This window comes from Citrobacter portucalensis, assembly GCF_023374935.1.
Classification (GTDB): Bacteria; Pseudomonadota; Gammaproteobacteria; order Enterobacterales; family Enterobacteriaceae; genus Citrobacter; species Citrobacter portucalensis.
The window spans coordinates 4368802-4426472 of sequence record NZ_CP092466.1 but is presented as its reverse complement, the minus strand read 5'-3'; the positions used below and the strand labels follow the sequence as shown (position 1 = coordinate 4426472).

Below are 57671 nucleotides of genomic sequence, written 5' to 3'. Positions count from 1 at the left end.
ATACACCATCCTCGGTAAAGGGCAATCACAACTTTATCTGGCCTGCGATAGTTCCGGCTCACAGCCAGCGACCATTATCTTCACTGATGTGAACGGCCATCAGGTCAGGATGGACAGCGGCCAGACACTTGCCATGAGAATTGATAATGCTGAAGAAGTGAATATCAGCGAAAGCGAGTCTCATGTGGGATCTGACAATGTGATGTGGGCATGGAACAAATTACGCACCGGCAAACGTGTCGTGGTTTCAGGTAGCGGGGTAAAACCTGTCACTTTCACTTTAGCGGGGGCTGCTGCAGTTCTTCCTGCGTTCGGTGACAACGGCTGCGTGCCCGGATTTGCACTGTAATTCTGCCTCACTCTTACAGGTTAAAGGAAATTTAATGAAGAAAATCATCACAGTCGCAGCACTTTGTCTGCTGTCATTTTCTTCGCTGGCCGCTTCTTCACCGGTCAGCGTCAGTGTTAGTCCCGGAAGCTACAGCCACTACTCATCGATTCGGATTACATCAACAGTCGATTCGGTTGTGATTAAACAACTCATTGTCAACAAGGGAAACTGCCAGGATGCAGAATTCGCCAGCCCGTGGAAACCGGTACGTCTGGGATTTGGCGGTGCTGTATCCCATGAATTTACCGGCAAGGGGCTGATGGTTCCCTGTAATGTACTGGAAGTGGTGGTCCAGACAAGCGAAGGCGCATGGCAGTTTGATTTTGACAGCTGACACCGCGCGCTTTTCCACCTTTCTTTTCTATCTGAACGCCCTGCTCAAACGAGCAGGGCGTTTTCTTTTGCCTCTTTTAAAGGAATTACTCATGAGATTAGCCAGCCGCTTTGGCCGTATAAACCAGATACGCCGTGACCGTCCTCTGACCCATGAAGAGCTGATGAGTCATGTTCCCAGTGTATTCGGGAGTGACAAACATGAATCGCGTTCAGACCGTTACACCTACATTCCGACCATCACCATCCTCGAAAGCCTGCAGCGCGAGGGTTTTCAGCCGTTCTTTGCCTGCCAGACAAAGGTTCGGGACCAGAGCAAGCGGGAGCACACCAAACACATGCTTCGCCTGCGTCGCGCCGGGCAGCTAAACGGTCATCAGGTACCGGAAATCATTTTACTCAACAGCCATGACGGCTCATCAAGCTACCAGATGCTGCCTGGGCTGTTTCGTGGCGTCTGTACTAACGGTCTGGTCTGCGGTCAGTCATTCGGAGAGGTGCGGGTACCGCATAAAGGCAATGTCGTCGAGAGGGTGATTGAAGGGGCTTACGAAGTGCTCGGGGTCTTTGACCGGGTGGATGAGAAACGTGATGCCATGGCGTCACTGTTACTTCCGCCACCAGCACAGCACGCTCTGGCGAATGCCGCGCTGAAATATCGCTTTGGTGAGGACCACCAGCCGGTCACGGTATCGCAGTTGCTGACCTCACGTCGCCGGGAGGATTGCAGCGATGACCTGTGGACCGTCTACCAGCGCGTACAGGAGAACCTGATGAAAGGGGGATTGTCAGGACGAACCGCACAGGGGAAAAGCAGTCGCACCCGTGCCGTTACCGGTATTGATGGCGACGTGAAGCTCAATCGTGCCCTGTGGGTAATGGCAGAGAATATGCTCGAGTTTTTTGGGCGTTAAACAACGGTAGCAGCATAAGGAGATAGTTTAATGGATACACAAAACCTTCAGTTCGATGAGCAGACAGCAATTACTGCCTCAGTGGTACCTGATGAGTTACGCATCGGCTTCTGGCCACAGCACTTTGGCTCCATCCCGCAATGGATAACCCTTGAGCCCAGAATTTTTGCCTGGATGGACCGCCTGTGTATCGATTATCACGGTGGTATCTGGCGCTTTTCGACGCTCAGCAACGGCGGCGCTTTTATGGCTCCTGAGACAGAGCAGGACGAGACTTGGACATTGTTCAACAGTATGAATGGTAACGGCGCGGAACTTACTGGTGAAGCTGCAGGGATAGTCGCCTGTCTGATGGTATACAGCCATCATGCCTGCCGTACCGAATGTGACGCGATGACAGAGCACTATTATCGCTTACGAGACTTCGCGTTAAACCATCCAGAGTGCAGTGCCATTATGTATCTAATCGACTAAGGAATACCTGACATGAATACCGTATTATGCCCGGAGTCTTCACAGCGTGAACTCTTTCCGCTGACGGTTATGCCTCGGCAGGGTTGCCTGCTTCCTGCGACATCCGGATTAACACCCTACGCCCAACGGACCATCCGTCGCGCTATCAACCTGCTGGATAAATATCTGCGCCAGCCCGGCATACCCTTTACCTCAAGTACTGCTGCCCGTGACTGGCTTCGGTTACAGCTGGCAGGGCAAGAACGGGAAGTGTTTATGGTGCTCTATCTGGATAATCAGCACCGTTTACTGGAGAGCGAAACGCTGTTTGCCGGTTCGGTTAACCATGTCCATGTCCACCCGCGTGAGGTGGTGAAGTCAGCGCTTCGCTTTAATGCTGCGGCCGTTGTGTTTGCGCATAATCATCCATCAGGCGATTCGGAACCCAGCCAGTGCGACCGCAACATTACGGGCAGGCTCCAAGAAGCGTTAGCACTGGTTGATATCAAAACGCTCGATCATCTGGTCATCGGCTCAGAGGGCATTGTGTCGTTCGCGGAGCGAGGCTGGATATGAAAATCATCAGTAAACGCCAGGCAATGACCCTATACCGGCAACATCCTGGCTCCCGGCTGTTTCGCTTCAGTACGGGAAAATATAAATGGTCAGGCAATATCTGCCATTATGTTGGCCGCGAGGTGGAAGATATACGCGGCGTTCTGGCCGTATTTGCTGAACGTCGTCAGGACCGCAATACTCCCTATGTCATTCTTCGAAGTGTCACTCTCAATTAATCCTTCCCTTTAATCAGGAACAATAATGAACAATCACTCCGAATCCGGTACTAAGCCGGATAATCCCGCCTGCCAGCAGTGGGGACTAAAGAGTACGAACACACCCTGTTTTGGCGCTCGTCTGGTGCAGGAGGGCAACCGCCTGCATTTTCTCGCTGACCGGGCCGGATTTAATGGTGCCTTTAACGACGATGACGTGCTGCACCTGGATCAGGCCTTTCCGTTGATACTCAAGCAACTGGAGCTGATGCTCACCAGCGGAGAACTCTCTCCCCGGCATCAGCACAGTGTCACCCTGTATCACAATGGACTGACCTGCGAAGCTGATACCCTTGGTAGTTGCGGCTACGTATACATCGCTGTTTATCCCACCCAACGTTAAGTATTTTCGCGAGAGAAAAAATGAAATTTCTAACTGCAACAAACGTGCGGGCGGCGAAGCCATATCTGTCCCCCGTGGCTGTCTGGCAAATGCCACTTAAACACCTGCTGGGTCAGCACTACAGTCTGTCACTGAACGACACGCCATTCAGTGATGAAACTGTTATACAGGAACATATAGATCCCGGTATCACTCTCGCTAATGCCGTTAACTTTCTGGTAGAAAAATATGAGTTTGTTCGTAACGATCGCAAAGGATTTAGCTTGTCGGAACAATCGCCATATCTTTGGCTGTCGTGCGACAGGCCACTGGCCTGAGGCAGCGTGCCCATGCAGTAGAGTAAATATTGTGAGCGGCCTTCTTGATTTCCACCAAAGACCTATCCTCATCGTTTGCTAATGGCATTAAGCGCCTGCTATTCCGGCGGCGCGTTTGCTTTTTTACGGAAAAAATACCATGCAAACTGAAGTTTAAACCGACAACAACAAGCTGATTTGCTAGAGCATATTGTACGTATCTTGAAGGGGGCGATATCGCGCTAAGTCAGATAGGAGCCCTAATCAAAAAATTGATGAGATCTCTAGTGTTACTTCCTTCGTTCGATAGCAGTGTGGATGAGCATTAAGTATTGCATTAGGGACAACCCTTCGATTGCTGGCGGTTGCAACCACTAGACAAAGCTATGCCAATTAATACCTGTAATAATGCTCACAGCATCATGAGTGATCTGATGTTGCCTTAGGCATGCTAGCGCTGATGGATGTAGAGGCCTGTAGTCAGTGGGCAGAGAACGGAGAACCCTGGAAAGGGCAAGTTCCTTCTCCGTAGTCTTTCGGCTAGAACCGTTCTCAATTTTTGCGGTTATCGTTACAGGGCTACACAAGGGAGACTGTAAAGGGGATTAAAAGGCTGCATCATACTGTGAGTACAATGGTGCGAAGTAACGCTATCCTTAATCGATGGGGTGTTGCCAACATCACAGTCATATTGGTTGTTGGATATGTATTACTCTTTATTAGCTAGCAATGTATTTTATATACGTGTCATTATGCGTTACAATGACAATCAGTGTTAGTAATAAGTTCAAGTTCGTTGTGTCATGAGGGAGGGACAATGATAAGTGCTAGTTCGAGAGAACGCTGGAATACTAAAACGATAATAACCATCAGTCTTTTGGTATCGATAGTTCTAATTATAATTTCATTCTTTTATCCAAGTAATTATAATGACTGGAAGAACATCCAGATTAGCGTGGCTTGCTCGATTTTGGCAAGTAATATTATTATGTTTTTAACTTCTGAATATATGCTAAGAAGTCAAAGGCGGGCGGAAATAATTGACCGCTGGGGCGTTGAATCCATATATAAAACCAGAGCCGAAATGAATGCATCCACTAATGCTTCGTTATTGCAATGCAAAAAAAATATCGAAATCATAGCATTCGGCTTGAAATCGTTTCGCGAGACAAAAGCAGTGGAGATTAAAAGCCTATTGGATAAAGGCGTTAGTGTAAAAATACTTACGTTAAATCCTGCTTCTAAAATCTTAAACTTAGTTGACCAAAGAGAGAACTTAGTGGAAGGTTCAACAAAAAAGTCAATCCAAGATTTGAGTGATTGGGTTTTAAGTTTAAAAGCAAGCTCAGGAAAAAATAATATTGAAATTAGATATTATGATTCCATTCCATTAGATTTTTACTTTAAGGTTGATGACAGAATTTATGTTGGGCCATATTTAAAGGGTGTTTCTAGTCAGCAAACTATATCGTATGAATTTTCTCTTGGAGAAGGATATATATACTGGTCGAATTATTTTTCAAAAGTTTGGGATGAATGTAAATGATTAGAAAACCTGATTATGAAAGGGGGCGTTTTTTTATCAGTCCCATTTTGGGTTGTAATGCGCAATGTCGTTTTTGCTACATTTATAATAAGGGCTATGGAACTAAGGCTGTAAGAAACGAATTTAGCATTTCTCAAGTTTTAGAATATATCTACTCTCATCCTAATTTCAAATTAGGAAGGGATGGGTCAATTATTTCAATTGGTGCTTGGGGTGATCCGTTTCCAAGATATAATAAAGAATTATGTTTACATAGTTTACATTGGCTTAAAGAATTATCATCCCTGTATAATCCTATTCAAATAATGAGTAGGTATGAATTGCATACGAATATTATAGATGGAATTGCTAAAGCAAACCACTATATTGGCCATATATTGTACTCGACATCCATAAGTTCAATTGGAAGATTTAGAGAAATTGAACCTTACTCAGATATGCCGGAAAATAGACTTAGGAGCCTGAAACTACTAAGGGAATCAGGTGTCGCGACTAATGTAATGGTGAAGCCGTTTATACTTGGAATAACTGACTTAGAGGCGACCGAAATTGCAATGGTCATGAAAAAATATGAAGTTGAACAATGCGTTGTTGGTGATCTTTTGTTAGACAGTCGAGTTAAAAAGGAATTTACTGATATTGGCTTGCCGATCTCTATGGAAAACGAAGAAAAGCAAATACTTGATTGTACTTCAGGAGAGAGTTATGAACTGAGTGCATCTGGGAAAGTTATTTTTTTGTCACGAGTTATTTCTGACTTGGGTATTAAAGTTTTTAGAAAATCTAGTTGTGTTAACTCCTATATTTTAAAAGTACCAAATCCAGCCAACTATATACAGTCGGATCCGAATAAATATTGTATAAATTGCGGGGTATGTAAGTAATTGAATTCTTACACCGTATGCGATAAGGAGTTCATCAGTGATGATTACAATAGCTATTTCAGAGGTATTGACAGAATCTTGGATAAATGTAATATTAACTTTTGAGCTTCCTATTGTTACTTGTAGATTGGATTAACCCATGTATAGCTTATATTTGGTCAGAATCGGACGTAAAACCTTTACGCAATGGATAATATTTAATCGCATGTGTTAGAAGCATAAATAATGTTTTTCAAATGTAATGTGGTAATATTACTCACGAATTGATATACTTTTTAAGGTATTAATCAATCTTGATATTTATAGAATAAAAAATGCAATGAAGGTATTTCTTGTAAAGAAAGTGATTGTTTTAAAATGGATGCTTATAACAAAATGTATTCATTCTTCGTAGTTTCGTTACTCTGTTATACTAAAGATTTGCTGGTACCTAATGCATAAAACGCTGACGAGATAAATAAATATATATGTATTCACCATATTCAAAAGAATGCCTTTTTGAAAGGCAGCAACAAAATAAGTATGAGAGAATAGGTTCCGAATATAAAGGGCTAGATGCGAGCAAGTGGCCTAGATTGTATATTGAATGGGATCTAACTCCAGAAAATTTCTACCGTTCCTTAGATGGTGAAAATATGGAGTCCGTTTCACAGGCTTATGATAAAGGATTTGCTATAGGTAAAGTAGCTACAGATAGCATTTATAAAAACCTTTTCTTTAACTGCATAGTAAAAAATAGCAATGATTTCTGGTCTGTTTGTAATGAAAATAAAGCATGTGGTGTGCTAGGTAGATGGAAGGAACAACAACTAATTACTCCACCACTACTAACACCATATGATGGTACTTTGATTATTGCTGGTGGAAATCATAGGTTTAATGTTGCTCGCTTAGCTGGAGCTGAAATGATTTACTTTATTACGCCTAAAGAATCGCAAAGTGAAATTGACTCAATCATATCTTCGGTTTTATGGTAATTTGGTTGATTGTAAACCTTAAGTAAATTACTTTAATAGTATTTTGTAAATTAGTACATTGAAACTATTAGCTTAGTAGTTATCAATTATATTACTTGTAATGACTGCTTCTCGCTGTGAGTTCAACAGTAAGCCATCCTTGTACCAGAGTATTTCAGTGTTAGTATTACGATATATCGATCAACGAGTGAAACTCCGGGTATATGATGGTAACCAGAGAAAGCATGAAAAAATGGATCATCGAGTGTCTTCGGGAACGGGGTGGTAGTGCTTGGCCACGTGAAGTATCAAAGTATGTATGGGACAGATACGAGGCTGAGCTTAGGGATTCCGGCGATATGTTGTATACGTGGCAATATGACATTCGTTGGGCCGCTCAACAATTGAGAAACGAAGGTACTCTAAAACCAGTAAATAGACGCAGAGATTTGCCATGGGAACTAGTATAGTAAAGCAAGGGTTAGCGTTTATTTCGCAGCCAAATCTGACTTTGTTCTGAGTGGATGGGAATTGATATCTCTGAAGAAAACTTTCCTACCTGCCTGAATCTTGCTTTGATAGCCATATCGGTGTTCTACTGGTATGGCTTTATACCCACTCGAAATGTCTATTTTTTGTACGGATTTTAACTTGTGGGTACAAGTGCGGGTATAACTATTTATGCCTTCTAATAAACTATATTGATATCAGTCTATTGGGTTTGAAATTCGAGTCCGGCCTTCGCACTCACCCCCTAAACACCTCCTTCCTGTGCCACTCCACAAACCCTTCTTTTGGGTAATTCTCGCGCATCATCGGTAGCGCTATCGATTTACCGTCGAAATCCCAGAACAGTCTGCCCACCATACCGCTGCCATTCACTGCGGGCGACACTTGAACCCGCATACTCTCATCCAGCCCAATCGAACCTTTATCAAAGGCTTTATGATGAATTGCACACAGCGCCAGGCCGTTTGAAATCTCGCACGGGCCGCCGTGCTGTTTCCATTTGATATGGGCGGCTTCCAGGGCAACCGAAGTGCTGTCGTGGCGCATATTGAAGCCACAAATGGCGCATTCATAGTTATAGGCACGCAGAACCTGCTGGCGGAACAACGGGTCCCGCTGTTTGCGGATTTGCAGGATATCAAATCCCAGTTCATCCGCGATCTCTTCCTGGATGCTTTCGGTGAAGTGAGCCTCGAGAATTTGCTGTGCCAGGGTGTTAATGAGGTTTTTGCTCTTTTTCAGCAGGGCAAAATGTTGTTCATCAAAGCCTCCGGCAACGTTATGCGTCACCAGTTCTCCGGCGGGGGGCTGTTTGCTGCTGCCGGATATTGAGCAATGCTCGGCGTTTTGGAGCTCCCAGAATCCATCGCCCTGTAAGCGCCAGAAGGGCATATCCGGGCGATATTGTGCGCGTTGCGGTCCAAATCGCTCCAGCAGGCTATGCAACGGGTCGCGAACTTCCGAACCGTAGTCAAACAGGCGACCGTGACCCTGCTGATAACCCGCCAGCACGTGAAGCAGCAGTAGGGGCTTGTGCGGCGCGCGTTGTTCGCCTTTACGCCAGATGGTGATGTCAGCAATTGCCTGTTGCAGGGATTTACTGGAAGTCATTGATTTCATTTTCGGGTAAATAATTGCGATGATGCTCGCAAAATATCACTTAATCAAGCGTTGCTGTGTCTATTACGGCCAACACTAAAAATAATATTCATTATCGAATTCGCAGATTAAATAAAACACTTTTTTCGCCATATTATTTTTGAGTTATTCATGCTTATTCATAGGGGGTGGTATAAAAATAAACCTTGCTTTAGTAAGTGTTATTTTTCTAACTATACGAAAAGGAAAGGTTGTTTCCTTGGGTGTTATGCTGGTTTCTGCTTGTTAATAAAAGCAATATCGGTAGTTTGAAGTGTTGGGTTTATCATATTTTAAACATGCATTACATTCCCTTTATATTTTTGAATGTTTGGCAGAAATAGGACGCTCGGTTCCCAATACACAGAGCGAAATAGATACGGGTGAAGATAAAAATTATTCCCTTTGACGAAAAGGTCTACGGATACACCACATCAAAAAAGGCGCCAGTGGGCGCCTTTAAACCTGACCATCACCCCTCTGGCTTTGCGAGATGGATAAGCGTGTCGACACGCGCGGGGGAGAGCGGTTCGCGCGGCTGCGGCAGCGGCCAGCCGTACAGCCAGCGGGCGCTGGTGGCGCAGACTTTCCCCTGACAGGCCCCCATTCCACAGCGTGAGGCGAGCTTTGCCGTTTGCCAGCTTTCGGCGTTTTGCACGTCGCCACAACGAATATCCTCACAACGGCAGAGTAGCGTATCCGCGGTGGTCGCGGCTTTTAGCGACTCCGGCAGCGCAAACGTCGTATGCAACGCTTGGGCAAAACGCTGCCAGCGGGTGCGCGCGGAGATGGCGCTTTGGGCCTTTTGCGGACAATTTGCGGCGGCGTAGCCGGCAATTTCTCCCTCGGCTAACGCCAGCTCGCTGCCGCCAAAGCCCGTGCATTCTCCTGCCGCATAGATATCCTGCACGCTGGTGCGTTGCGCCGCATCGACCCAAATAGCCTGATTTTCTGTTTTGCAGCCAAAGATTGCGGCAGGTTCTATATTCGGTACCAGCCCATAGCCAATGGCCAGCCTGTCGCAGATGATCTCCCGGGTTTGCCCCTGGTGGCGCACGGTCACTGACTGCAGACAGGTATCACCCTGCGCTTGGATGACCTGGCTTGCCGGATGATATCGGGCTGGAAAGAGCTCGCCGAACTGACGCAATTTTTCAGGCCAGCGCCATAGCCCGGTTGCGAAACGGGCCAGTGCGCTCATCGGGGCCTGTTCGATGATGGCGACAATATTCCCGCCAGCGCGTTTCACTGTACTGGCGACCGCCAGCAGAAGAGGACCGCTGCCTGCAATGACCACGCGTTCCCCCTTGAGCTGCAGACCGTGTTTTATCTGCGCCTGCAGGCCTCCAGCCCCCGTCACATTGGGTAGCGTCCAGCCGGGAAAAGGCAGCGAGAGTTCTCTGGCGCCGCAGCATAAAATCAGCCGCTGCCAGCGGATTTCGCCGCAGTCGCCTGCGGTTTCGAAGACTACGGAATGTGGGTCGGGGCGGGCAATTAGCCGGGCACCGCTCAGCAGCGTAATGTGGGGATGTTCCGCCACCGCCTGACGAAGCCGTCTGGCGTGCCGGGGGAGTGAGACCTGCGGCCCGTCGCGCCAGATTTGCCCGCCGGGGCGAGGGTTGTCATCAAGGATTATCACTGATTTTCCACAGCGTGCGGCAGCCAGTGCCGCCGACAATCCGGCAGGCCCTGCGCCAAGGATCAGGATCTCACAGTCAACGCTTTGCATGATGGCTCCTTTCAATCACCATTTCGGGCTGGCATTCCGTCTGGCAGGCCAGCACCCGGTGCCCGTTCACCGTGACGCGGCACTCCTGACAAACTCCCATTCCGCAGAAGGGCGCGCGCAGTTGACCACTCACCGAACGACGGGTCACGCCGTTGCCCACCAGGACCAGTGCTGCTGCAATACTCATTCCGACGGGAACCTCACAGGTCTGGCCGTCGATAATTACGTTCAGGGTTGTCATGCGATGGCCTCCTGCTTGTGCAGGCGTGCGGGAAGCCAGGTATCCGGGGACACCGCCGGGCGCTCGCCAAGGATCTGGGCGCAAATTAACTCGGCGGTTGCTGGCGCGGTTGTGACGCCCAGTCCTTCATGTCCCAGCGCCAGCCAGATACCCGGACGCGCAGGATGTGGGCCAATCAGCGGGTTGCCGTCAGCCGATGCCGCCCGAAAACCGCTCCAGCAACGAATGATATTAAGCGCCTCCAGAGAGGGTAAAAAATGGCGCGCGCGCGCCAGCATCTGTGCCAGCAGAGGGAGGTCAACCTCGCGGTCGGTGTTATCAAACTGGCGGGAGGAGCCAATCAGCAACTGTCCGGTGGGGCGTGGCTGAATGTTAAATGCCACTGAGGTGCCGCCTGCATGGGCGCTGGCACCGTATCCCAACTCTACCAGCTGGTGGCTGAGCAAGGGGCCGTAGCGGTCGGTGATCGCCAACTGACCTTTTTTGGGTCTGAGCCAGTTTTCACCCAGCAGCGTGTTGGCACCCAGACCGCTGGCGATGACGATGGCGCGCGCGCGCAGTCGTTTGCCGCTGTGTAGAGTGACGTAAGGGGCATCAACAGAGAGGGCGCTATCCCGAAGGTGCGTTAAATCGGCATCGTTAATAAACCAGCGGGCGACGTTTGGGGCGTAAACTATCCCGTCGCCGGGGACCCACAGCCCGCCAGCGAGTCCGGCGGTGAGCAGCGGTTCGCGTGCGGCAAGCCGATCGCGGGTCTGCATTTCACTGACAACCTGGTATTGTGCCATCCGTTGTTTTTTTTCTTCTGCCAGCGCAAGCTCTTGCGGCGTTTCTGCCAGCCACAGCGTGCCGCATCCGCGCCAGGCACAGCTTTCCGGCATCCGGGGCGTCAGTTTGCGCCAGCTCACCAGAGACCAGGCAGAGAGTGCGAGCTCCGCAGGATCGTCATCCATGCACACCAGGTGACCCATACCCGCCGCCGTCGCGCCCGCATTGCCGTCATCGACCAGCGTGACTCGCTGCCCGCGAGCGGCCAGTTGCCAGGCGCAGGCGGCCCCGATAATCCCGGCACCGATAACGATGACGTCACTTTCGATCACAGCGAGATCCCCCAGCAGAACGGATCTTCAGGATTGAGGATCAGCTTGTTATCACCACAGACCCATGCCTCTCCGCGGATCGTCGGAACGATCTTGTCGCCATGCGGCACGAAATGCGCCGTAAATTCGCTGCCGATGATGCTCGCCTGCCGCCAGGATTCTCCGGATTTGAGTTTTCCGTCCTCTGCCAGACAGGCCAGCTTAGCGCTGGTGCCGGTGCCGCAGGGCGATCGATCCCAGGCTTTACCGGGGCAGAGTACAAAGCTGCGGCTGTCCGCGCGATCATCTTCTGCAAACAGTTCGATGTGATCGATAATGCCGTCATGTTCGCCACGAATGCCTGCACGATCTAACCCTTCACGGATTGCCCATGCGTACTCCGTCAATTCAGGGATCTTTTCCGGCGAGACCGCGAACGGATGATCGTTGACAAGGAAGAACCAGTTGCCGCCCCAGGCGATATCACCCGTTACCGTACCGTGGACGGTTTCAACCTGTACCTGCTTACGCCAGCGGTAGGCCGGTACGTTTTCGACCGAGACGCTGCCGTCTTCGTGCAGCGTGGCGGTCACATCGCCCACCGGCGTTTCAATCAGATGTTTACCGGGTTGAATGCGCCCAAGCCATGCCAGCGAGGCAATCAGCCCGATGGTGCCGTGACCGCACATGTTCAGAAAGCCGCAGTTGTTAAAGAAGATGACTCCCGCCGTGGCCTGTGGCGAAACTGGCTCACAGAGCAATGCACCGACCAGAACGTCGTTACCGCGCGGCTCAAGAATAATGGCTTTACGCCAGTCGTCGTAGTCGCGGGAAAAACGCTCCCGACGCTCGCTCATGTTCCCCGTTCCCAGATCCGGAAAGCCGTCGATGACCAGGCGAGTGGGTTCACCGCCGGTGTGAGAATCAATCACTCTCAGTTCACTGTACTGTGCTGTCATAGGATCTCCGGAAAGTTAATGTTTTGTTGCTAAATGCTGACGCAAGCTTTGCGTCCCTGCTTGATCGCTTTCGTCACCGCAAATGACGAAATCAGCATAATGACCGCTGTCATCGTTAAGGTATTATCATATTTATTTGTTATTAATCATTTTGTTAGTGACGTGGTAAACCAAAATAGGCAACTGCGCCAGTGGCTGGAAAAGGGGAAATTATAAATCTACGGCAGGATCGCAAAACGCAGTAAGGATGCTTGCTAGGTTAAAAAAAAGTTAATAAATATTCAGATCACTAATCGGGAGGAAGCGTGATGTCCTGTGTGATTAATGATGTGCGGGCCCCGTCGCCGGTGCCTGAAGTGGCTGAACTTAGCCAGATATGTGAGGGGTTGGCGCGTCAGCGTCCGGACAATATCCAGACGTTGCTCCATGCGATGGCATTGATTGCGCCGCTGCTCAATGCCATTCCGAATGTGGTTTTTTTTATCAAAGATGTGCAGGCCCGCTATTTAATGGTCAATATGACCCTGGCACGACGCTGCGGGTTTAAGACGGTGGTTTCTCTGTTGGGTAAAACCTCTGCTGATGTTTTCCCTTCAGCGCTTGGGCTGGGCTATACCGAGCAGGATATGCGGGTGCTGCGCGAAGGGGTAACGCTGCGCGATCAGCTGGAAATGCATCTCTACAACGGTCGTGAACGCGGCTGGTGTTTGACCCAGAAGCTGGCGCTGCGGGATGCGCAGGGCCAGGTCATCGGTATGGCGGGGATTTCACACGATCTGCAGGAAGCGCAGGCGCGTCACCCGGCGTGGCAGCGGCTGGCGATCGTCGACGATCATATCCGCAACCATTATCACCGTCCCATCGCGATGGAAGAGCTAACTGCCCTGAGCGGCATGTCGGTGGCGCAAATTGAGCGCTACTGTAAGCGTATTTTTCATCTCACGCCGCGCCAGATGATCCACAAAGTTCGGCTGGAAAAAGCCACCGAACTGCTGGCGGGCGATACGCCGATTACCGATATTGCGTTGCAGTGCGGTTATACCGATCACAGCGCGTTTAGCCGCCAGTTTAAGGCGATGACGGGCTCTACGCCGCGTGATTTTCGCATTACGCTTGCCGGGTAAGACACACTCACTGTGCTAATTTCGTCATCAAAGAGGAAGAAAACCACCAAGCAGTCGGTCGCCTGAAACGTCAATCTGTCAGTGAATATTCACCATTCATTCACTTTAAATTAACAAATTGACGACAAGGAACCGAACATGAGCAAGAAAGCCATTCACTGGAGCGGTGTATTCCCGGCAGTCAGCACCCAGTTTCGTAGCGATTATTCCCTGGATCTGGATGCCACCCATACGGTGATGAAAAACCTGGTCAAGGATGGTGTTTCTGGCCTGGTGGTGTGCGGCAGCGTGGGGGAGAACACCTCTCTGACCACGCAGGAAAAGCTGCAGATCATCGAAGTAGCGAAAGATGCTGCGGGCGGTCAGATCCCGGTCATTGCGGGGGTGGCCGAATTCACCACCGCGTTTGCACAGAAGATGGCGAAAGAGGCAGAGCGCGTGGGCGTCGACGGTATTATGGTGATGCCTGCGCTGGTGTATTCCTCAAAACCGCATGAAACAGCGGCCCACTTCCGCAGTGTGGCTACGGCTACCGACCTGCCTATCATGGTGTACAACAACCCGCCGATTTACAAAAACGACGTGACGCCGGATATCCTGGCGACGCTGGCCGACTGCGACAACATCGTCTGCTTCAAAGACTCCTCCGGCGATACCCGCCGTTTTATCGACCTGCGCAACTCCGTTGGCGACCGCTTTGTGCTGTTCGCTGGGCTGGATGATGTGGTGGTCGAGAGCATTGCCGTTGGGGCGGAAGGCTGGATCTCCGGAATGTCGAACGCCTTCCCGCGTGAAGGGGAGACGTTGTTCCGCCTGGCGAAACAACAGCGTTATGAGGAAGCGATGGCGCTTTACCGCTGGTTTATGCCGTTGCTGCATCTGGATGCGCGCCCGGATCTGGTGCAGTGCATCAAGCTCTGTGAAGAATTGCTGGGGCGTGGCAGCGCCATTACCCGTCCACCGCGTCTGGCGCTGGAAGGGGATACCCGTGCGCAAGTGGTGGCGATTGTTGAGAAGGCGCTGGCGACCCGTCCACAGCTGCCGGATGTCGGCCTTTAAGTAAAGGAGTGATGATGACGATACCTCTCTCTGTTTCGGGTCAGCAGTTTATCGCCGGATGCCGCGTGGCAAGCGGTGAGGCGACGCTGCCAAGCCTGCGTGCCGCTGACGGCAAGCTGACCGGATACCATTTTTACCCGGCCTCTCGTGAGGAGGCCGCCGCCGCGGCGGAGGCGGCTGACCAGGCGTTTCCTGTCTATTCACAGACAGCGCCAGACGTGCGTGCCCGCTTTCTCGACTCCCTTGCTGACGAGCTGGATTTGCTCGGCGAGGATTTTTTCGCCATAGCCCACCAGGAAACGGCACTGCCGCTGGCGCGGTTACAGGGAGAGCGCACCCGAACCAGTAATCAGCTGCGCATGTTTGCCGGGGTGCTACGTCGGGGCGATGCCTTTGGCGTACGTATTGATACCGCACTCCCTGACCGCCAGCCGCTGCCACGCCCGGACCTGCGTCAGTATCTGACCGCGCTTGGCCCGGTGGCGGTGTTCGGGGCCAGCAATTTTCCGCTGGCCTTTTCTACGGCAGGAGGCGATACCGCATCCGCGCTGGCGGCGGGTTGTCCGGTGGTGGTGAAAGCCCATCCCGGACATATGGCGACGGCGGAATTGACTGCCCAGGCGATTGTGCGTGCGGTCACGGCATCTGGCCTGCCTGCGGGCGTTTTTAACATGATTTTCGGCACCGATATTGGCGCGGATCTGGTTCGCCATCCGGCGATTCAGGCGGTGGGTTTTACCGGTTCGCTGCGCGGCGGTAAGGCGCTCTGGCAGCTGGCGCAGCAGCGTCCGCAGCCGATCCCCGTCTTTGCGGAAATGTCGGCCATTAACCCGCTGATTATTCTGCCGCAGGTCGTCGCCACGCGGGCAGAAACGCTGGCCAATGAGCTGGTGTCCTCTTTCACTTTGGGATGTGGGCAGTTTTGTACCAAGCCGGGGCTGATCCTTGTCTTACGCGGCGAGGGTATGTCCCGCTTCACGCAGGCGCTGAAGGTCGCGGTTGACCAGGCACCGGCACAGATCATGCTGAATGCCCCGACGCTTGCCCATTATGAAGAGGGTGTCAGCGCGCTTGAGGCACATCCGCATATTCAGCGTCTGGCAGGGTCTGATGAATCGGTTATCGGCCGCGCGCAGGCCCGGTTGTATCAGGCTCCGGCTTCGCTGCTGCTGGCACAGGATCTGCTGCTACAGCAGGAGGTGTTTGGCCCGCTGGCGGTGTTGGTCGAGGTGGCCGATGAGGCGGAGTTGCAGTCCATTTTGCGCGTGATTCCGGGCCAACTGACGGCTACTGTGCACGCCGAATCTGATGATGGACCGCTGGCGCAGCGCCTGCTGCCAGCCCTCACCGAAAAAGCGGGACGCGTTTTGTTTAACGGTTATCCAACCGGTGTCGAGGTTTGTGATGCCATGGTGCACGGTGGTCCGTGGCCTGCCACCACCGATGCTCGCGGTACCTCGGTAGGGACGCAATCCATCGACCGTTTTTTACGCCCGGTATGCCTGCAAAATGTGCCTGCCGCGCTGCTTCCGCCTGCTGTCCAGGATGACAACCCTCTGAACCTGCTGCGCCTGATTAACGGGCAGTGGACCCGGGAAGCCATTTCCCCCTCTGTTGACTGAAGGGCATGACCATGACGATTCACTCTACGCACCAAACACAGGCCCGCGTTGCTGAGGTGGGTAAATTTAAAAAGCAGCTAACGCTAACCGACCTGACGTTTATTGGGCTTGGGGCTATCTTCGGTTCCGGCTGGCTGTTTGCCGCAAGCCATGTGGCATCGATTGCCGGACCTGCGGGCATTGCCTCGTGGGTCATCGGCGGGATTGCCGTTCTGCTGTTAGGGATTGTCTATTGTGAGCTGGGCGCGGCACTGCCTCGTGCCGGGGGGATTATCCGTTATCCGGTCTTTTCCCACGGTGAGTTGATGGGGTATCTGCTTGGATTTATTACGCTGATTGCGTTTTCAAGCCTCATCTCCATAGAGATTGTTGCTGCGCGGCAGTATGCGGCAGCATGGTTCCCGATGCTGACTCAAACTGGCTCAAGCGACCCAACGCTGCTGGGATGGGTGGTGCAGTTTTTGCTGCTGTGTTTGTTCTTCGGGCTGAATTACTACAGCGTAAAAACGTTTGCCCGTTCCAATAACATCATCAGTATTCTGAAATTTTTGGTGCCGCTAGCGGTCGTTGTGACGCTATTTACCTTTTTCAAACCTGAGAACCTGCACGTTCAGGGGATTGCACCCTTTGGTATGTCGGGCGTTGAGGCTGCGATTAGCGCCGGTGGGATCATCTTCGCCTACCTGGGGTTGACGCCAATTATTTCTGTGGCGAGTGAAGTAAAGAATCCGCAGCGTACCATCCCGGTGGCGCTGATTTTATCCGTGGTGCTGTCGACGATTATTTACGTGCTGTTGCAGCTGGCATTTCTTGGCAGTATTCCGACCGATATGCTGGGTGGCGGCTGGGCAGAGATCAGCAAGCAATTCTCGCTGCCGTACCGGGATATCGCCATTACGCTCGGTATGGGCTGGCTGGCGTTTATGGTAGTGTGCGACGCGATTGTCTCCCCAAGTGGTACCGGCAATATCTACATGAACGCCACGCCGCGCGTGATTTATGGCTGGGCGAAAGCTGGCACCTTCTTTAAGACGTTTACCCACATCGATAAAGAGTCTGGCATTCCACGTCCGGCGCTGTGGCTGACCTTTGCATTGTCTATCTTCTGGACATTGCCGTTCCCGTCATGGGAACAGCTGATAAGCGTGGTGTCGGCGGCGCTGGTACTGAGCTACGCCATTGCCCCGGTCACGGCGGCGGGGCTGCGTCGTAATGCACCGGATTTGCCGCGCCCATTCCGCGTGCGTGCCTTCGGGATTATCGGTCCGGTGTCGTTTGTGATTTCGGCGCTGATTGTATTCTGGTCTGGCTGGGGCACGCTGTCATGGCTGCTGGGACTGCAGATTGTGATGTTTGTCGTCTATGTGCTTTGCAAATCAAAAGTGCCGGTACACACCGTGAGTCTGGCGCAGCAGGTGAAATCGTCTCTGTGGCTTATCGCCTTCTACGCGCTGATTATGCTCTTCTCCTGGCTGGGTAGTTTTGGGGGCACAGGGGTGATTGGTCATCCGTGGGATACGGTGGTGGTGGCGGTGATGTCGCTGGGAATTTACTACTGGGGTGAGCGAACCTGTCTGCCGCGGGCTAACTTTACCGGTGATGAAGAAGAGTAAAGGAGTCGGTCATGGAGATGGTAAACCTCTCGTTAACAGAGGCTTATGCGCTGGCATATAAGGTGCTGCGCGGGAACGGATTCAGTGAAGCGCATGCCGTGGCGATCGCGACCAACGTGACCCACGGTGAGCGTGATGGCTGTGCCTCGCATGGTTTGTGGCGGTTGCTGGGGATTGTGGAGACGCGACGTAAAGGAAAGGTGTCACCTGACGCTGAACCGGTTATCACCGATACCGCGCCGGCCATTGTGAAGGTGGACGCCGGTGGGGCATTTTCCCTGCTGGCATTCGAGCGCGCGCTTCCGCTGCTGATAGAAAAGGCGCGCCACAGTGGTATTGCAGCCCTGGCGATTAACCGCTGTGTGCACTTTTCGGCGCTGTTTGCCGACGTTGAGCCGCTCACCGAGGCAGGGCTGGTGGCGCTGGCGACGACGCCCAGCCATGCGTGGGTTGCTCCCGCAGGCGGGACGCAGCCGCTTTTTGGCACTAACCCGATAGCATTTGGCTGGCCGCGTGAAGAAAAACTCCCGTTTATCTTCGACATGGCCACCAGTGCGGCGGCACGGGGAGAGATCCAACTCCATCAACGGGCGGGAAAAGCGGTGCCGGAAGGGTGGGGAATTGACGGTGACGGTCAGGCCACCACCGACGCGCAGGCGATCCTCGACGGTGCGATGTTGACGTTTGGCGGGCATAAAGGGTCGGCACTGGCGGCAATGGTGGAACTGCTTGCCGGACCGCTCATCGGCGATATGACCAGCGCGGAATCGCTGGCGTGGGATAAGGGGGCTGGCGGGTTGCCCTATGGTGGCGAGCTGATTCTGGCCCTGGACCCGGCCCGCTTTCTGGGACTGGAGGCTCCGCAGCATCTTGCACGTGCCGAGAGACTCTTTGCCGATATGCAGCGGCAAGGGGCGCGTTTGCCGGGCGAGCGTCGCTATCATTCCCGTACGCGTACAACTCGTGACGGTGTAGAAATAACCCATTCGCTGTTCAAGGATATATCCGCGTTAGTGAAATAATTATCGCGAGAACAGGAGGGAGGATGTCCCTCCTGTTATACGTTTATATAAATAGTTACTGTGATTAGCGATGCGCAGGTGTTGGCGCACCTTCGTATCGCGCTAATAAAACCCATGTAAATTCCCCCAGTGATCTTCGGTAAGTCCAGATGTAAATAAGATGAAATAAGCGCGAATAGCATGCTTTCGGAATAAATAGAAAACGCCTTCATCCCAATAAACCCGGTATTATTCATCGCATTTATTCATTATCTTTCACACGCCTGAATATCCCCACGCTCCAGAAAACAACGCCTGTCGGCATCAGACCAAAAATGCGATCTAACTCACTGAAGCAAATAGCAAACTCTGAAACAACACTGTTTTGTACACTTTTCTTTACGATTTTAGTGATCTAAATCACAAATATCACTCCATGAAGTGATCCGACTCTCACAAATTGGGGTGTACTCATTGAGCAATACATTATGAGAACAGCCTGGAAAGTTAAGTTTTCAGTATTTTCCCTCTCCAGTGACATGCAACGGTGAAGGGCAAATCAACACGCAAAAAAAACTCGTTGAATATGAACGGGTAAAAAAATGACGTGTGATTTGCATCACTCACATTTACAGCTTTTTAAATTATTGCCAATGATTAATGTTGACTGGGCTATTTCCATAATCAATCAAATCTTGCATAGTGCCTCCACATTATTTCTCCCCCTGGCTCAGGAGGCGAATAGTTATATTTCATCAGACTTTATTGATGAACCAGGTATGCTTTACTTCACATTAATACGTACATGACCACTGTTACTGGAGAAACAAAATGAATTATCCGGCAGAACCCTTCCGTATTAAAAGCGTTGAAACTGTATCTATGATCCCGCGTGATGAGCGCCTTAAGAAAATGCAGGAAGCGGGTTACAATACTTTCCTGTTAAATTCGAAAGATATTTATATTGACCTGCTGACCGACAGTGGCACCAACGCAATGAGCGACAAGCAGTGGGCCGGAATGATGATGGGTGATGAAGCGTACGCGGGCAGCGAAAACTTCTATCATCTGGAAAGAACTGTGCAGGAACTGTTCGGCTTTAAACATATTGTTCCGACTCACCAGGGGCGTGGCGCAGAAAATCTGTTATCGCAGCTGGCTATTAAACCTGGGCAATATGTTGCCGGGAATATGTATTTCACTACCACCCGTTATCACCAGGAAAAAAATGGTGCGGTGTTTGTCGATATTGTTCGTGACGAAGCGCACGATGCCGGTCTGAATATTGCTTTTAAAGGTGATATCGATCTTAAAAAATTACAAAAACTGATTGATGAAAAAGGCGCCGAGAATATTGCCTATATCTGCCTGGCGGTGACGGTTAACCTCGCGGGCGGGCAGCCGGTCTCGATGGCGAACATGCGTGCGGTGCGTGAACTGACACAAGCGCACGGCATTAAAGTGTTCTACGACGCTACCCGCTGCGTAGAAAACGCCTACTTTATCAAAGAGCAAGAGCAGGGCTTTGAGAACAAGAGCATCGCCGAGATCGTGCATGAGATGTTCAGCTACGCCGACGGTTGTACCATGAGTGGTAAAAAAGACTGTCTGGTGAACATCGGCGGCTTCCTGTGCATGAACGATGACGAAATGTTCTCTTCTGCCAAAGAGTTAGTCGTGGTCTACGAAGGTATGCCATCTTACGGCGGCCTGGCCGGACGCGACATGGAAGCCATGGCGATTGGCCTGCGCGAAGCCATGCAGTACGAGTACATCGAGCACCGCGTGAAGCAGGTTCGCTACCTGGGCGATAAGCTGAAAGCCGCTGGCGTACCGATTGTTGAACCGGTAGGTGGTCACGCGGTATTCCTCGATGCGCGTCGCTTCTGCGAGCATCTGACGCAGGATGAGTTCCCGGCACAAAGTCTGGCCGCCAGCATCTATGTGGAAACCGGCGTACGTAGTATGGAACGCGGAATTATCTCTGCGGGCCGTAATAACGTGACCGGTGAACACCACAGACCGAAACTGGAAACCGTGCGTCTGACTATTCCACGCCGTGTTTATACCTATGCACATATGGATGTCGTGGCTGACGGTATTATTAAACTTTACCAGCACAAAGAAGATATTCGCGGGCTGAAGTTTATTTACGAGCCGAAGCAGTTGCGTTTCTTTACTGCACGCTTTGATTACATCTAAAAAATAGTTATGGCCCCATCACGTGATGGGGCTTTTTTGTATTCCTTTTCCATGAACAGGAAGCCTTTGCGGTGCCCGTTACCGTGACATAACTAAAAAAAGTAAACCCTGACTCCGACATTTTTATTATCCGCATGATGTACAAATGACAGCTGTAATTATAACGAATAGTCTACAGGAACATTTATCATGGATATTAATGCCATTGAGCGACAGAGTAGTACCCCCGGACTGATTAGCGGAACCATGTTGGTTATCGCGACCGTAGTGGGTGGCGGGATGTTCTCCCTGCCGATTGCGATGGCCGGCGTATGGTTCCCCGGTGCGTCTGTTATTCTTCTGTTTATCGCCATCATGATGTTATTAACCGGTCTGATGCTGGTTGAAGTCAACCTGCATTATGGTGCTGGTGCCAGTTTTAATACCTTTACTCAGGATTTATTAGGCCGTAAGTGGAATATCGTTGTCGGTATCGCTTTCGGCTTTGTGCTGTATATTCTGACCTATGCCTATATTTCCGGATCGTCAGCGGTGATGGCGCAAACCGTGTTCAAATACAGCGGCGTGCGCTTTCCGGCGAATGTCTCGGTGGTGATCGTCAGTATGCTGGTCGGCGCGATTGCCTGGTACAGCTCCTTGCTGGTCGGACGCATCACTACCGTGTTGATTATCGGTAAGTTTATCGCGTTCTTTGCTACTTTCTCTGGGCTGGTTGGTCATATTGAAGTGGCGAAACTTGTCGACAGCGTGGCGGTGGCGCTGCCCAACTCACAGTACCTGCCTTACATTCTGATGACGCTGCCGTTCTGTATTATCTCGTTTGGTTTTCACGGTAACGTGCCGAGCCTGGTCAAGCTGTATGGCACGCGCGGGATTTCGAATATTACGCGCTCTATTATCATCGGCACGCTGTTTGCCCTGCTGCTGTACATCTTCTGGCTGGGCGTCACGATGGGTAACATCAGCCGTTCCGCGTTCCCGCCAATTATCGCCAAAGGCGGCAATATCGACGTGTTTGTTGAGGCCATCAGCGAGCTGTTCACCAGCCGGTATATGGATCTGATCCTGACCTTCTTCGGCAACTTCGCAGTAGCCAGTTCACTGCTGGCGGCGACGCTTGGCTTGTTCGATTATATCGCCGACCTGTTTCACTTCCCGGATGACGGCATGGGCCGCCTGAAAACCGCGCTGGTGACCTACTTCCCGCCAGCCGCCGTGTGCTTCTTCTTCCCGAACGGTTTTGTGCACGCGATTGGCTACGCCGGTCTGGCCTTTACCATCTGGAGCGTGATCCTGCCGCCGTTCCTGGTGAAAGCCGCGCGGAAACGTTTTCCGACCGCCAGCTATACCGCGCCCTGTAATAACACCGTGCTTAACCTGGTGATTGTCTGTGGAGCGGTTGTCTATCTGACGGTTGTTCTGGACGTATTTGGTCTGCTGCCAACGTTTCGTTAGACGGAGTCAAAATGAAAAACGTGTTGTCTGTTCAGTCGTCAGTCGTTTATGGCTATGCCGGAAATAAAGCCGCTGTGCTGCCGATGCAGCTTTCGGGGATCGATGTCTGGCCGTTTTACACCGTACAGTTTTCCAACCACACCCAGTACGGGATGTGGCAGGGCATGGCGATGCCGCACGGCGAGCTGAGCGCCATCATCAGCGGGCTGGATGACCTGCAAAAGCTGGCGCAATGCGACGCTGTGCTGTCCGGGTATCTTGGAGATAAACGTCATTGCGAAGAGGTGAAGCACGCGGTCACCACCATTCGTCAGCGTAATCCGCAGGCGCTCTATTTTTGCGATCCGGTGATGGGCGACCCGCAAAAAGGCTGCATTGTCGCGCAGGGCGTAGAGTCCTTTTTTGTCGATGATGCCATTCAACTGGCCGACATCATGGGACCGAATCTCTATGAGCTGGGCGTGCTGACGGGCAGACAACTGCGTAGTTTTGACGAGGTGGTGGAAGCTGCGCAGCAGCTGGTGTCGTGGGGTGTGAAGAAGGTGCTTGTGAAGTATCTCGGCGACTGCTCACGGGACACACAGGCGTTTGAAATGCTGCTGGTAACGCCGGAACAGACGTTACACATTGCCCGGCCGCTGTATACCTTTGCCAAAATGCCGGTGGGCGTTGGGGATCTGATTTGCAGCGTGATGCTGGCCTCACTGCTCAATGGTTATGAGGACAAGCAGGCGCTGGAGCGGACCACCAGTGTCGTCGATGCGGTGATGCGACTGACGAAAGAGCATGATTCGTATGAACTGCGACTGATAGATGCGCGTCACCAGATAATGGATCCGCAAATTCGCTATCGGGCAGCGGTACTGTAGCGCCGCAAGGAGGCCCTATGTTTCTGACATTGCTGCGACTTCAGCATCCTCTGGTCTACCGTTTCGCGTGGCTTCGTCTGTGGGTGGCGGTGTTAAGAGCATGCGGTCTGCGTAAGAGGAAGGGGTGAGCATTTTACGCTGCTGTCGCTGCCGGATGCGGCTCGCGCCTTATCCGGCCTACAAATGAGCGTGAAACGCAGGCCTACAAATGAGTGTGAAATGTAGGCCTGATAAGCGATGCGCCATCAGGCATAAGTGCCAGGTATTACACGCGGAAGTAGCGTGGTGGAATCAACGCGGAAAAGGCGTCGAACTTCTTCACCATCTTTTTCCAGAACAACATAACAACAATCCTCGATTTGAAACATCGGCGCTATTTTAGTCAGCGCCGACAAATCGTAAAGCCTGTCGCCTTGTTCCGTTCCTGGGGCGGTGTAAACCTTTTTGGTCACTGTGTCGTCAAATACGATTGCCGCGAATTTGACGGGGTTGACAATGGCTTACGCCATAAACCAGTAATAAAAGAGACCAACCTTTAAGCCGAGGATCACAATGTAGGCGCAGCAGTATTTCATGGTGCCAGACATAATCTGGTTGGCCTGACCGTCCATTTTGGTGGCAGAAACCGCGATGGCGATGCTTTGCGGCGAAATCATTTTCCCGCCCGTAGCGCCAGAGGTATTGGCCGCCGCCAGCCAGTTGGGATCGATATGTAACTTGCTGGCAGCAATGGTTTGCAGCTTGCCGAACAGAATGTTCGAGTTGGTATCGCTGCCGGTAACGAACGTGCCCAGCGCGCCAATCACCGGGGCGAGGAAGACGTACGAGCTGCCGGTCAGATCGACAATCGACTGCGCCAGCGTGGAGATAATCCCGCTGAGATCCATCACCGTGGCCAGCGCGACGATCGCCATAATTGCGACGATAGAGTTTTTAAGCTGGAAAATCGTTTTGATAAATACTTCCAGCATCCCGCGTGCGGACGCTCCCTGAATAAAACCGCCGATAATGGTCGCAAAGATGATCAGCATCCCTGGTGTGGTCACCCATTCAACTTTCAGTGCCATCGTTTTGCCGTCAGCCAACGTGAAATGCAGCACCGAAGCCAGTTGGGACGCCGCGCCTTTTATTGTCGGGAACAGCGGCGAACACAGCAGGATAAATACAAAAATAAACAGATAGATAGAGCCCACGCGGAACAGCACTTTTGCCGAGCGTGGCGTGGTTTCGCGGGTATGGCTGACCTCAATGCGCCACTCGGGATCGGTTTTCCCTTTGCGCAGGCGACTGACCATCGCCACGGCAAACAGGCTGACCAGGCTACCGGCAAAAGCGGGTAATTCCGCGCCAAGATGGATGGCGACAAAATATTGCGGAACCAGCGTGGTGATGCCGCAAATCAACGTGATCAGAAATACGCCACGAATGGCTTTCAGGCCGCCGCCAATAATGCAGACAATCACAAACGGCAGCAGGATATTAAACAGCGCGAGCTGCAAAATAATGGTTCCGCCTAAGGTATAAACCGGCAGATTAACCTGCTCTGCCAGAATAGAAACCGGGATCCCGACCGCGCCGAATGCGGTGGGAACGGTATTCGCCACCAGAGAAGCAATAGCAGCCTTCAGCGGGTTGAATCCCAGCGCAATAAGAATGCCGATCGGAATAGCGACCGCCGTGCCATAGCCCGCTGCGGCTTCAAGAAATCCACCAAAACACCATGAAATCAGCAGCACCTGAATACGCTTATCTTCGCTAATGCTGGCGAGAATATCGCGCAAAATATCCAGCGCTTTGGTCGCCTGCATGACGTTATAACTGAAAATAGCGCCTAGGATCACAATCACAATCGGCCATAACCCCTTCAGTGCACCATAGCCTATCGCGGCTTTCAGATTTTGTACGGGCATTTCCCAGAATATTGCCGATAGTGCAGCGGTGAATACCAAAGAAATCAGTACGGAATAATGGATGGGCATTTTTAATTTCAGTATTAAAAATACCATAAGTAGTAAAGGAGAGAGTGCCAGGGCAAACATAAAATATTCGTTCATTGCTATTCCTGATTGGTTCATTAAACCTGATTTATATTTATGGCGGGAAGGCTACATTGCCGTGTAAATAAAATATGTAAACTGAATCGCTTCAGTGAATAAAGTAATTATGATTTGTGGTTTTGTAACTATTGTAATCTTTTAATTAAAATTCAATGCCATGTAAATATACTTAAGAGCAAGGTGAATACCCATAAGTGGTTATTTAATAACATTTTTAATAATGGTAGTGACGAAGGTAGTAATCATTCGAAACTATTTTATAAGGTGTTAATAACACAGTTGTTTTCAATATAAAAATGTGAGCAAGTCCGAAATAAATAAACATGGGTATTGCATATGCATGTTGATTAGTGGATTATTTGGTTTTGTCATACAAATGAAAATACAGACATTTGCGATTGTCCTTATATAAGAAGATGAGAGTCGCTATCAAAGGAAAACGATCCGTGCATCATAATGAACCCAGACATTAGTAAAACAAGCAAATACAAAAACTGGGCGTGAAATACAGCTGAATCTTTGCTTGATATCGCGATATCAAGCGCAATAAACAGAAATGAAGCAATGGAGTAGTTATTGTGAATGTAAATTTCTTTGTCACCTGTATTGGTGACGCACTGAAATCACGGATGGCACGAGACTCCGTATTGCTGCTGGAAAAACTGGGTTGTCGCGTTAATTTCCCCGAGAAGCAAGGGTGTTGCGGTCAGCCAGCCATCAACAGCGGTTACATCAAAGAGGCGATCCCCGGGATGAAAAACCTGATCGCCGCGCTGGAAGACAACGACTACCCGATTATCTCTCCGGCAGGCTCCTGCACCTACGCGGTAAAAAGCTACCCGACGTATCTGGCCGATGAACCGGAATGGGCGCTGCGTGCTGAGAAAGTTTCCGCGCGTATGCAGGATCTCACCTCCTTTATCGTCAACAAACTGGGTGTGGTGGACGTTGGTGCCAGCCTGCAGGGCCGCGCTGTGTATCATCCTTCCTGTAGCTTGACCCGCAAACTGGGGGTGAAGGAAGAGCCGCTTACGCTGCTGAAAAACGTGCGCGGACTGGAGCTGTTGACGTTTGCCGATCAGGATACCTGTTGCGGCTTTGGCGGGACGTTCTCGGTCAAGATGGCCGAGATATCCGGTGAGATGGTGAAAGAGAAAGTCTTACATCTGATGGACGCAAAGCCGGAATTTTTGATTGGCGCAGACGTGAGCTGCCTGCTGAACATTGGCGGTCGACTGCAACGGGAAGGCCAGCCGGTCAAAGTGATGCATATTGCTGAAGTGCTGATGAGCCGCTGAGGGGAAAGAGATGTCGATAAAAACCAGCGATGTAGAATTTAAACTGCGTATTCGTCAGCAGATAGAAGATCCGATTATGCGCAAAGCCGTGGCTAATGCGCAGGAGCGTATCGGCGCGAATCGGCAAAGAATGGTCGATGAGTTAGGCCACTGGGAAGACTGGCGCGATCGTGCCAGCCAGATCCGCGATCACGTTCTGAGCAACCTCGACGCTTACCTGTACCAACTCTCCGAGAAAGTGACGGAAAACGGCGGACACGTCTATTTCGCCAAAACCAAAGAAGATGCAACTCGCTACATTTTGCAGGTCGCGCAGAGTAAAAATGCGCAGAAGGTGGTGAAGTCCAAGTCGATGGTGACCGAAGAAATCGGCGTCAACCATGTGTTGCAGGATGCCGGAATCCAGGTGATCGAAACCGATCTCGGGGAATATATCCTGCAGTTGGATCAGGATCCGCCTTCGCACGTCGTGGTTCCGGCGATTCATAAAGATCGCTACCAGATCCGCCGCGTGCTGAACGAACGTCTGGGGTATGACGGCCCGGAAACCCCGGAAGCTATGACCTTGTTCATTCGTCAGAAGATCCGCGAGGATTTCCTCAGTGCCGAAATCGGTATTACTGGCTGTAACTTTGCCGTGGCGGAAACCGGCTCGGTGTGTCTGGTGACCAACGAAGGCAACGCGCGCATGTGCACCACGCTGCCGAAAACGCACATTGCGGTGATGGGCATGGAGCGTATCGCGCCGACCTTTGCCGAGGTGGATGTGCTGATTACCATGCTGGCGCGCAGCGCCGTGGGCGCACGTCTGACGGGCTACAACACCTGGCTGACCGGCCCGCGTGAGGCGGACAACGTTGACGGACCGGAAGAGTTCCATCTGGTGATTGTCGATAACGGTCGCTCGCAGGTGCTGGGCTCAGAGTTTCGCGATGTGCTGCGCTGCATCCGCTGCGGAGCCTGTATGAACACCTGTCCGGCGTACCGCCACATCGGCGGACACGGCTATGGCTCTATCTATCCCGGCCCTATCGGCGCGGTGATTTCTCCGCTGCTCGGCGGCTATAAAGATTTTAAAGACCTGCCGTACGCCTGTTCTTTGTGCACGGCTTGTGACAGCGTCTGCCCGGTGCGTATTCCGTTGTCAAAACTGATCCTGCGTCATCGCCGGGTGATGGCCGAGGAGGGCATTACGCCGAAAGCCGAGCGACGGGCGATCAAGATGTTCGCCTATGCCAATAGCCATCCGGGGCTGTGGAAAGTCGGGATGATGGCGGGCGCGCATGCGGCGAGCTGGTTTATCAATGGCGGCAAAACCCCGCTCAAGGTTGGTGCGATTGGTGACTGGATGGAGGCGCGCGATCTGCCTGATGCTGACGGCGAGAGCTTCCGCAGCTGGTTTAAGAAACATCAGGCGCAGGAGAAAAAGAATGGATAACCGTACCGCGTTTTTAAACACCATCGCCCAGGCGCTGGGTCGCCCGCTGCGCTTCGAACCGCAAGCGGATGCCGCACCGGTTAACAACTATGCCAACGAGCGCCTGACCGAGTTTAGCCCCGAGCAGCGCTGCTCTGCGTTTATCCAGTTTGCCAGCGAAGTGATGCTGGCCCGCTGCGAACTGACCAGCGAGGACCAGGCCGCAGACGCGGCGCTGCGCCTGTGCGAAGAATTGGGTCAGCAGCCGGTGGTGCTGAGCGGCGACAGCCGGCTGGTGGAGCTGGGCATCACCGAACGCTTGCAGCAGGAATGCAACGCCGTGGTCTGGGATCCGGCGCGTGGTAGCGAAAATATTACCCAGGCCGAGCAGGCGAAAGTCGGCGTGGTGTATGCCGAATATGGCCTGACCGAGTCCGGCGGCGTGGTGCTGTTTTCCGCACCGGAGCGCGGGCGCTCCCTGAGCCTGTTGCCGGAGTCCTCGATTTTCGTGCTGCGTAAAAGCTCCATTCTGCCGCGCGTGGCGCAGCTGGCAGAAAAACTGCATCAGAAAGCACAGGCCGGTGAGCGTATGCCATCGTGCATTAATATCATCAGTGGACCCAGCTCGACGGCGGATATTGAGCTTATCAAGGTGGTTGGGGTGCATGGTCCGGTGAAGGCGGTATATCTGATTATTGAGGATTGTTGAGGCAGGATGGAAAACCGCTCTGGCGCTGTGGGCCAGAGCGGTATCAACGTTATGCAATCATGCTGATGATCAACACGATTATCAGGCCAACCACGGAGTTTACCAGCTCCAGCAGACCCCAGGTTTTCAGCGTATCCTTCACCGACAGATCAAAGTAGCCTTTGAACAGCCAGAACGAAGCATCGTTGATATGGGTCAGCGTGTTGGAGCCAGCCGCTGTTGCCAGCACCAGCAACGCCGGGTCGACGCCCACCAGTTGACCGGTTGCCGGGTCGAGGATTGCTGCGCTAATAATCCCCGCCGCCGTCATGGCTGAGACCACGCCCTGACCCGTTGCCAGACGAATCAGCACGGTTATCAACCACGCCATGATGTAGGGAGAAATATTGCCGTGTGACATCAGCATGCCGATGGTATCGCCGATGCCGGTATCGATAATGGTTTGCTTCAGTACGCCGCCCGCGCCGATGATCAGGATCACCATGGCGATGCTTTTCACCGCGTTTTCAAAGGCGTTCATTACCCACTGCATGTCATGACCGCGCGCGGTACCAAACAGCACGAAGGCGACAACCATGGCGATAAACATCGCAATCGGCGAGGAGCCTAAGAAGTTGACCACTTCCCACGCCTGCGTCCCTTTCACCAGCCAGATGTTGGCGATGGTGGTGGATATCATGATGATCGCCGGGATCAGCGGCACCAGAATAGACACGCCGAAGGACGGCAGGTTGTTCTGGTCAACCGGTACGTCGGCCTTCATGAATGACGGCGTTGGACGATCGAGGTTGCCGAGGAATTTCGGCAGGATAAGTCCGGCGCAGATCACGCTTGGAATGGTCACCAGGATACCGTAGATGTAAACCATGCCCATGTCAGCGCCGTAGGCGTTAACCAGCGCGACCGGACCCGGCTGCGGTGGGAACAGTGAGTGGGCGGTGGTGGCGGCGGCAACCGCAGGAATCGCCAGCTTGAGGAACGGGATCTTCGCTTCCGCGGCAATGACGATCACCAGCGGTGCCAGCATAATAAACGCCACTTCATAGAACATCGCCAGGCCGAAGATCAGACCAATAATGATCACCGACAGCTGCACGTAACGTAGACCGAGTCGCGCCAGCAGCGTATGGGCAATCTGATGCGCTGCCCCGGAATCAACCATCAGCTTACCGATGACGGCCCCGAATACCACGATAATCGCCAGCTCACCCAGCGTGCTGCCAAAACCGGATTTCATGGTATGCAGCAGTTCCATTAAATCCATTCCCGCCAGCATACCGACCGAGAGTGCCGCCAACAGCAGAGCGACCATCGAGTTTATCTTGAATCTTAAATTGAGCACCAGCATCAGGCCGATGCTGAATACAACCCACAGAATATTGAGAACGTGCATATAACGTCTACCTTACTTTGGTTGAACTATTATGATTTTGGTTGAGATGTTACAGATATTGGTCAACCTATGATGCGATGGATGTCACATTGCGTTACATGTTTACATTAATACTGGGTTGTATGGCCGTTAATTAGCGGTATGGTCAGCAGATATCGTGATTTGGTTAACCAATTTATCGCTTCAGGTTGACATGTAATACCAAAAGGAGGAATTTATGTGCCATATCGTCGAGTCCATAACGTAAACGAGGAATAAAACATGGAACAGACATGGCGCTGGTATGGTCCTAACGATCCGGTCACCTTAGCGGATGTGCGTCAGGCGGGTGCAACGGGCGTTGTCACTGCCTTGCACCATATCCCGAACGGGGAAGTGTGGACGGTTGATGAGATCCTGAAACGCAAAGCCATTATTGAGCAGGCGGGCCTGGTATGGTCGGTCGTCGAAAGCGTACCGATCCACGAAGACATTAAAACCCGTTCCGGCAACTATCAGCAGTGGATTGCCAACTACCAGCAAAGCCTGCGTAACCTGGCCGAGTGCGGCATTCGTACCGTATGCTACAACTTTATGCCGGTTCTCGACTGGACCCGTACCGACCTGGAATACGTCCTGCCGGACGGCTCCAAAGCGCTGCGTTTCGATCAAATTGAATTTGCCGCCTTTGAGCTGCATATCCTCAAACGACCGGGCGCGGAAGCGGACTACACCGCCGAAGAGATTGCGCAGGCGAATGAACGCTTCACCACCATGAGCGAAGAAGACAAAGCACGTCTGACCCGCAATATCATCGCCGGTTTACCGGGCGCGGAAGAGGGCTACACGCTCGACCAGTTCCGCCAGCATCTTGAACGCTATAAGGATATCGATAAAGCTGCGCTGCGTGAGAATTTTGCCGTCTTCCTGAAGGCGATTATTCCGGTAGCAGAAGAGGTCGGTGTGCGCATGGCGGTACACCCGGACGATCCGCCGCGCCCAATCCTTGGCCTGCCACGCATTGTTTCCACCGTGGAAGATATGCAGTGGATGGTCGATACGGTCAACAGCATGGCGAACGGTTTCACCATGTGTACCGGCTCCTACGGCGTTCGTGCGGATAACGACCTGGTCGACATGATCAAACAGTTTGGCCCGCGCATTTACTTCACCCATTTGCGCTCCACGCTGCGTGAAGATAACCCGAAAACCTTCCATGAAGCGGCGCATCTAAATGGCGACGTTGACATGTACGAAGTGGTGAAAGCGATCGTTGAGGAAGAACAGCGCCGTAAAGCCGAGGGCAAAGAGGATCTGATCCCTATGCGCCCGGACCACGGTCACCAGATGCTTGACGACCTGAAAAAGAAAACCAACCCAGGTTACTCCGCGATTGGTCGCCTGAAAGGCCTGGCGGAAGTGCGTGGCGTTGAGATGGCTATCCAGCGCGCTTTCTTTAGCCGCTAAAGCAGTGTTGCCGGTCGCCTGTCTGGCCGGCTTTTTTCTTTTCTCACCGTTGGTCTTTCCGACGGGATCTGGAGTTCACGATGACAACGACAATTGCCAATAGCAACCTGCCGGTTGCGCGCCCCGCATGGGACAGCTCTCGTCTGCAATCCCGCATTGTTCACCTGGGATGCGGCGCTTTTCACCGCGCGCATCAGGCGCTGTACACCCACCATCTGCTGGAAACCACCGACAGCGACTGGGGTATCTGTGAAGTTAACCTGATGCCGGGTAATGACTGCATACTGATTGAAAACCTGCGCAAGCAACAATTGCTGTATACCGTGGCGGAAAAAGGCGCGGACAACACCGTGCTGAAAGTGATCGGCTCAATGAAAGAAGCCCTGCACCCGGAGCTTGATGGTTGTGATGGTATTTTACAGGCCATGGCACGCCCGCAGACGGCAATTGTCTCGCTGACGGTCACGGAAAAAGGCTACTGCACCGATGCTGCCAGCGGCCAGTTAGATCTCAATAACCCACTGATTAAACACGATCTGGCAAATCCGGCCGCGCCGAAATCGGCGATTGGTTACATCGTACAGGCGCTGCATCTGCGTCGTGAGCAGGGGCTGGCGGCCTTTACCGTGATGTCCTGCGATAACGTGCGTGAAAATGGGCATGTGGCGAAAGTCGCGGTGCTGGGCCTGGCGCAGGCGCGTGACCCGCAGCTGGCGCAGTGGATTGAAGCGAACGCCACTTTCCCGTGTACCATGGTAGACCGCATTGTTCCGGCGGCAACGCCGGAAACGTTGCAGGAGATTGCCGACCAGTTGGGCGTTTACGATCCGTGCGCTATCGCCTGCGAACCGTTCCGCCAGTGGGTGATTGAAGACAACTTTGTTAACGGTCGCCCTGACTGGGACAAAGTCGGCGCACAGTTTGTTGCCGACGTAGTACCGTTTGAAATGATGAAACTGCGCATGCTCAACGGCAGCCACTCTTTCCTTGCTTATCTGGGCTATCTCGGCGGCTATGAAACCATCGCTGACACCATGACCAATCCAGCATACCGCAAAGCGGCGTTTGCGCTGATGATGCAGGAGCAAGCGCCAACGCTGTCGATGCCGGAAGGTACCGATCTCAACGCCTACGCGACGCTGCTGATCGAGCGTTTCAGCAACCCGTCTCTGCGCCACCGTACCTGGCAGATTGCGATGGACGGCAGCCAGAAACTGCCACAGCGCCTGCTGGATCCGGTGCGTCTGCATCTGCAAAACGGTAGCGGCTGGCGTCATCTGGCACTGGGCATCGCGGGCTGGATGCGCTACACCCACGGTGTGGATGAACAGGGGCAGGTCATTGATGTTGTCGACCCAATGCAGGCCGAATTCCAGCGCATTAACCAACAGTTCCAGGGAGCCGAACGCGTGACGGCGCTGCTGGGGTTGAGCGGCATTTTTGGTCATGATCTGGCGGAAAACACCGACTTTGTTGCGACGGTTACCGCGGCGTATCAACAGTTGTGTGAACACGGCGCACGCGAGTGCGTTGCAGCGTTAAGCGCTGACGAATAACCTCCCAGGTATGACGGGTCAATCAAAATACTAATTTGGTTGACCCGTTTTCTGTTTTTGGCTTCCCGCAAATGCTATAGTTCAGGCGAAAAAACGTTATTGGTAGGCCGGATAAGGTGTGCGCAGTCATCCAGCCTCCGGATTCTGAATTGACGCATCTGACGGACATAACACGATGAAATCGAACACTTCTCAGCAAAGACCCTACCAGGAAGTGGGTGCAATGATCCGCGATCTGATTGTCCAGACGCCGTACCAGCCTGGTGAGCGCTTGCCGCCGGAGCGTGAAATCGCCGAGAGACTCAATGTCACTCGCACGGTGGTGCGCGAAGCGTTAATCATGCTGGAAATTAAAGGTCTGGTGGACGTGCGTCGTGGCGCTGGGATCTACGTGCTCGACAATGCGGATGCGCAGACCATCGACAGTTCGGATGTGAATCATTGCAATGATGCAGGCCCGTTTGAGCTGCTCCAGGCGCGACAGCTGCTGGAAAGCAACATCGCCGAATTTGCCGCGCTGCAGGCCACCCGCGAAGATATCGTCAAAATGCGCCAGGCGTTGCAACTGGAAGAGCGGGAGCTGGCCTCCAGCGAACCGAATGGTTCTGAAAGCGGTGATATGCAGTTCCATCTCGCTATCGCCGAGGCCACGCATAACAGCATGCTGGTGGAGCTGTTCCGCCAGTCATGGCAGTGGCGCGAGAACAACCCTATGTGGATCCAGCTTCATAGCCATCTCGATGATACCCACTATCGTAAAGAGTGGATGGGTGACCACAAACAGATCCTGGCGGCGTTAATCAAAAAGGATGCCCGTGCGGCCAAGCTGGCGATGTGGCAGCATCTGGAAAACGTCAAACAGCGCCTGCTGGAGTTTTCAAATGTTGATGACATCGACTTCGATGGCTATCTGTTTGACTCCTGGCCGCTGGATAAAGTTAACGCTTGATTTTACCACCTCTCCCAGGCGGGCTGTTCCGGCCCGCTCGGCATTGCATAGCAACCTTTCTTTTCACGTCTTAAACCTCATGTAAAAAATGGTTTCCATAGTCTTCAATGATCATTTTTTTCGCTGCCCCTGTGTGATGTAAATTGATTTTCATCAATTAAAAACAACTTATTTTTGCTTGCGAAAAAATGCGCTATTTACCTTATTTTTACCTTTTCGTGCGTATTTTTAGACAAAACTGGTCTGTATTAAGTGAGAATCAAAGTAATTTCCGCTGTGGTTAGGGCAGGGCCGCCTGGCATAACAGCGCATAAAAACACGTGGTTTGCGTAAAAGTAGACATTAATAACGACATGTAACCTATTGGCTGCAATGATGTTTTGACTGTATATCATTATCCATGTGAATGATTCATGCTTTTTTAATCAAATGAATAAAAACGAATATATGTAAAGTTAAAATTACACATTATTCTATAAACAAGTTATCTTTCACTTGAAATATCGTTCCATTTTTCTGCTATTTATTAACAGTTTTATTACGATTGTGAATGTTTTTTACCGTTGACATGTTTTTACACTGACTGCATATTTCATCGCCATAAGCGTCTTATTGCGTTCAGGAGATGATGACGATGCCCTCTCGAGATTACCCTGATATCCGAAAAGCCAGGGGAACCCGATCAAAAGATATGGTTCTATTAAGTGCCCGTGTCGATACTTCTCTATGGGAATATGTTCGGATGCTGGCATTTGAAACCCGTAAAAGTAAACAAGATATTATCGCTGAGGCGTTAATGTTACATCGCTCTATTAATCAGAGTGAGAATCAAGAGTAAACATATCTGCTCTTAGCCTGGATTTAACTGAAATCCGAGTAGTGAATTATTTATTGCCACTTCATTATTGCCTTTATTGGTGTGTTATTGATTTCTCCCCTTGATATTCAGGGGGCTTTTTTATGAGGACTTCCTGCCTTCATAACAAAGTTGATAGCAAAATTCACAATTAAAAGTGAGTAAAAATATGAAAAAGTCAGCAGTGGTATTAGCAGTGATGGCATTAGGCGTCACTTCCGTTCATGCAGCGGAAATTTATAATAAAGATGGCAACAAACTTGATTTGTACGGCAAAGTGAAAGCGGTCCACTCCTGGACTGACGGCACCGATGCTGACGGTACCTACGCACGTCTGGGTTTTCGCGGTGAGACTCAAATCAACGATCAACTGACTGGCTATGGTCAGTTTGAAAGTCAGTTTGATGCCGCTAAAGCAGAAGGTTCTCAGAATGGTGTTAATACACGTCTGGCGTTTGCTGGTCTGGATTATGGCCATGACGTTAGCTTTGACTACGGTCGTAACTACGGTATCGCTTACGACGTGGGAGCTTACACTGACACTCTTTCAGAGTTCGGCGGTGACTCCTATGAAAATACTGACCGCTTCCTTACTACACGCACTTCTGGCGTTGCAACACTCCGCACCAAAAATCTGTTTGGTGCCGTTGATGGCTTGAGCCTGGGCGCGCAATATCAGGGTCAGGATGATTCCGATAAGGATCCGACGAAACAGCACGGCAATGGCTACGGCTTCTCCCTAGGCTACGACAATATCGCTGATTCCGGCGTATCTGCCATTGCAGCCTACACCAACAGTTCTGTGACTGCTCAGCAGAAACAAAATGGTTGGGATGGCGAAAACGCAGAATTCTGGGGTGCTGGCCTGAAATATGATGCAAACGCTATCTACGTTGCGACCATGTACGGCGAATCCCACAACCTGATTCAGGATGCGGACAAAGCGCAGCACTTTGAAGCGATGGCGGCCTATGTGTTTGATTTTGGTCTGCGTCCGAACGTGGCATACGTTCATGCACGTGACAACAACAACACTGATCTGACCGAATACGTTGCGCTGGGCACAGACTACTACTTCAACAAAAACATGGTTGCTGATGTGGGTTACAAAATTAACCTGCTCGATGGCAAAGACGGCGACAATCAGGTTGTTGCGGGTCTGACCTATCAGTTCTAAGTAGTTATACTAGTACGAAAAAGGCGTCTTGGTTAAGACGCCTTTTTTACATCTATTGGAGTTTAAACCGGCTGGCTTTCTTTCATCTGTACACCGCTAAACAGCCATTGCCAGATGCCCACTTTTACCCATGCGACCACGCAGAGGATCAGATAAAAAAGCGGATTATGGGTAATGGTAACGCGCATGACTTCCATTAAATCCACATGCAAATTTCCGGCAATTGCCATATTGATAACAAAAATAGAGGCTACCGCGCTGGCCAGTAAAATAAGTATGGCATGTAACTTTGTTATCTCCGGTAACTTGCCAGAGGCCCATTGCCATAAGAATGTTGTTGATAACAGGAAGATAATAAACAATCCCAGTGCGCCAAACAGGCCAAAGTCTTTATAATCCTTTAGCGTACCAATTAAACCCGCCAAAATAATTAACCCCAGTAGTATTTTTTTAAACCACGACATGTGCCTTTCCCGAAGATGGTGTTGATGTTGAATTAATATGTCCATTTTTACGCATTTTAAATTGAGTTTATAAATGAACAGCCGGGAATTATAAATTGTCTGACGGGTAATTGCCGATTATTTGCGGTTTATTAAATGCTGACATTTAATTGCGGACTAATCCGAATATAACTTCTTTAGATGTTTGCCGTTTATACTCTTTTGGGCGAGGCGAAACGCTGTTTGTATAATTGCGTGAGGCTGATAAGCGCCGCAATAAACAACGCGACCGCGCCGCACACCGTGGCGTTAACGATCGCCTGTGCGCCGCTTCCCAGCAGGCTGGTTAATAGCGGACCAAGTATTTGTCCAATGCCGTAAGTCAGAGTGACCAGGCCCAGCAGATTAATATTGCGCGGCACGCTTAGTTGACGGGCAAGCGGCATCACCAGTGAAGTAGTTCCCATAAACGTTGCGCCAAACCCCATGCTGCTTATCACCAGCAGCGGCAAGGAGCCGCTGGCGAGCGTCATGACCACGCAGGCGCTTTGAATCAGCAAATTCGCCGTCAGGCATTGCAATACTCCCCAGCGTCGGGCGGCCCACAGCCAGGCGAAACACCCCGGAATTATCGATATGCCGACCAGCGACCAGAGATGGGCAGTCAACAGCGGCGAACCGGCACTTTTCGCCATCAGCGGCAGGTAGGTGGCGACAATGATGTAGCCAAATCCGGCCAGCCCGTACAGTAGAGCCAGCAGCCACCAGGATATAGGCTGATGCTCTGTTTTTACCGGGGCCGCAGCGGGGAGCACGTGGTTGCGAGATGGCAGGAGTATAACCAGTAGCACAAAGAACAGAGCCGAGGCTGCCGCTGCGCCCAGCCAGAGCGTGTGCGATGAAAGCGCAAAATGCAGACCGCTAATAACATATTCATTGCCCAGCAAAATGCCTGCGCCAACGCCGGAGAACAATGCCGCGATCACGAAGGGATGCCGGGTATGATGCAGAACGATCATTGAGCCAAAGATCATCATACCTGCACTGGCGACGCCCGCCAGAAAGCGGATCAGCATCACCAGCGCGGGCTGCGTTAAGCTTGCCATCGCCAGAATCAGCCCTGCGGTAGCGAGCGCGGACGTTAGCAGCATCGGGCGTAAGCGTGAGGGAAGATGGAAGAGCCCGAAGGAGAAGAGCAGGCTTCCCGCCAGATACCCGGCGTAGTTGGCGCTGGCAATCCAGGAGAGTTGCTCAAATGTAAATTGACCTTCCGACAGCAGTACCGGCAGCATTGGTGTATACAGAAAGCGCCCAATTCCCATACCCAGTGTTAAGACCAGCATGCCAAAAAGCGCGACGCTGATGGCATGACGATTTGAATCTGGGCTTCCCTGGGACATACGGACTCTCATTTCGCGCTGTTAGCTGATAATTGTTATATTACATGCGTAAATGATAATGAAAAGTAAAATAAAACTAAGTCCCCTGGTACGTTCAGGAAGGGGGAAAAGTGGCAAGGCAGCGCCAGCCTCCGTTTTCAAGACGGTAGATAGATTCGGTATGACCCGGAATTATCCACTCATCCTCCTTGCCAGCAACGCAGTCGATGTAAATGCACAGCCCGCAGCCACCGCGTAGCTCGCGGGGAATATCTGCCACCCGAAAGCACATACCCGCAGCCTGTAGCGCTTTACGCGTTTTGATGACGCCGAGGGTAGAATGAAACAGGAACAGTGCTTCCTTCACTTACGTTTCCCCTGACGCTGGCCTATTAACGCGGCCCCAATCGCCCCGGCAAACTGCGCATCGGGATGCGTGTGTACGGGAATGCCAACGTGGCCTTCAAGCATACGGGCAAAGGCGTGACAGTGGCTTACTCCCCCGGTAAATAACAGTGGAGCCTGCCCTGAAAGCCGCCCGATGAAATTCGCGCTGCGTCGGGCCATCGCGTTGATCACTCCCGCTAAAATTGCCTCCGGCGCGACACCCGCAGAGCGCAGGCTGATGACCTCTGACTCGGCAAAAACCGTACACATGCTGGTGATGGCATGTGGTTCGACGCCAGCGGTAATCGCATCTAACTGCTCTACGCTGGCGCCGAGCGTACGTGAGATGACTTCCAGAAATCGTCCGGTCCCTGCCGCACATTTGTCGTTCATCAAGAAATCGCTGAGGTTGCCATCATCATCTAACTGGATGACTTTACTGTCCTGACCGCCGATATCAATCACTGTGCGGGTGCCGGGAGCCAGCAAGCGTGCTCCCAGCCCGTGGCAGGAAATTTCAGTGACCTGTTTGTCGGCATAATCCACAAGCTGCCGTCCGTAGCCAGTGAGGGTTAAAAATGGTCTATCGTCCAGCCCCGCCTGCAGCGTTTCCCATGCCTGCGCGATCGCTTCGGCAGGGCGAAATGGCGTTGGGCAGAGGAAGCGACGTCTGATGACGTTCCTTTCCAGCAAAATACCTTTAGTCGCCGTGGAGCCGGAATCGATCCCTATTGAGTATGTCATCCCTGTTCCTCACAACATTTCAATGAACGCGGCGACACGAGTGCTAAGTTGGCCGATATCCGAGCTGGAATAGTCGGTTTCAATAGCGATATAGGGAATGTTGTGCTGTTGGCGGACGTGTCGTTTGATGGCGAGTGATTCAACGGCGTAAGTGTGGCAAGCCTGTAAAATGACATCGACGACGCCGTCAGCCTGGTACTCTTCAACCATTTGGCTGAGCATTTGCAGACGTTGATCGTTAGGGGAAATACATGAGCAGCCTATGGCGAGGTATTTATCGGTCAGTGCGTCGTAGACGTCGCCAGTTTCCTCCACGCACTGTTCAGTGGCTTTCGCACCGGTACAGTTTTCATAACCCACCACCCAACCGCCGTTTTCTTCAATGGCACGAACCACTTTTTCTGCCGCGCCGCCGATGGGGCAGCCGGTTATCAGTATGCGTGGACGCGACGCCAGACGTTTCCCGGCCTGCCATTTCTGATGTACCCGCTCGGCCATGCTATTAAGCTCGTCGATCAGTGCTTCTTTATCAAAGCGGAAGGTTGCACCGTAGACGACTTTCAGAATGTCACTGCCGCTGAGTGCGGGTGGGTTGAGCTGACCAACGCGGTAGAAGTTCGCCAGTGCACGACGTTCCTGGTTTTTGAGAATGACGGCTTCACGTAGCGCGGCTTCGGTAATCGGGGTGCCAAAACGGGCTTCGATTGCCTGCTGCAGACGCAGGATCTCGGCTTTCCACAGCGCCCGCGAAGCCGCATCACTGGCGCTGTTGGGCAGTTGCATCACATGTACCGCTTTAAATTCAGCCATGTACTCGTACATCTTCTTTTTACCATCGCAGGTCGTTTCGCCCACCACCAGGTCAGAGAAGTAGAAGTACGGACATTTATCCGTTTTACCAAACCCGTAGCTGCTTTTGATCAGCGGACACAGGTTTCGTGGCAGATCTTTTTCGGCCTCTTCAATCGTTTCATCAGAGGTTGAGCATAGCGAAACGACGACCGCGCCTGCCGCCATCGCTATCTCCTGCGGCATAAAGGTGCAATAGGTCCCAACGAGCGGGATACCCTGCTCTTTAAGATCCATTACGGTGAGAAAACCTTTCTGACGGGCGTCGGAGAATTGATTAAAAATGGCGGGTAAATCGGTGATTAGCGACATGATTTTCCTTCCCCGTAACACGGGAGACAGTAAAAAGACGTCGCATTATAACCATGCAATTTATCTGGCTTTATTGATGTACAACAATTGTGCGCTTACAGATTACGACTGTAGACCCGTGAGACTTCCCCCCACGGATGATAGCCCGGTCCGTCAAAGTAAAATCCCGCTTTCTCGTATAAACCTTCCAGGTCAGTACACAAATGGAGCTGCATAAAGCCTAGCTGTTTAGCCTGCTGCGCAATATGTTCAATCAGGCGAAACGCCAGACCGTGACCACGATAGCGAGGATCGACATAGAGCGCGCATAGCCACGGCCACAGTTCGCCGCGACTGATAAAATCATTAGTGATCAATCCGGCGCAGCCAACGATGCTGTCGCCGTCCTGCAGCCAGTACCACTGCGGTAGCGGGTTCTTTGCGCCAATGCAACGATGCAGCGCATCTTCGTATACCTTCACGGAGTCTTCTGAGGCCCATTGTTGCTGAAAGTAAGCGGTGACCTCGTGCAGTTTTTCAGGTGTTTCGCGCAGGGAAAAAATGCGGATGTTCATCGTCATTGAATTTTTCTCCTTAAAAATTCGCCAGCGTCAGCAGGGAAGGAATTTGCGACAACAGATATAACACCAGCCCAATAGAACCGCCAACCAGCGTGCCGTTGACGCGGATAAACTGCAAATCTTTACCGATGTTCAGCTCGATTTGCTGCGACATATCGCGTGCATCCCAGCTTTTCACCGTGTCGCTAATATGGCGCGTCAGGAAGGTGGCGAACTCTGGCGCCACTTTATGTGCGGCCTGCTCCAGATGCCCATTCAGTGAGGCGCGCAGGGCGCTGTCGGCTACCAGTGTTTCGCCAAACCACTGCCCGGCGCTGGCGATGCGCTGCTTCACGCGGGAATCGTCGGCGTTAATGTCGGTTTTCACCCACTGGCGCAGGTCTGCCCACAGCTCGCCAAGATAACGGTTGAAGGCTTCATCTTCCTTCAGATAGCTTTTCAGGCTTTCGGCCCGCATGGCCATCTCCGGATCGTGTTTGAGTTTATCGATGAGCTTAAACGTGGCGCGATCGAAGGCATGGCGGATCTGATGCGCGCGATCGTGGCTGATGTCATCCAGCAAGGAGTTAACGGCATCAGATACCAGCTCGGCGCTGTGTTCGCCCAGCCATTCGGTCGGCAGGATTTTTGCTTTCAGCGGATGTTCGGTCTCCAGCCAGTGCACTACCTGTCGGGCGATAAACGCCCGCGAGCTGTCGCGCTGGAGCAGGGCGATCAGTTGGGCGATCAGCGTGTCGAGCAGCACCTGATGGCGATTGTTTTTGGTCATGCTTTCCAGCATTAGCGCGCTGGTACCGGAGAGATCGACCTTGTCGATGGCCTTGTGCACCGCCCGCTTGATCAGCCGTTGAATGCGCGAGTCGTCGGTCAGTTCGAGAAAACCACTCATGATCTGCAGCAGATGCTGGCCAATACGCTGGGCGTTTTCCGGCTGGCTGAACCAGTTGCCGATCAACAGCGCCGGTTCATGGCGGCGGATCAGCGCGACCAGCGACTGGGTATCGAGAAATTTTTCCTGCACAAACTGACCGAGGTTTTCGCCGATCCGATCCTTATTGCGCGGGATAATCGCCGTGTGCTGCGAGATAAACGGGATCGGCACCCGGCGAAAAAGCGCCACCACGGCAAACCAGTCCGCCAGCGCGCCCACCATCGCCGCTTCGGCGATCGCTTTGATCCCCAGTACCCAAAAGTTAGGCGGCAGAAAAAGCGTGATGACGAAGGTGGCAGCGGCAATCAGCAGCAATGAGAGCGCCAGTCGCTTGGCGCGTTTGAGTTCAGCAATTTTATTCATAGGCTTAAGGATAGAGCCAGACGGGGGGATCGCGCAAAAAATGTGGAGCGCCTCCCATTTTCAGGTGGGCTGGGCTTACTCAGGGATCCAGTTGTCCCAGGCGGGCAAGGGGCCGAGTTCCGCCACCAGAAAATCGATAAACGATCGCACCTTCGGATTGCTGTACTTGCTGGGAAAGTACAGCGCATACAGGGCGTGAGTTTCACAGGTGATAGTGCCGTCGAGCATCAGCGGCGTTATCTCTTCTTTTTGAATATGATCGCCAATCAGATAGGTGGGCAAATACGCCACTCCCTGATCTTCTAATACTGACTTCAGCAATACCAGACTGCTGTTGGCCTGGATCGGCATATGCAGTTTCAACTGATGCAGACGATCCTGTTCATCCGCCACTTTCAGTACCGGCGTGAGGCCTGGATAAACCAGACAATCATGATCCACCAGATCGCTTCGACGCTGGGGCATGCCTTTTTTGGCGAGGTAGCCGGGTGAGGCACAGTACGCCCAGCGAACAGGCACCAGCTTGCGCATCGCATAGTTCTGCGGCGGTGCGGTGGAGATGCGCAGGGCGATGTCGAAATCCGTTTCGTTCAGATTCACGAAGTTATCGTTGAGATCGATATACAGATTCACATCCGGAAACTGGGAGCGATATTTATCTACCAGGTTCACCAGCCGGGAATAACCAAACGCAATTGAGCAGGTTATGCGTAATTCACCCTGCGGGCTGTGGTAATAACCTGAAGTGGTATTCAGCGTTTCATCGAATTCTTTCAAAAGCTTATTAGCGCGATTGAAGAGATATTGCCCGGCGTCGGTCAGGGTAATACTGCGGGTGGTGCGTTTAATTAATGTCGTGCCCAGCGTGTCTTCCATCGCAGCCAGACTTTTGCTGACCGCAGACGGCGATACGTTGAGCTGCGCCGCGGCTTCTGACAATCCTCCGCAGTCGACGATTTTAGTAAAAAACTCCAGATGCTTGAGTGAAATTGGCGTACTCATAGTTTCCTTTAATTCACAAGTGATTTGCAAAAACGGTACGAATAGGCCGTTACATTCGCGTTTTAAACATGCAACTATTGAATCACAGGAAATAACTTGCTGGCAAAATGAAAAAATAACAACTTAGGTGAGTTACGTCACAAAATAAAAGGAGGCGAAACGGAAACTCATCACATTGTGAATTTAATCTCATTAATTATTATTCTAAAGGTACCGATTATGTGGTCACGACTCGAACCCTACAGATCGTCGATTATTTTATTAGTTGCTCTGGTGATTGGCGGCTTATTAGGTATTTATGCCCCATCGTTTGCAAGTAAACTCCAGCCAATAGGTCAGATATTCTTAAACCTGCTATTTATGATTATTGTGCCGCTGGTGGGGATCAGCGTTATGTCTTCGATCGCCAGTATGACCGACCTAAAAAGGCTGGGGCGCATTATGGCGATTATCTTTATTGTTTCGATCGCCATGGCCTTTATTCCAGCCGCCGGGATCGTCGCGCTGGCGCTCTGGTATAACCCGGCGCAGGGCGTCACTATCGATCTCTCGCAGTCGGTGCAGGCGGGCAGCGGTAAGATGGATTTTGTCAGTATGATCACCACCAGCGACTTTATCGGACTGTTTTCTAAGTCCAATATTCTGGCGCTGATCGTAATGGCGATCATCGCCGGTGTCGCAATTGGCCAGTCGGATCAGGCCGGTAAACGTATTGCGTCGCTGCTGGAAGACGCCAATACCGTGATCATGAAGATCGTCTCGATCATTATGAAGGTCGCGCCGATTGGTCTGGGCTGCTACTTCGCCGCCACCATGGCCAGTCAGGACTCTGCACTACTGTTAACCTTTGCCCGCGCCATCGGCCTGTTTATGGTTGCCACGCTGGTCTACTTTGTCTTTGGCTCGATTCTCTATTCGTATATTGGCGGCGGTATTCCGGCGGTCAAAGCCTTCTGGCGTAACGCGATTGAACCGTCTGCGACCGCGCTGGGTACCTGCTCTTCACTGGGGACGCTCCCGGTGACGCTGCGTGCCGGTAAGGCGATGGGAATTAACCCGGAAATCGTTGATGTCTCCATTCCGCTGCTGGTTAACCTCAACAAGGGCGGCGTGGCGATGATTGCCGCGCTAAAAATTGTCTTTATCTATTCCGTGCTGGGCATGGAATTCACCACCGAAACCTTCTTCCTGACGATGCTGATTGCGGTGCTCTCCGCCATTATCGTTGGTGGCGTGCCGGGCGGGGCGTTCCTCGGTGAAATCTTTATTGTCACCACGCTGGGCCTGCCGATGGAAGCAATCCCGATGCTGGTGGTGCTGGGCACCATTACCGATGCGCCGGCCACACTGATTAACGTTATCCATGATTTGAATGCGGCGCAGATTGTTGAACGGTTCGCTGGAAAAAAGCAGACCAACGCTGAAATAAACTCTACTGCTGCGGTGGTATAGGTTTCACACGGATTAAGAACAGGAGATGTTATGAAAGACGCAATGAAGCTTGAAACGCACCTGGTTGTTGCTGGTCGCGACAAACGCTATACCCAGGGAGCGGTGAATCCGGTTATCCAACGCGCCTCTTCACTGGTATTTGATACCGTGAAGGACAAGAAATTTGCCACCGCCAATCGCGCGAACGGCGAGCTGTTTTATGGTCGTCGCGGAACCTATACCCACTTTGCCTTCCAGAAGGCAATGAGCGAACTGGAAGGCGGCGTTGGCTGTGCGCTGTACCCATGTGGTGCTGCGGCGGTGACCAATGCGATTCTGGCGTTTGTTCAGGGTGGCGATCATATTCTGATGACGGGGGCGGCCTATGAACCAACCCAGGATTTCTGCAATAAGATCCTGAGTAAATTCAACGTGGAAACAACGTATTACGATCCGCTGATTGGTGCAGGTATCGTCGATCTTCTGCGTCCGGAAACAAAGGTTGTATTCCTTGAGTCACCAAGTTCTATCACCATGGAAGTCCAGGACGTGCCGGGGATGGTGAAGGCTATCCGCGCGGTGAATCCGGAGATTGTCATTATGATCGACAACACCTGGGCGGCGGGCGTGCTGTTCAAAGCGCTGGATTATGGCGTGGATATTTCCATTCAGGCGGGAACGAAGTACACCATCGGCCATTCGGACGCCATGCTGGGCACGGCGGTGTCGAACGCCCGTTGTTGGGATCGCCTGCGCGAGAACTCCTATCTGATGGGGCAAACGCTGGACGCCGATACGGCCTACAACGGCAGCCGCGGATTGCGCACCCTGGCGGTACGCCTTAAGCAGCATCAGGAGAGCAGTATCCATATTGCCCGCTGGCTGTCGGCAAGGCCGGAAGTGGCACGGGTGAATCATCCGGCATTACCGGAATGTCCGGGCCATGAGTATTTTCAGCGTGATTTTATCGGAAGCTCAGGCCTGTTCTCGTTTGTGCTGAAAAAGAGACTGACCGACGAACAGATGGCGAATTTCCTCGATAACTTCTCGCTGTTCCATATGGCCTATTCGTGGGGCGGATTTGAGTCGCTCATTCTGGCGAACCAGCCGGAAGAGCTGAACAGCATTCGCCCGGCTGGAGAGGTAGATTTCAGCGGCACGCTGGTCAGGGTGCATATTGGTCTTGAGGATATCGACGACCTGATTGCCGATCTGGAAGCGGGATTTGCACGCATTGCGTAAGGTGAGGTGAGCGTAGCCGGATGGCGCTGATGCTTATCCGGCCTACGTAACCCAGTAGGCCGGATAAAACGCCTGTACGACATTCGCGATGAAGCTATATTCACAATCAAATTAACTCATAAGTAGTCATTTAAGATCATTTTTTATCAAAAGTAATCTTTGTCACAATTTTCAGCATCCCTCCTGGGTAGCATAGCCACTGGTTTTAAGTGTTATGGCATATAAGGGATGATGAGTTATGAAGCTGAAAGATTTATTCTCAAGGACACCGACGGAACGCCGCCATTATGGTGTTGCCGTGCTAGTCGGTATCATTTCTGGCGTACTTTCTGCATTTGTTAAGTGGGGAGCCGAAGTTCCGCTTCCACCCAGGACATTTTCTCTGGGAAGAAATGAGTTTAATCCTCCGTACCTTTTTCTCCGAGACTATTTAGGGATTGACCCCACGCAAACGGTCTATACCTTTTCTGAACATGTGATTAATCCGGTTATGGTCACGCACATCATATTTTCATTAGTGTTTGCAGTCGGATATTGCGTTGCCGCTGAAATTTTTCCAAAAGTTAAACTTTGGCAGGGGGTACTGGCAGGTTTAATCGTGACGGTGGCAGTTCATGGCATCTTCATTCCCGCCCTTCATCTTTCGCCGCCCTTGTCTCAGCTACCATTTGATGAATATGTGTCGGAAATTATTGGACATATTTTCTGGTTTTGGGTCATTGAAATGATTCGTCGTGACCTGCGTAATCGGATCACGCATGAACCCGATGCGGAAGTTCCGTTATCTCTCGTCAGATGATTAAAAGTTGATGCACTATGATGGATTGCCCCCGACCGCTAAACACAAAACCACTGTTCGCGAATGGGGGCGGTTCATAGGAGGTTAACTCTCTGTGACTAATGCGGTGGCCTCATGCTGACGTACGCGCTTTAGTAAGCCTGCCAGCGTGAACACGACGGCAATACCAGCCACCACCGCCAGCAGATGAAACGAAATCCTGCCGCCGTTGAACCATAACCAACGCCCAATTTCGACAGAAACCGCCATCACCGTCAGGATCACCATATTCAATGACGCCGAAACCGTACCCTTCGGTAAGTTGTTGGAAAATAGTGTAAAGCGGAATAACGTTGGGAAGATCATTCCAATGCCAAACGCATACAGGCTGGTCCCCAGCACTGACCACAACCACACGTGCGGCCACAGTAAATTGCCAGCAATCAATACCGCCAGCCCGCTCAACTGAATGGGAACCGCTCGCCAGATAAAGCGTGGCCGGGTCGGATCCTTCACGAAGCGGACGACCACCATATTGGCGACGATCACCGCGCCAAATACCGGGGCCTGTGCCCAGGCAAACTCCGATGTGGTCATGCCGCCAGCATCGATCAGAATAACCGGTGAGACCGCCACCCAGCTCATCATCGGGATATAGCTTAACGACAGCGTGGCTGCGCCAAACAGGAACACCCGGTTGCGGAAAACGTCGCGAAAATCACGCACTACGCTGCGCGCACTGAACGGCACCGCGCCACGCTGGACGGTTTCTGGCATTGCTAATGTGAGTCCAATGAGTGCGATAAGCCCCATGACGGCGATAATGGCAAACAAGATCTTCCAGTGTACAAAGTGCATTAGCGCCGCTCCGGAGAGCGGGCCGATAACCGGTGCCACCAGCACAATAGAGGTGATTACCGCCATTAGCTTGATGGCCTTTGTTTGCCCAAATGCCTCCTGCACCGTGACATAGCCGACGGTGGCGATAAAACAGATGCTGGTGCCTTGCACAAAACGAGCGGCCAGAAATTGCGTCATCGAGGTGGTGAACAATGTGGCAGCGCAGGCGAGCGTAAAAATTAGCGCTCCCGCAATCAGTACCGGACGGCGGCCAATTCGGTCGGAAAGCGGCCCCAGCAGCCATTGCAGCGCCATGCCGCCCGCCAGATAGAGGCTGACCGCCGCGGGCGCCAGGCTGACGTCGGCGTTGAAATCGCGTACGACATTAATGATGCCGGGCTGGATTAGGTCCGTCGACAGATAGGCGGCGAAGTCATATAAAATCAATGCGACAGGAAAAAAAAGCGTTGTGGCGCGTTGGGAGAAAAACGCGAGAATCCGTTGCATAAAACAGCTCCTTGTCGGGAGAAAACCCTCAACGGGAATAGCGAAATTCAATACCGTCTTTGAGACGTCAGACCGATGACAGAAAAAAAGCAGACTGCAAATGTACTGAATTTCATGTAATCAAAAACGCTGTCTGCGCGAAGCGCAAACAGAAGATACGCTCACTGACGCGGGGTCAGAAAACGTAACGATTACAGGTAACAATCAGCACATCGCACCTCAGGAAGAGTAAGTTGAACGGGTAATAACCATCCGCAGTGTAATGCGGATTGGATATTAATTAAACGAGTTTATCCGGTTTATGTGCAGAAAATCGCCCTGCAAATCAGACTACGATGCTCTGCAAAAACCGCAGAGCGATGGCACAACCGAAGATAATCAATACACCGCCAGCGATACGTTCTACCCATAATATCCCTCTGGATAACCGTCGCTGGATCTGCGGTAAACCGATGAACATCACGATCAGCAGATCCCAGCACAGCACTATGCTGGTCATCCAGATCCCGCTCATGGTTTGTTGCAGCAGCGTCACCGACGGGCCGAGCAGGGCGGTCATTAGCGCCAGATAGAACAGCGCATTTTTTGGGTTGAGCAGTGACGAACCCAATCCCAGTAGTATCTGTTTGCCAAATCCTGGACAGGTAGACTGGGCGTCTGTTCCGGTCAGCGTTTGCGGGCGGCTGCGTACCAGCAGGCTGCCAATCCACAATAAATAGAGCGCGCCCAGCAGCTCAATAACCGTAAACAACAGGGGAAGCTGGCGCAGGATCCCCCAACCGATAATTGCCAGCAGAATATACAGCCCGTTGCCGAAAGCGATCCCCACGCACAACCCGGCGCTGCCGCGCATTCGGTATCGTGCGGCGTAACCGACCAGTAAAAAGAAGTCCGGCCCGGGGCTAAGCAATGCGACGAAATGCGCCAGCGCCAGCGCGGGAAAAGCAGAAGGAAAAAGTACCGAAAGCAGCGACATAGCGACCTCAGAGAATGAATCTGAGATCACCGTACGCCTGACGCAGCGCTAATTATTGTCTGATATTGATCGTCCCAACGCGTACTGGCGCGGTGTGGCGGCGGTGTAGCGAACAAAGGTGCGATGGAAATGGCTCTGGTCGGCAAACCCGCTCTGGTAGCCGACATCGGCAATTTCGTCTCCGGCCCGCAGCCGCTGGCGAGCATAGTCAATCCGTATGATGTTCAGATAACTTCCTGGCGTCAGCCCGGTGTCCTGCTTAAAGGTACGGATCAGCGTCTCTTTACGCATGTGACATTCATGTGCCAGCTCATCGAGCGAGGGCGGCGCGAGCAGGCTGGACTGCAACCGTTCGCGCAGATACTGGCTGGTTGCGCTTAGGTTTTCTGGTGTGACCGACTGTAACGGCAGCGAGTGAAGCAATGTTTGCGCGGCATCCGTTATTTGTGCGGTTTGGCGTTGCGGCATAAGCGTCACAAGGTGCATATAACGCTGGAATAATTGCGCATCGCGGATAACGGGAGCAGGCGTGCAAAGCCGCTGATTGGTGTTCTGTGCAGGCAGATTAGCAAGACACCACTTGGCATCAAGATAAAGCATATGATAGCTGCGAAACTGTCCGTTAACAGGATTACAGCTGTGAGGTGCCAGCGGCGGTATCACAATCAGATCGCCCACCTGCAGATGGTATTCCTCGCCATCGCACAGACAGCACGTTTCCCCCTCGAGAATTGCCCCAATCGAGAGCTGAGAGTGGTGATGCCGCTTATAGGCCTGCTGGCTTTGCCAGGTGCTGCGCAGTTCCAGCCACGGCAACTGCTCATCACGCCAGAACGATTGTGGAATATCTCGGGTATGCGTCACATCGTGTCCTCCCTGAAAGTGATGATTTGTTATAGCACAGGCCGAGTGGTGAAAAAGTGGGAATGCGCATTGAGATGGCGATTCTGCGTGACGTGTTCCAGACAAATGCAGACGTTACATAAGGGCGTTGTTATCCCGGAAATCGTCTCGCAAAGAGAGAAAGTTGCAGGGGAGGATGTGGTTTTCCGGCGCTACAGTCATGGCATCTTATTTTCAGGTGAAGGATCGCCATGAACAAAGCTTCCGCTTCAACACCGCATGACGCGGTTTTTAAAACATTTTTACGTCACCCTGAGACTGCACGGGATTTTCTGCAAATACATCTTCCCGCTTTGCTGCGCGAGCTTTGCGATCTTCAGACGCTTAAACTCGAGTCAGACAGTTTTATCGAAGAGAATTTACGTGCGTACTATTCCGATGTGCTGTGGTCGGTGAAAACGACGGATGGGGATGGATATATTTATGTGGTGATTGAACACCAAAGCACACCGGATGCGCATATGGCATTCAGACTGATGCGCTATGCGGTAGCGGCCATGCAGAAACATTTAGATGCCGGGCATCAGCAGTTGCCGCTGGTGGTGCCGATGCTGTTTTATCACGGCGCTAAAAGCCCGTACCCTTATTCGCTGTGCTGGCTGGATGAGTTTGCCAACCCGAAGCTGGCTCGTCAGCTGTATGCTGCGGCGTTTCCGCTGGTGGATATTACGGTTATTCCGGATGACGAAATTGTGCAGCATCGACGTATGGCGCTGCTGGAGTTAATCCAAAAACATATCCGTCAACGCGATCTTATGGGATTGGTCGAGCAAATTGTTTCCCTGCTACTTACCGGACTGACTAATGACACTCAGATAAAGACGCTGTTTAATTATATTTTACGAACTGGCGATGCACCTCGATTCAGTGAGTTTATTCGCGGGGTTGCCGAACGTTCACCGCAGCACAAGGAGCAATTGATGGCGATCGCGGACAGATTACATGAGGCAGGACTACAAAAAGGCAGGCTGGAAGGGCTTCGAGAGGGGCGACGTGATGAGGCACTGCGTATTGCCCGCACCATGCTGGCAGATGGCATCGATATCAGCACGGTACAAAAAATCACCCGACTTTCCGCTGAAGAGATTCAGGGTTTAAGCCATTAGAGATAGCTTAAACTGCCTAATTGCCTGCCCGGAAGCGCCGGGCAGCTCGATCTACTCTATTGCCGTTTTTACCGCCTCTCCGAGCTTCTGCATTACTTCCCGATGCTTGTCGTTTGGCGGCAATGCGCAGTTGATGCGCACACAGTTGCGATACTTCCCCGATGCGGAGAACAGAGAACCCGGTGCAACCTGGATTTTGAGGCGACAGAGCTGCTTAGCGACACAGACCATATCGACCTGGAGCGGCAGCTCGACCCACAGCATAAAGCCGCCTTTCGGTCGGGTGACGCAGATCCCGCAGGGGAAGTATTCCCGTACCCAGCAGGTGTAGATCTCCATATTGCGCTGATAAATCTGGCGCATACGCCGGATATGCCGATGATAATGACCTTCGCGCACAAAGGTCGCCGCCGCCAGTTGCGTAGCGGGAACGTTAGTGCCGATGACGGCGTACTTCATGTGCAGCAGCTTGTTGTAATAGCGACCGGGCACCACCCAACCCACGCGCAGTCCGGGGGCGACGGATTTGGTAAACGAACTGCAGAGTATTACCCGACCGTCGCTGTCCCAGGAGTGGATCGTGCGCGGGCGTGGGTACTCCGTTGCCAGTTCGCCATACACATCGTCTTCAAAAATAACGATGTCGTGGCGCTGGGCGAGGGCGAGCACTGCCCGCTTACGCGCATCCGGCATAATGAATCCGAGAGGGTTGTTGCAGTTGGGAACCAGCAGCACACCTTTGATCGGCCACTGATCCAGCGCCAGCTCCAGCGCTTCAACACTGATCCCGGTATCCGGATCGGTTGGGATCTCAATCACCTTGATCCCTAAGCCGCGCAGTAGCTGCATCGTGCCGTAGTAGGCCGGTGATTCAACGGCGACAATATCGCCAGGCTGGCAAACCGTTAGCAGCGCCAGCGACATTCCGCTCTGACTGCCGCTGGTGATCACAATATCGTCTGCATTGACCACCGAACCGCCGTCCAGCATCAGCCGTGCAATCTGTTGACGCAATTCCCGGCAGCCAGGTAATTCATCGTAACCCAGCACCGCCTTGAGATTATGCTGCGCAACGCGGCTTAGCTCGCGCCACAGCGGCTTCAGGCTGGGTTGATTGATATCTGGCACGCCACTGCTAAAAGGGATTATCGATTTATCCGCATGACCTGCCAGCATGTCCAGCACCTGATCCCACTGGGTTATCTCGACCGGACGCTGTACCGGGCGCGACATTGGCGGCACCGGCGGCTGCGCTTTTTGCGGTGCGACAAAATAACCGGAACGCGGCTGCGGTGTGATCAGCTGTAGTTGTTCCAGCGTCTGATATGCCTGCTGGACGGTGCTGATACTGACCCCATGTTCCTGACTCAAGCTACGCACCGAAGGCAATTTTTCGCCATGGCGATACAGCCCCTGCTCAATGCGTTCGGCCAGCAGATTGGCCAGATGTTGGTAACGCGTCATGCTGTATCCCTCATGGGTACCATACAGATTAAAAAACCAGTACAGAATGGCGTGAAAAAAGCGATGCAGAACTCTTTTTAACCAATCTGTATGTTAAATAAAAGTACTTTTTGAGTCTGTATTGTTTTGGGCCAGATCCGTGAAGATAAAGCCTCTGGCAAGGCGGGGAGGCAAGGTATGGAATTTCACGAGAATAAAGCAAAACAGCCGTTTATTGGGTTTGTACTGATCTGGCGGGCATACAAGGCGTGGCGGCTGCGGGCGCAAACGCGGCGCCTATTGCAACAGATGAGCGATGAGCGGTTGCGGGACGTCGGGCTGCGACGCGATCAGGTGGAGTAATTATTTTCTATCGACCGAGGCCGGGTGTTAGCGCATCCGGCCTCTTTTATATTCACGGTGTTTATCAATTCATGCTTGTTGATAGTCTGTTTCTTGATACTTATCCTGATAAGTATTATTTTCTTTTCAGCGATGAGGGGAAGTAAGATGACTGAAGATGAACTGTTTGCCCGCCGTCCGATGGGGATGCGCATGGCGATGGTGGTGCGCCAGTGGCGGGCCATTATTGATGCTGCCATCACCGATACTGGCCTGACGCAATCAAGCTGGACGGTATTGATGCAGCTGTATCAACTAGGAGACAACGTCTCGGTCAGTGAACTGGCGGAGGTGCAGGGCATTGAACTGCCGCCGCTGATGCGCACCCTCACACTACTGGAAAAGCAGGGCTACCTACTGCGTTCCACATCGCCTTATGACAAACGCATCCGACTGTTAACGCTGACCGCGCAAGGCCGCTCAAGGCTTGAAGAACTTAACCGGGTGATAGAGACATACCAACATCGCGTCACCTACACCATCCCTGAGGCGGAACTCGCTTCCTTCAGCGCCACGCTCAATCAAATCGCCTGCAATCTGCGGACAATCCGCGAAGAAGACAATCAACACTAAAAAACTATGATGACCCCAGAACAAAAATTTGCCCGTTGGGTAAGGGTGAGTATTGCCGCTTTCCTGGTAATATTCGCCTGGTTTATCGTTGCCGATATCTGGATCCCGCTGACGCCGGACTCCACGGTGATGCGTGTGGTAACGCCCGTTTCCTCACGCGTTTCCGGCTACGTCTCGCAGGTGCATGTGCATAACAATAGCCAGGTGAAGAAGGGCGATTTGCTGTACGAACTGGATCCGACGCCATTTATCAATAAGGTCGAGGCTGCGCAAATTGCCCTTGAGCAGGCGAAGCTGAGTAACCAACAGCTGGATGCGCAGATCGCCTCTGCCCGTGCCAACCTGCGCACCGCGCAATTCAACGCCCGCAACGATAAGACCACCTTAGACCGCTATCAGCGCCTGAGCGCCATGCAGAACGTGTCGCAATCCGATCTCGACAAGGTGCGTACCGCCTGGCAAACCAGCGAGCAGTCGGTGGCGGCGCTGAATGCCAGTATTCAGAACCTGCTGATCCAGCGCGGAGAGCTCGATGACAAACGTAACGTAACGCTGCAAAAATACCGTAACACGCTGGAAGAGGCGCAGCTGAACCTCGGCTGGAGCAAAGTATATGCCCAGACCGACGGCACGGTGAGTAACCTCCAGCTTAGCCCCGGACTTTACGCCACTGCCGCCACGCCGCTACTGGCGCTGGTCAGCCATCAGACCGATATCGTGGCCGACTTTCGCGAGAAAAGTCTGCGCCACACTAAAGTGGATACCGATGCCGCCGTGGTGTTCGACGCCATGCCGGGCAAGGTTTTCTCTGCCCGCGTCACCAGCAGCGATGCCGGTATTCTGGCGGGCCAGGAACAGGTTAATGGCCAGCTGTCGCAACCGGAACAGTCCACCCGCTGGGTGCGCGATGCCCAGCGTATGCGCATTCACGTCGCGCTGAACGAACCGCTTGACACGCCGTTACCGACCGGGGCGCGCGCCACGGTACAGCTGTATAACAGCGAGGGCGTGTTCGCCCGCACCTTTGCCGGGGCGCAGATCCACCTCGTTAGCTGGCTACATTATGTCTATTAACACGCTGGCCCACGTCTTTACGCCGCACGGGAATATTGTCTACACCGCCAATGATTTTCGCCAGACCCTGCGTATCTCCGTTGCCGGGACAATCGCGCTGAGTATTTCGACCTTCTACAACGTGCAGTACGGCGTGTTCTTTGTGGTTTATCCGCTGATGCTGCTGTCGCTGGTACCGGTATTCAACCGCCATGTGGCAACACAGTTCGTGTTCAGCGCGGCGGTGAACTGCGTTGAAATGGTGCTGATCGTCGGTTATCTTTCACAGTGGCCGCTGGTTATGACACTGGTGGTGTTCGGCCTGTATGTGATGCGTTTTCGTTTTATGAGCAAAGGACCGCTGTTTCTGCTCGGTTCGATGGGCGTGGTGTGCCAGAGTACGATGCTCAACTTTATGAGCTATCCCACCACCAACTGGCATACGCTGATGTTCTCCAATATGGAAGCCTGCGTCATGGCGGTGGCGCTGAGCGCGCTGCTGCATTATCTGATCCCGGACGTGGAACCCCGCCAGCCACCGCCGCGCATTGAGAAAGATGCCGCCCGGGTGCGCCATGAATCGCTGCTTTCCGGCACGGTGGCGACGATGATTTTTGTGGTCTTCCAGATCTGCGATTTGAGTGATTCGCTGTCGGCGCTGATGGCCGGCATTTTGATCCTGTTTCCGATGCACTACCGTGGCGCTGTGATCAGCTCGATTTGGCGCGTGGTCGGCGTGGTGCTGGCCTGCCTGTATATTCTGCTGGTGCAACTGCTTATCTATGATTTCAGCAACCATATGCTGCTGATGATGCCGCTGATTGGCCTCGGGCTGGCGTTCAGTGCCCGCCTGCACGTAATGGAAAAAGTCGGGGCAGGCGTGGGTTTTGCCAGTATCACTACCATCGGCATTATGTTTGGCCAGAACCTGCACCCGGATCAGGACCTGGTATTCAGCGATCTGTACCGCATCACCTCCGTCACCGTCGCGCTGGTGGCAACGCTCACCATGGTATTTCTGGTGCACCGGGTTTTGAACTGCTTTGCCGCGACGCGGTTTGTGATTACCGAGTGAGTGGGGGCAAGTGCCGGATGGCGGCTGTGCCTTATCCGGCCTACGGGGAAGTGCTATTTCCAGGCCCGGTAAGCGTAGCGCCACCGGGCAATTCAGCAGGGGATTACTTCTTCAATCCCGCAAACGCGGCTCTGATCTCGTCTTCCGGCAAATTAATGCCGATAAACACCAGTTGGCTGTGCGGTTGCTCGTCGCCCCACGGGCGGTCCCAGTCGGCGCTGTACAGGCGCTGGACGCCCTGGAACAGCAGGCGGTTTGGCTCGCCTTCAATCCACAGCATACCTTTGTAGCGCAGCAGCTTCTCGGCGGATTCCAGCAGCAGGTTTTCCATCACTCGCGACACGTCGCTAATGTTGACCGGGTAATCCAGCTCGACGACGATCGAGGAGATATCGTTTTGCTTGTCGGCGATAAAGTGGAAGCGCGGTTTGGCGCTGACTACGTTCTCTTCCAGCATAAAACCGTTGGTATCGAACAGCAGGGAGAGGTCGATATCACCATGCGTCACGGTGTAAATCGGTGCACGGGCGTTGATGCGCGCCAGGCGCTCACGCAGTTTTTCACTTTCACCTGCGACGTCGGTTTTGGTCAGCAGGATCCGGTCTGCGTAGCCTACCTGCGACTGGGCGATAGTGAACTGGTTCATCTGCTCGTCGGCATGTACCGCGTCAACCAGCGCAATTACGCCGTCCAGCAGGTAGCGTTCGCAAATCACTTCATGGGAGAAAAAGGTCTGAATAATCGGGCCGGGGTCGGCCATGCCGGTGCACTCGATCACCAGACGGTCGAAATTGATGGCGCCTTTGTCGAGGTTGTCGAGCAGGTCTAACAATGCGTCTTCCAGTTCACTGGAGCGGGTACAGCAAATACAGCCGTTGGTCAGGGTTTTGATCTGCGTGGCGCGATCGCCAATCAGCTGATCGTCCACCGAGACTTCACCGAATTCGTTTTCGATAACGGCAATCTTGTAACCGTGCTGCTCGTTGAGAATATGGCGCAGCAGGGTGGTTTTACCCGCGCCAAGAAAACCGGTGAGTAGGGTAACTGCAATCGGGGTCATTCACTTCTCCTTCTAACAGCAACTGCTTCCGCCGCTACCGTAGCGGGCTTCCTGGCGCTCGCGGAAGAATTCTTCGTAGGTCATGTACGGCTTATCGGGATGGTTGGTCTTCATGTGCTCGACGTAGTTGTCGTAGTCCGGAATGCCAATCAGCATCTTTGCCGCCTGACCGAGATACTTCTTTGCCTGACCTAAAGTACCAAACATGGAACGCCCCGGATATATGTTGAGCTCGTGGATGCAGGCTATTTCACTTGCCATTTTGACCGCGGGCAGTGCTCGCAATCCTCACGTACTGTGTGTACGCTCCGGTTGCTGCGCGCTGTCCGCGGCCAAACTGACTGCGCCAATTACGCCTGCGGCACTAAGTGATTGAGGCCGGGAGCGCTGTGCGCCACCCGGCTTCAGGTTAGTGGTGTGAAGAGGTCTTCACGCCGCCTTCCGGCACCGGTACATACGGTGTCTCTTTATCAGAGCGACCGTTGATGGCGCGGGCTTTCTGCCAGGTACGGAACCCGTAGAAAATGATGCTGTACACCACCACCAGGAACAGAATACTCAGACCTGCGTTGGTGTAGTTGTTGACGACGATGTGGTTCATGTTGGCAATCTGCTGAGCGGTCAGTTCGCCGCCGTTAGCAATCTTCTCTTTGTACTGATTCGCCATGAAGAAGAAGCCTTCCATCTGCGGGTTGGTGCTGAACAGTTTCAGACCCAGCGCCCAGGTGGTGCAGATAAGCAGCCATACAGCCGGAACAACGGTAACCCAGATGTATTTGGTGCGCTGCATTTTAACCAGCACCACGGTGCCCAGAACCAGTGCCACGGCAGCCAGCATCTGGTTAGAGATACCGAACAGCGGCCACAGGCTCTTAACGCCGCCCAGCGGGTCAACAACGCCCTGA

56 protein-coding genes (2 of these 56 only partly in view) are annotated in these 57671 nt (G+C 52.3%); 34 read left to right on the top strand and 22 right to left on the bottom strand.

Annotated features, from left to right (window positions below; translation table 11 throughout):
• The 11 genes from LY264_RS21445 to LY264_RS21395 all read left to right on the top strand — a co-directional run.
• On the top strand, positions 1-349 hold the 3' portion of the coding sequence (locus LY264_RS21445; protein ID WP_071692290.1) for a hypothetical protein. 116 nt of this gene lie to the left of the window's left edge; 349 of the gene's 465 nt are visible here — the last part of the coding sequence; its start codon lies beyond the left edge, outside the window; it ends in the stop codon at positions 347-349.
• A gap of 34 nt (positions 350-383) precedes the next feature.
• Positions 384-725, top strand: a complete 342-nt coding sequence (locus tag LY264_RS21440) for a hypothetical protein (RefSeq protein ID WP_071692291.1) — start codon at positions 384-386, stop codon at positions 723-725.
• A 91-nt stretch (positions 726-816) separates the two neighbouring features.
• A complete protein-coding gene (locus LY264_RS21435) occupies positions 817-1638 on the top strand; it encodes a DUF932 domain-containing protein (RefSeq protein ID WP_071692292.1) in 822 nt (273 codons plus the stop codon).
• A 30-nt stretch (positions 1639-1668) separates the two neighbouring features.
• Entirely contained in the window at positions 1669-2112 is a 444-nt protein-coding gene (locus LY264_RS21430; protein WP_071692293.1) for an antirestriction protein, read from the top strand.
• 12 nt (positions 2113-2124) lie between these two features.
• Positions 2125-2667, top strand: a complete 543-nt coding sequence (radC, locus tag LY264_RS21425; protein ID WP_071692294.1) for a RadC family protein — start codon at positions 2125-2127, stop codon at positions 2665-2667.
• Positions 2664-2885, top strand: a complete 222-nt coding sequence (locus LY264_RS21420; RefSeq protein ID WP_071692295.1) for a DUF987 family protein — start codon at positions 2664-2666, stop codon at positions 2883-2885. Before radC ends, LY264_RS21420 begins: the two co-directional genes overlap by 4 nt.
• Positions 2886-2910: 25 nt before the next feature.
• Complete coding sequence (locus LY264_RS21415; RefSeq protein WP_071692296.1) at positions 2911-3267, top strand: type IV toxin-antitoxin system YeeU family antitoxin; 357 nt, start codon at positions 2911-2913, stop codon at positions 3265-3267.
• A 20-nt stretch (positions 3268-3287) separates the two neighbouring features.
• Complete coding sequence (locus LY264_RS21410; RefSeq protein WP_071692297.1) at positions 3288-3584, top strand: TA system toxin CbtA family protein; 297 nt, start codon at positions 3288-3290, stop codon at positions 3582-3584.
• A gap of 796 nt (positions 3585-4380) precedes the next feature.
• Positions 4381-5109 (top strand): hypothetical protein, encoded by a 729-nt coding sequence (locus LY264_RS21405; RefSeq protein WP_071692298.1) that lies wholly within the window; start codon positions 4381-4383, stop codon positions 5107-5109.
• Positions 5106-5993, top strand: coding sequence for a radical SAM family protein (locus LY264_RS21400; RefSeq protein ID WP_131820862.1), 888 nt, complete (start codon positions 5106-5108; stop codon positions 5991-5993). Before LY264_RS21405 ends, LY264_RS21400 begins: the two co-directional genes overlap by 4 nt.
• Before the next feature lie 467 nt (positions 5994-6460).
• Complete coding sequence (locus LY264_RS21395; protein WP_131820863.1) at positions 6461-6970, top strand: hypothetical protein; 510 nt, start codon at positions 6461-6463, stop codon at positions 6968-6970.
• 726 nt (positions 6971-7696) lie between these two features.
• Here the strand turns inward: LY264_RS21395 and LY264_RS21390 are convergent.
• The 5 genes from LY264_RS21390 to LY264_RS21370 form a co-directional block, all read right to left on the bottom strand.
• The gene (locus tag LY264_RS21390) at positions 7697-8569 is read right to left on the bottom strand and encodes a phosphorothioated DNA-binding restriction endonuclease (protein WP_081365280.1); all 873 of its coding nucleotides are present in this window, start codon (positions 8567-8569) and stop codon (positions 7697-7699) included.
• Positions 8570-9068: 499 nt separating this feature from the next.
• Positions 9069-10325, bottom strand: coding sequence for an NAD(P)/FAD-dependent oxidoreductase (locus LY264_RS21385; RefSeq protein ID WP_048227174.1), 1257 nt, complete (start codon positions 10323-10325; stop codon positions 9069-9071).
• A complete protein-coding gene (locus tag LY264_RS21380) occupies positions 10312-10566 on the bottom strand; it encodes a (2Fe-2S)-binding protein (RefSeq protein ID WP_048227173.1) in 255 nt (84 codons plus the stop codon). The genes LY264_RS21385 and LY264_RS21380 overlap by 14 nt, the downstream gene beginning before the upstream one ends.
• Positions 10563-11666 (bottom strand): NAD(P)/FAD-dependent oxidoreductase, encoded by a 1104-nt coding sequence (locus LY264_RS21375; RefSeq protein WP_071692302.1) that lies wholly within the window; start codon positions 11664-11666, stop codon positions 10563-10565. Before LY264_RS21375 ends, LY264_RS21380 begins: the two co-directional genes overlap by 4 nt.
• The gene (locus LY264_RS21370; protein WP_003830113.1) at positions 11663-12604 is read right to left on the bottom strand and encodes a 4-hydroxyproline epimerase; all 942 of its coding nucleotides are present in this window, start codon (positions 12602-12604) and stop codon (positions 11663-11665) included. The genes LY264_RS21375 and LY264_RS21370 overlap by 4 nt, the downstream gene beginning before the upstream one ends.
• A gap of 308 nt (positions 12605-12912) precedes the next feature.
• On the opposite strand from LY264_RS21370, the gene LY264_RS21365 reads away from it, so the two are divergent.
• The 8 genes from LY264_RS21365 to pdxY all read left to right on the top strand — a co-directional run bounded on the left by LY264_RS21365 (position 12913) and on the right by pdxY (position 23549).
• Positions 12913-13728, top strand: a complete 816-nt coding sequence (locus LY264_RS21365; RefSeq protein ID WP_008786078.1) for an AraC family transcriptional regulator — start codon at positions 12913-12915, stop codon at positions 13726-13728.
• A gap of 138 nt (positions 13729-13866) precedes the next feature.
• The gene (locus LY264_RS21360) at positions 13867-14787 is read left to right on the top strand and encodes a dihydrodipicolinate synthase family protein (RefSeq protein ID WP_003830108.1); all 921 of its coding nucleotides are present in this window, start codon (positions 13867-13869) and stop codon (positions 14785-14787) included.
• Positions 14788-14801: 14 nt separating this feature from the next.
• On the top strand, positions 14802-16409 hold the full coding sequence (locus LY264_RS21355) for an aldehyde dehydrogenase (NADP(+)) (RefSeq protein ID WP_048227170.1): 1608 nt from the start codon (positions 14802-14804) through the stop codon (positions 16407-16409).
• An 11-nt stretch (positions 16410-16420) separates the two neighbouring features.
• Positions 16421-18022: an APC family permease gene (locus LY264_RS21350; protein ID WP_048227169.1), complete on the top strand. Its 1602-nt coding sequence runs from the start codon at positions 16421-16423 to the stop codon at positions 18020-18022.
• A gap of 11 nt (positions 18023-18033) precedes the next feature.
• A complete protein-coding gene (locus LY264_RS21345; RefSeq protein ID WP_048227168.1) occupies positions 18034-19044 on the top strand; it encodes an Ldh family oxidoreductase in 1011 nt (336 codons plus the stop codon).
• Positions 19045-19854: 810 nt separating this feature from the next.
• A complete protein-coding gene (locus tag LY264_RS21340; RefSeq protein WP_048215031.1) occupies positions 19855-21225 on the top strand; it encodes a tyrosine phenol-lyase in 1371 nt (456 codons plus the stop codon).
• 189 nt (positions 21226-21414) lie between these two features.
• Positions 21415-22680 (top strand): aromatic amino acid transporter, encoded by a 1266-nt coding sequence (locus LY264_RS21335; protein ID WP_249457470.1) that lies wholly within the window; start codon positions 21415-21417, stop codon positions 22678-22680.
• 11 nt (positions 22681-22691) lie between these two features.
• Positions 22692-23549 carry a pyridoxal kinase gene (gene pdxY / locus LY264_RS21330; RefSeq protein ID WP_048227167.1) on the top strand — a complete coding sequence of 286 codons (858 nt, stop codon included), beginning with the start codon at positions 22692-22694 and terminating at the stop codon, positions 23547-23549.
• Between the two features lie 500 nt (positions 23550-24049).
• Here pdxY and LY264_RS21325 read toward each other — a convergent pair whose 3' ends face one another.
• On the bottom strand, positions 24050-25603 hold the full coding sequence (locus LY264_RS21325) for an L-lactate permease (protein WP_008786084.1): 1554 nt from the start codon (positions 25601-25603) through the stop codon (positions 24050-24052).
• 581 nt (positions 25604-26184) lie between these two features.
• Between LY264_RS21325 and LY264_RS21320 the strand changes: the two genes are divergently transcribed.
• From LY264_RS21320 to LY264_RS21310, 3 genes are read left to right on the top strand one after another with little or no spacing between them, the layout of a single operon-like run.
• Positions 26185-26904 carry a (Fe-S)-binding protein gene (locus tag LY264_RS21320; protein WP_048227166.1) on the top strand — a complete coding sequence of 240 codons (720 nt, stop codon included), beginning with the start codon at positions 26185-26187 and terminating at the stop codon, positions 26902-26904.
• A gap of 10 nt (positions 26905-26914) precedes the next feature.
• Positions 26915-28342 carry a LutB/LldF family L-lactate oxidation iron-sulfur protein gene (locus LY264_RS21315; protein WP_048227165.1) on the top strand — a complete coding sequence of 476 codons (1428 nt, stop codon included), beginning with the start codon at positions 26915-26917 and terminating at the stop codon, positions 28340-28342.
• The gene (locus tag LY264_RS21310) at positions 28335-29030 is read left to right on the top strand and encodes a LutC/YkgG family protein (RefSeq protein WP_048227164.1); all 696 of its coding nucleotides are present in this window, start codon (positions 28335-28337) and stop codon (positions 29028-29030) included. The genes LY264_RS21315 and LY264_RS21310 overlap by 8 nt, the downstream gene beginning before the upstream one ends.
• A gap of 49 nt (positions 29031-29079) precedes the next feature.
• Here LY264_RS21310 and gntP read toward each other — a convergent pair whose 3' ends face one another.
• The gene (gntP, locus tag LY264_RS21305; protein WP_071692303.1) at positions 29080-30423 is read right to left on the bottom strand and encodes a gluconate permease GntP; all 1344 of its coding nucleotides are present in this window, start codon (positions 30421-30423) and stop codon (positions 29080-29082) included.
• 261 nt (positions 30424-30684) lie between these two features.
• On the opposite strand from gntP, the gene uxuA reads away from it, so the two are divergent.
• The 4 genes from uxuA (at position 30685) to LY264_RS21285 (ending at position 36407) form a co-directional block, all read left to right on the top strand.
• Entirely contained in the window at positions 30685-31869 is a 1185-nt protein-coding gene (gene uxuA / locus LY264_RS21300) for a mannonate dehydratase (protein WP_032942283.1), read from the top strand.
• An 80-nt stretch (positions 31870-31949) separates the two neighbouring features.
• The gene (locus LY264_RS21295) at positions 31950-33425 is read left to right on the top strand and encodes a fructuronate reductase (RefSeq protein WP_071692304.1); all 1476 of its coding nucleotides are present in this window, start codon (positions 31950-31952) and stop codon (positions 33423-33425) included.
• Between the two features lie 175 nt (positions 33426-33600).
• Complete coding sequence (gene uxuR / locus LY264_RS21290; protein ID WP_048227162.1) at positions 33601-34374, top strand: Uxu operon transcriptional regulator; 774 nt, start codon at positions 33601-33603, stop codon at positions 34372-34374.
• 1025 nt (positions 34375-35399) lie between these two features.
• Positions 35400-36407: a porin gene (locus LY264_RS21285; RefSeq protein WP_048227160.1), complete on the top strand. Its 1008-nt coding sequence runs from the start codon at positions 35400-35402 to the stop codon at positions 36405-36407.
• A gap of 62 nt (positions 36408-36469) precedes the next feature.
• Here the strand turns inward: LY264_RS21285 and LY264_RS21280 are convergent, their stop codons facing one another.
• The 8 genes from LY264_RS21280 to LY264_RS21245 all read right to left on the bottom strand — a co-directional run bounded on the left by LY264_RS21280 (position 36470) and on the right by LY264_RS21245 (position 43377).
• Positions 36470-36871: a hypothetical protein gene (locus LY264_RS21280; protein WP_032942287.1), complete on the bottom strand. Its 402-nt coding sequence runs from the start codon at positions 36869-36871 to the stop codon at positions 36470-36472.
• 191 nt (positions 36872-37062) lie between these two features.
• Positions 37063-38250: an MFS transporter gene (locus LY264_RS21275; RefSeq protein WP_048227159.1), complete on the bottom strand. Its 1188-nt coding sequence runs from the start codon at positions 38248-38250 to the stop codon at positions 37063-37065.
• A 94-nt stretch (positions 38251-38344) separates the two neighbouring features.
• A complete protein-coding gene (locus LY264_RS21270) occupies positions 38345-38596 on the bottom strand; it encodes a putative Se/S carrier protein (protein ID WP_048227158.1) in 252 nt (83 codons plus the stop codon).
• Positions 38593-39360, bottom strand: coding sequence for a putative 2-hydroxyacyl-CoA dehydratase activator YjiL (gene yjiL, locus LY264_RS21265; RefSeq protein ID WP_048227157.1), 768 nt, complete (start codon positions 39358-39360; stop codon positions 38593-38595). Before yjiL ends, LY264_RS21270 begins: the two co-directional genes overlap by 4 nt.
• 9 nt (positions 39361-39369) lie before the next feature.
• Positions 39370-40521 carry a double-cubane-cluster-containing anaerobic reductase gene (locus LY264_RS21260; protein WP_048227156.1) on the bottom strand — a complete coding sequence of 384 codons (1152 nt, stop codon included), beginning with the start codon at positions 40519-40521 and terminating at the stop codon, positions 39370-39372.
• A 95-nt stretch (positions 40522-40616) separates the two neighbouring features.
• Positions 40617-41081: a GNAT family N-acetyltransferase gene (locus LY264_RS21255; protein ID WP_003830072.1), complete on the bottom strand. Its 465-nt coding sequence runs from the start codon at positions 41079-41081 to the stop codon at positions 40617-40619.
• A gap of 13 nt (positions 41082-41094) precedes the next feature.
• On the bottom strand, positions 41095-42375 hold the full coding sequence (locus LY264_RS21250) for a DUF445 domain-containing protein (RefSeq protein ID WP_048227155.1): 1281 nt from the start codon (positions 42373-42375) through the stop codon (positions 41095-41097).
• A gap of 75 nt (positions 42376-42450) precedes the next feature.
• Positions 42451-43377, bottom strand: a complete 927-nt coding sequence (locus LY264_RS21245; RefSeq protein ID WP_003845596.1) for a LysR family transcriptional regulator — start codon at positions 43375-43377, stop codon at positions 42451-42453.
• Between the two features lie 219 nt (positions 43378-43596).
• Here LY264_RS21245 and LY264_RS21240 point away from each other — a divergent pair, with 219 nt between their 5' ends.
• The 3 genes from LY264_RS21240 (at position 43597) to LY264_RS21230 (ending at position 46849) form a co-directional block, all read left to right on the top strand.
• Positions 43597-44829, top strand: coding sequence for a dicarboxylate/amino acid:cation symporter (locus tag LY264_RS21240; protein WP_048227154.1), 1233 nt, complete (start codon positions 43597-43599; stop codon positions 44827-44829).
• A 30-nt stretch (positions 44830-44859) separates the two neighbouring features.
• The gene (gene metC / locus LY264_RS21235; protein WP_008786099.1) at positions 44860-46050 is read left to right on the top strand and encodes a cystathionine beta-lyase; all 1191 of its coding nucleotides are present in this window, start codon (positions 44860-44862) and stop codon (positions 46048-46050) included.
• 238 nt (positions 46051-46288) lie between these two features.
• Positions 46289-46849, top strand: coding sequence for a YagU family protein (locus LY264_RS21230; RefSeq protein WP_048227153.1), 561 nt, complete (start codon positions 46289-46291; stop codon positions 46847-46849).
• 84 nt (positions 46850-46933) lie between these two features.
• Here the strand turns inward: LY264_RS21230 and mdtM are convergent, their stop codons facing one another.
• From mdtM to LY264_RS21215, 3 genes are all read right to left on the bottom strand, one after another.
• Entirely contained in the window at positions 46934-48175 is a 1242-nt protein-coding gene (gene mdtM, locus LY264_RS21225) for a multidrug efflux MFS transporter MdtM (protein WP_048227152.1), read from the bottom strand.
• Between the two features lie 325 nt (positions 48176-48500).
• Entirely contained in the window at positions 48501-49151 is a 651-nt protein-coding gene (locus LY264_RS21220) for a LysE family translocator (RefSeq protein WP_048227151.1), read from the bottom strand.
• 48 nt (positions 49152-49199) lie between these two features.
• A complete protein-coding gene (locus LY264_RS21215; protein WP_048227150.1) occupies positions 49200-50015 on the bottom strand; it encodes a helix-turn-helix transcriptional regulator in 816 nt (271 codons plus the stop codon).
• A 230-nt stretch (positions 50016-50245) separates the two neighbouring features.
• Between LY264_RS21215 and LY264_RS21210 the strand changes: the two genes are divergently transcribed.
• Complete coding sequence (locus LY264_RS21210; protein WP_048227149.1) at positions 50246-51160, top strand: Rpn family recombination-promoting nuclease/putative transposase; 915 nt, start codon at positions 50246-50248, stop codon at positions 51158-51160.
• 51 nt (positions 51161-51211) lie between these two features.
• On the opposite strand, the gene LY264_RS21205 is transcribed toward LY264_RS21210, so the two are convergent.
• Complete coding sequence (locus tag LY264_RS21205) at positions 51212-52624, bottom strand: aminotransferase-like domain-containing protein (RefSeq protein ID WP_048215014.1); 1413 nt, start codon at positions 52622-52624, stop codon at positions 51212-51214.
• A 177-nt stretch (positions 52625-52801) separates the two neighbouring features.
• Here LY264_RS21205 and LY264_RS21200 point away from each other — a divergent pair, with 177 nt between their 5' ends.
• From LY264_RS21200 to LY264_RS21185, 4 genes are all read left to right on the top strand, one after another.
• Positions 52802-52966 (top strand): DUF1127 domain-containing protein, encoded by a 165-nt coding sequence (locus tag LY264_RS21200; RefSeq protein WP_003019180.1) that lies wholly within the window; start codon positions 52802-52804, stop codon positions 52964-52966.
• Positions 52967-53113: 147 nt separating this feature from the next.
• Positions 53114-53578 (top strand): MarR family winged helix-turn-helix transcriptional regulator, encoded by a 465-nt coding sequence (locus LY264_RS21195; RefSeq protein WP_048227148.1) that lies wholly within the window; start codon positions 53114-53116, stop codon positions 53576-53578.
• A gap of 6 nt (positions 53579-53584) precedes the next feature.
• Complete coding sequence (locus tag LY264_RS21190) at positions 53585-54652, top strand: HlyD family secretion protein (RefSeq protein WP_048227147.1); 1068 nt, start codon at positions 53585-53587, stop codon at positions 54650-54652.
• Positions 54642-55706, top strand: a complete 1065-nt coding sequence (locus LY264_RS21185; protein WP_003830044.1) for a DUF2955 domain-containing protein — start codon at positions 54642-54644, stop codon at positions 55704-55706. The genes LY264_RS21190 and LY264_RS21185 overlap by 11 nt, the downstream gene beginning before the upstream one ends.
• Positions 55707-55809: 103 nt before the next feature.
• Here LY264_RS21185 and yjiA read toward each other — a convergent pair whose 3' ends face one another.
• The 3 genes from yjiA to btsT all read right to left on the bottom strand — a co-directional run.
• Complete coding sequence (yjiA, locus tag LY264_RS21180) at positions 55810-56766, bottom strand: GTPase (RefSeq protein ID WP_071692305.1); 957 nt, start codon at positions 56764-56766, stop codon at positions 55810-55812.
• 12 nt (positions 56767-56778) lie between these two features.
• A complete protein-coding gene (locus LY264_RS21175) occupies positions 56779-56973 on the bottom strand; it encodes a YbdD/YjiX family protein (protein ID WP_003830038.1) in 195 nt (64 codons plus the stop codon).
• Positions 56974-57175: 202 nt separating this feature from the next.
• Positions 57176-57671, bottom strand: the final stretch of a protein-coding gene (gene btsT, locus LY264_RS21170) for a pyruvate/proton symporter BtsT (protein WP_048227145.1). 1655 nt of this gene lie beyond the right edge of the window; the window shows 496 of its 2151 coding nt (coding positions 1656-2151); its start codon lies off the right edge, out of view — the gene reads right to left on this strand; its stop codon occupies positions 57176-57178.

Coding starts and splice junctions, on each gene's coding strand:
- LY264_RS21440 (WP_071692291.1), top strand. CDS start 384: ATGAAGAAAATCATCACAGTCGCAGCACTTTGTCTGCTGTCATTTTCT.
- LY264_RS21435 (WP_071692292.1), top strand. CDS start 817: ATGAGATTAGCCAGCCGCTTTGGCCGTATAAACCAGATACGCCGTGAC.
- LY264_RS21430 (WP_071692293.1), top strand. CDS start 1,669: ATGGATACACAAAACCTTCAGTTCGATGAGCAGACAGCAATTACTGCC.
- radC (WP_071692294.1), top strand. CDS start 2,125: ATGAATACCGTATTATGCCCGGAGTCTTCACAGCGTGAACTCTTTCCG.
- LY264_RS21420 (WP_071692295.1), top strand. CDS start 2,664: ATGAAAATCATCAGTAAACGCCAGGCAATGACCCTATACCGGCAACAT.
- LY264_RS21415 (WP_071692296.1), top strand. CDS start 2,911: ATGAACAATCACTCCGAATCCGGTACTAAGCCGGATAATCCCGCCTGC.
- LY264_RS21410 (WP_071692297.1), top strand. CDS start 3,288: ATGAAATTTCTAACTGCAACAAACGTGCGGGCGGCGAAGCCATATCTG.
- LY264_RS21405 (WP_071692298.1), top strand. CDS start 4,381: ATGATAAGTGCTAGTTCGAGAGAACGCTGGAATACTAAAACGATAATA.
- LY264_RS21400 (WP_131820862.1), top strand. CDS start 5,106: ATGATTAGAAAACCTGATTATGAAAGGGGGCGTTTTTTTATCAGTCCC.
- LY264_RS21395 (WP_131820863.1), top strand. CDS start 6,461: ATGTATTCACCATATTCAAAAGAATGCCTTTTTGAAAGGCAGCAACAA.
- LY264_RS21390 (WP_081365280.1), bottom strand. CDS start 8,569: ATGACTTCCAGTAAATCCCTGCAACAGGCAATTGCTGACATCACCATC.
- LY264_RS21385 (WP_048227174.1), bottom strand. CDS start 10,325: ATGCAAAGCGTTGACTGTGAGATCCTGATCCTTGGCGCAGGGCCTGCC.
- LY264_RS21380 (WP_048227173.1), bottom strand. CDS start 10,566: ATGACAACCCTGAACGTAATTATCGACGGCCAGACCTGTGAGGTTCCC.
- LY264_RS21370 (WP_003830113.1), bottom strand. CDS start 12,604: ATGACAGCACAGTACAGTGAACTGAGAGTGATTGATTCTCACACCGGC.
- LY264_RS21365 (WP_008786078.1), top strand. CDS start 12,913: ATGTCCTGTGTGATTAATGATGTGCGGGCCCCGTCGCCGGTGCCTGAA.
- LY264_RS21360 (WP_003830108.1), top strand. CDS start 13,867: ATGAGCAAGAAAGCCATTCACTGGAGCGGTGTATTCCCGGCAGTCAGC.
- LY264_RS21355 (WP_048227170.1), top strand. CDS start 14,802: ATGACGATACCTCTCTCTGTTTCGGGTCAGCAGTTTATCGCCGGATGC.
- LY264_RS21350 (WP_048227169.1), top strand. CDS start 16,421: ATGACGATTCACTCTACGCACCAAACACAGGCCCGCGTTGCTGAGGTG.
- LY264_RS21345 (WP_048227168.1), top strand. CDS start 18,034: ATGGAGATGGTAAACCTCTCGTTAACAGAGGCTTATGCGCTGGCATAT.
- LY264_RS21340 (WP_048215031.1), top strand. CDS start 19,855: ATGAATTATCCGGCAGAACCCTTCCGTATTAAAAGCGTTGAAACTGTA.
- LY264_RS21335 (WP_249457470.1), top strand. CDS start 21,415: ATGGATATTAATGCCATTGAGCGACAGAGTAGTACCCCCGGACTGATT.
- pdxY (WP_048227167.1), top strand. CDS start 22,692: ATGAAAAACGTGTTGTCTGTTCAGTCGTCAGTCGTTTATGGCTATGCC.
- LY264_RS21325 (WP_008786084.1), bottom strand. CDS start 25,603: ATGAACGAATATTTTATGTTTGCCCTGGCACTCTCTCCTTTACTACTT.
- LY264_RS21315 (WP_048227165.1), top strand. CDS start 26,915: ATGTCGATAAAAACCAGCGATGTAGAATTTAAACTGCGTATTCGTCAG.
- LY264_RS21310 (WP_048227164.1), top strand. CDS start 28,335: ATGGATAACCGTACCGCGTTTTTAAACACCATCGCCCAGGCGCTGGGT.
- gntP (WP_071692303.1), bottom strand. CDS start 30,423: ATGCACGTTCTCAATATTCTGTGGGTTGTATTCAGCATCGGCCTGATG.
- uxuA (WP_032942283.1), top strand. CDS start 30,685: ATGGAACAGACATGGCGCTGGTATGGTCCTAACGATCCGGTCACCTTA.
- LY264_RS21295 (WP_071692304.1), top strand. CDS start 31,950: ATGACAACGACAATTGCCAATAGCAACCTGCCGGTTGCGCGCCCCGCA.
- uxuR (WP_048227162.1), top strand. CDS start 33,601: ATGAAATCGAACACTTCTCAGCAAAGACCCTACCAGGAAGTGGGTGCA.
- LY264_RS21285 (WP_048227160.1), top strand. CDS start 35,400: ATGAAAAAGTCAGCAGTGGTATTAGCAGTGATGGCATTAGGCGTCACT.
- LY264_RS21280 (WP_032942287.1), bottom strand. CDS start 36,871: ATGTCGTGGTTTAAAAAAATACTACTGGGGTTAATTATTTTGGCGGGT.
- LY264_RS21275 (WP_048227159.1), bottom strand. CDS start 38,250: ATGTCCCAGGGAAGCCCAGATTCAAATCGTCATGCCATCAGCGTCGCG.
- yjiL (WP_048227157.1), bottom strand. CDS start 39,360: ATGACATACTCAATAGGGATCGATTCCGGCTCCACGGCGACTAAAGGT.
- LY264_RS21260 (WP_048227156.1), bottom strand. CDS start 40,521: ATGTCGCTAATCACCGATTTACCCGCCATTTTTAATCAATTCTCCGAC.
- LY264_RS21255 (WP_003830072.1), bottom strand. CDS start 41,081: ATGACGATGAACATCCGCATTTTTTCCCTGCGCGAAACACCTGAAAAA.
- LY264_RS21250 (WP_048227155.1), bottom strand. CDS start 42,375: ATGAATAAAATTGCTGAACTCAAACGCGCCAAGCGACTGGCGCTCTCA.
- LY264_RS21245 (WP_003845596.1), bottom strand. CDS start 43,377: ATGAGTACGCCAATTTCACTCAAGCATCTGGAGTTTTTTACTAAAATC.
- LY264_RS21240 (WP_048227154.1), top strand. CDS start 43,597: ATGTGGTCACGACTCGAACCCTACAGATCGTCGATTATTTTATTAGTT.
- metC (WP_008786099.1), top strand. CDS start 44,860: ATGAAAGACGCAATGAAGCTTGAAACGCACCTGGTTGTTGCTGGTCGC.
- LY264_RS21230 (WP_048227153.1), top strand. CDS start 46,289: ATGAAGCTGAAAGATTTATTCTCAAGGACACCGACGGAACGCCGCCAT.
- mdtM (WP_048227152.1), bottom strand. CDS start 48,175: ATGCAACGGATTCTCGCGTTTTTCTCCCAACGCGCCACAACGCTTTTT.
- LY264_RS21220 (WP_048227151.1), bottom strand. CDS start 49,151: ATGTCGCTGCTTTCGGTACTTTTTCCTTCTGCTTTTCCCGCGCTGGCG.
- LY264_RS21210 (WP_048227149.1), top strand. CDS start 50,246: ATGAACAAAGCTTCCGCTTCAACACCGCATGACGCGGTTTTTAAAACA.
- LY264_RS21205 (WP_048215014.1), bottom strand. CDS start 52,624: ATGACGCGTTACCAACATCTGGCCAATCTGCTGGCCGAACGCATTGAG.
- LY264_RS21200 (WP_003019180.1), top strand. CDS start 52,802: ATGGAATTTCACGAGAATAAAGCAAAACAGCCGTTTATTGGGTTTGTA.
- LY264_RS21195 (WP_048227148.1), top strand. CDS start 53,114: ATGACTGAAGATGAACTGTTTGCCCGCCGTCCGATGGGGATGCGCATG.
- LY264_RS21190 (WP_048227147.1), top strand. CDS start 53,585: ATGATGACCCCAGAACAAAAATTTGCCCGTTGGGTAAGGGTGAGTATT.
- LY264_RS21185 (WP_003830044.1), top strand. CDS start 54,642: ATGTCTATTAACACGCTGGCCCACGTCTTTACGCCGCACGGGAATATT.
- yjiA (WP_071692305.1), bottom strand. CDS start 56,766: ATGACCCCGATTGCAGTTACCCTACTCACCGGTTTTCTTGGCGCGGGT.
- LY264_RS21175 (WP_003830038.1), bottom strand. CDS start 56,973: ATGTTTGGTACTTTAGGTCAGGCAAAGAAGTATCTCGGTCAGGCGGCA.